At 42.6% G+C, this 57,671-nt stretch carries 45 protein-coding genes and 1 tRNA gene (1 of these 46 running past the window's edge); 19 read left to right on the forward strand and 27 right to left on the reverse strand.

Going from position 1 to position 57,671, the window contains the following annotated elements:
- Positions 1-574: 574 nt before the first annotated feature.
- The 6 genes from BLT07_RS19035 to BLT07_RS19065 all read right to left on the reverse strand — a co-directional run bounded on the left by BLT07_RS19035 (position 575) and on the right by BLT07_RS19065 (position 9,030).
- Entirely contained in the window at positions 575-1,231 is a 657-nt protein-coding gene (locus BLT07_RS19035; RefSeq protein WP_091873765.1) for a uracil-DNA glycosylase family protein, read from the reverse strand.
- Positions 1,232-1,241: 10 nt separating this feature from the next.
- Positions 1,242-4,079 carry a type I restriction endonuclease subunit R gene (locus BLT07_RS19040; protein ID WP_091873770.1) on the reverse strand — a complete coding sequence of 946 codons (2,838 nt, stop codon included), beginning with the start codon at positions 4,077-4,079 and terminating at the stop codon, positions 1,242-1,244.
- Positions 4,079-5,428 (reverse strand): pentapeptide repeat-containing protein, encoded by a 1,350-nt coding sequence (locus tag BLT07_RS19045; protein ID WP_091873773.1) that lies wholly within the window; start codon positions 5,426-5,428, stop codon positions 4,079-4,081. The genes BLT07_RS19040 and BLT07_RS19045 overlap by 1 nt, the downstream gene beginning before the upstream one ends.
- A gap of 1 nt (position 5,429) precedes the next feature.
- On the reverse strand, positions 5,430-6,662 hold the full coding sequence (locus BLT07_RS19050) for a restriction endonuclease subunit S (RefSeq protein WP_091873777.1): 1,233 nt from the start codon (positions 6,660-6,662) through the stop codon (positions 5,430-5,432).
- Position 6,663: 1 nt separating this feature from the next.
- The gene (locus tag BLT07_RS19055; protein WP_091873781.1) at positions 6,664-8,226 is read right to left on the reverse strand and encodes a type I restriction-modification system subunit M; all 1,563 of its coding nucleotides are present in this window, start codon (positions 8,224-8,226) and stop codon (positions 6,664-6,666) included.
- 390 nt (positions 8,227-8,616) lie between these two features.
- Entirely contained in the window at positions 8,617-9,030 is a 414-nt protein-coding gene (locus BLT07_RS19065; RefSeq protein WP_091873789.1) for a hypothetical protein, read from the reverse strand.
- A 395-nt stretch (positions 9,031-9,425) separates the two neighbouring features.
- On the opposite strand from BLT07_RS19065, the gene BLT07_RS19070 reads away from it, so the two are divergent.
- Complete coding sequence (locus BLT07_RS19070) at positions 9,426-10,907, forward strand: P-loop ATPase, Sll1717 family (RefSeq protein ID WP_091873793.1); 1,482 nt, start codon at positions 9,426-9,428, stop codon at positions 10,905-10,907.
- A 385-nt stretch (positions 10,908-11,292) separates the two neighbouring features.
- Here BLT07_RS19070 and BLT07_RS19080 read toward each other — a convergent pair.
- From BLT07_RS19080 to dnaE, 4 genes are all read right to left on the reverse strand, one after another.
- Positions 11,293-11,366 (reverse strand) — tRNA-Asp (locus BLT07_RS19080).
- A gap of 75 nt (positions 11,367-11,441) precedes the next feature.
- Positions 11,442-12,371: a DUF58 domain-containing protein gene (locus BLT07_RS19085; RefSeq protein WP_091873799.1), complete on the reverse strand. Its 930-nt coding sequence runs from the start codon at positions 12,369-12,371 to the stop codon at positions 11,442-11,444.
- Positions 12,372-12,646: 275 nt separating this feature from the next.
- Entirely contained in the window at positions 12,647-12,964 is a 318-nt protein-coding gene (gene trxA / locus BLT07_RS19090; RefSeq protein ID WP_091873802.1) for a thioredoxin, read from the reverse strand.
- A 100-nt stretch (positions 12,965-13,064) separates the two neighbouring features.
- Positions 13,065-17,450 (reverse strand): DNA polymerase III subunit alpha, encoded by a 4,386-nt coding sequence (dnaE, locus tag BLT07_RS19095; RefSeq protein WP_091873805.1) that lies wholly within the window; start codon positions 17,448-17,450, stop codon positions 13,065-13,067.
- Between the two features lie 171 nt (positions 17,451-17,621).
- Between dnaE and BLT07_RS19100 the strand changes: the two genes are divergently transcribed.
- From BLT07_RS19100 to rimM, 3 genes are all read left to right on the forward strand, one after another.
- Positions 17,622-19,046, forward strand: a complete 1,425-nt coding sequence (locus tag BLT07_RS19100) for a sulfatase family protein (protein WP_091873808.1) — start codon at positions 17,622-17,624, stop codon at positions 19,044-19,046.
- A gap of 268 nt (positions 19,047-19,314) precedes the next feature.
- Positions 19,315-20,241: a 30S ribosomal protein S16 gene (locus BLT07_RS21770; RefSeq protein WP_091873811.1), complete on the forward strand. Its 927-nt coding sequence runs from the start codon at positions 19,315-19,317 to the stop codon at positions 20,239-20,241.
- 11 nt (positions 20,242-20,252) lie between these two features.
- A complete protein-coding gene (gene rimM / locus BLT07_RS19110; protein WP_091873815.1) occupies positions 20,253-20,783 on the forward strand; it encodes a ribosome maturation factor RimM in 531 nt (176 codons plus the stop codon).
- A gap of 17 nt (positions 20,784-20,800) precedes the next feature.
- On the opposite strand, the gene BLT07_RS19115 is transcribed toward rimM, so the two are convergent.
- The gene (locus tag BLT07_RS19115) at positions 20,801-21,841 is read right to left on the reverse strand and encodes a sugar phosphate isomerase/epimerase family protein (RefSeq protein WP_091873819.1); all 1,041 of its coding nucleotides are present in this window, start codon (positions 21,839-21,841) and stop codon (positions 20,801-20,803) included.
- Between the two features lie 196 nt (positions 21,842-22,037).
- On the opposite strand from BLT07_RS19115, the gene BLT07_RS19120 reads away from it, so the two are divergent.
- The 5 genes from BLT07_RS19120 (at position 22,038) to BLT07_RS19140 (ending at position 26,227) form a co-directional block, all read left to right on the forward strand.
- Positions 22,038-23,471 (forward strand): sulfatase family protein, encoded by a 1,434-nt coding sequence (locus BLT07_RS19120; RefSeq protein ID WP_091873822.1) that lies wholly within the window; start codon positions 22,038-22,040, stop codon positions 23,469-23,471.
- A gap of 137 nt (positions 23,472-23,608) precedes the next feature.
- A complete protein-coding gene (locus tag BLT07_RS19125; protein WP_091873827.1) occupies positions 23,609-23,854 on the forward strand; it encodes a hypothetical protein in 246 nt (81 codons plus the stop codon).
- Entirely contained in the window at positions 23,844-24,113 is a 270-nt protein-coding gene (locus BLT07_RS19130) for a type II toxin-antitoxin system RelE/ParE family toxin (RefSeq protein WP_091873830.1), read from the forward strand. Before BLT07_RS19125 ends, BLT07_RS19130 begins: the two co-directional genes overlap by 11 nt.
- A 2-nt stretch (positions 24,114-24,115) precedes the next feature.
- The gene (locus tag BLT07_RS19135) at positions 24,116-24,829 is read left to right on the forward strand and encodes a tRNA1(Val) (adenine(37)-N6)-methyltransferase (protein WP_245726607.1); all 714 of its coding nucleotides are present in this window, start codon (positions 24,116-24,118) and stop codon (positions 24,827-24,829) included.
- A 219-nt stretch (positions 24,830-25,048) separates the two neighbouring features.
- The gene (locus BLT07_RS19140) at positions 25,049-26,227 is read left to right on the forward strand and encodes an acyl-CoA dehydrogenase family protein (RefSeq protein ID WP_091873937.1); all 1,179 of its coding nucleotides are present in this window, start codon (positions 25,049-25,051) and stop codon (positions 26,225-26,227) included.
- Between the two features lie 19 nt (positions 26,228-26,246).
- Here BLT07_RS19140 and BLT07_RS19145 read toward each other — a convergent pair whose 3' ends face one another.
- On the reverse strand, positions 26,247-27,599 hold the full coding sequence (locus BLT07_RS19145) for a vanadium-dependent haloperoxidase (RefSeq protein WP_091873839.1): 1,353 nt from the start codon (positions 27,597-27,599) through the stop codon (positions 26,247-26,249).
- A 575-nt stretch (positions 27,600-28,174) separates the two neighbouring features.
- On the opposite strand from BLT07_RS19145, the gene BLT07_RS19150 reads away from it, so the two are divergent.
- Positions 28,175-28,999, forward strand: coding sequence for a phytanoyl-CoA dioxygenase family protein (locus BLT07_RS19150; RefSeq protein ID WP_091873844.1), 825 nt, complete (start codon positions 28,175-28,177; stop codon positions 28,997-28,999).
- Between the two features lie 55 nt (positions 29,000-29,054).
- Here BLT07_RS19150 and BLT07_RS19155 read toward each other — a convergent pair whose 3' ends face one another.
- The 6 genes from BLT07_RS19155 to BLT07_RS19180 form a co-directional block, all read right to left on the reverse strand.
- Positions 29,055-30,245, reverse strand: a complete 1,191-nt coding sequence (locus BLT07_RS19155; RefSeq protein WP_091873848.1) for a Gfo/Idh/MocA family protein — start codon at positions 30,243-30,245, stop codon at positions 29,055-29,057.
- A gap of 384 nt (positions 30,246-30,629) precedes the next feature.
- Positions 30,630-33,656 carry a DNA polymerase III subunit alpha gene (locus tag BLT07_RS19160; protein WP_139205173.1) on the reverse strand — a complete coding sequence of 1,009 codons (3,027 nt, stop codon included), beginning with the start codon at positions 33,654-33,656 and terminating at the stop codon, positions 30,630-30,632.
- A gap of 72 nt (positions 33,657-33,728) precedes the next feature.
- A complete protein-coding gene (locus BLT07_RS19165) occupies positions 33,729-34,082 on the reverse strand; it encodes a four helix bundle protein (protein ID WP_091873855.1) in 354 nt (117 codons plus the stop codon).
- 37 nt (positions 34,083-34,119) lie between these two features.
- A complete protein-coding gene (gene dinB, locus BLT07_RS19170) occupies positions 34,120-35,334 on the reverse strand; it encodes a DNA polymerase IV (protein ID WP_091873859.1) in 1,215 nt (404 codons plus the stop codon).
- Positions 35,335-35,621: 287 nt separating this feature from the next.
- Complete coding sequence (locus BLT07_RS19175; protein ID WP_091873863.1) at positions 35,622-36,728, reverse strand: Gfo/Idh/MocA family protein; 1,107 nt, start codon at positions 36,726-36,728, stop codon at positions 35,622-35,624.
- Positions 36,729-37,027: 299 nt separating this feature from the next.
- On the reverse strand, positions 37,028-37,963 hold the full coding sequence (locus BLT07_RS19180; protein WP_091873866.1) for a pyridoxal-phosphate dependent enzyme: 936 nt from the start codon (positions 37,961-37,963) through the stop codon (positions 37,028-37,030).
- 261 nt (positions 37,964-38,224) lie between these two features.
- Between BLT07_RS19180 and BLT07_RS19185 the strand changes: the two genes are divergently transcribed.
- The 3 genes from BLT07_RS19185 (at position 38,225) to BLT07_RS19200 (ending at position 41,807) form a co-directional block, all read left to right on the forward strand.
- The gene (locus BLT07_RS19185; protein WP_139205174.1) at positions 38,225-39,022 is read left to right on the forward strand and encodes a hypothetical protein; all 798 of its coding nucleotides are present in this window, start codon (positions 38,225-38,227) and stop codon (positions 39,020-39,022) included.
- Positions 39,023-39,524: 502 nt separating this feature from the next.
- A complete protein-coding gene (locus tag BLT07_RS19195; RefSeq protein WP_175455374.1) occupies positions 39,525-40,655 on the forward strand; it encodes a phosphotriesterase family protein in 1,131 nt (376 codons plus the stop codon).
- 126 nt (positions 40,656-40,781) lie between these two features.
- Positions 40,782-41,807: a phosphotriesterase family protein gene (locus BLT07_RS19200; protein ID WP_091873942.1), complete on the forward strand. Its 1,026-nt coding sequence runs from the start codon at positions 40,782-40,784 to the stop codon at positions 41,805-41,807.
- Positions 41,808-42,084: 277 nt separating this feature from the next.
- Here the strand turns inward: BLT07_RS19200 and BLT07_RS19205 are convergent, their stop codons facing one another.
- The 3 genes from BLT07_RS19205 to BLT07_RS21240 all read right to left on the reverse strand — a co-directional run bounded on the left by BLT07_RS19205 (position 42,085) and on the right by BLT07_RS21240 (position 45,228).
- Complete coding sequence (locus BLT07_RS19205; protein WP_091873946.1) at positions 42,085-44,346, reverse strand: xanthine dehydrogenase family protein molybdopterin-binding subunit; 2,262 nt, start codon at positions 44,344-44,346, stop codon at positions 42,085-42,087.
- Positions 44,347-44,458: 112 nt separating this feature from the next.
- Entirely contained in the window at positions 44,459-44,929 is a 471-nt protein-coding gene (locus BLT07_RS19210) for a (2Fe-2S)-binding protein (protein WP_091873880.1), read from the reverse strand.
- Positions 44,930-45,021: 92 nt separating this feature from the next.
- Entirely contained in the window at positions 45,022-45,228 is a 207-nt protein-coding gene (locus BLT07_RS21240) for a hypothetical protein (protein WP_217633357.1), read from the reverse strand.
- Between the two features lie 75 nt (positions 45,229-45,303).
- On the opposite strand from BLT07_RS21240, the gene BLT07_RS21470 reads away from it, so the two are divergent.
- On the forward strand, positions 45,304-45,456 hold the full coding sequence (locus BLT07_RS21470) for a helix-turn-helix domain-containing protein (RefSeq protein ID WP_262503269.1): 153 nt from the start codon (positions 45,304-45,306) through the stop codon (positions 45,454-45,456).
- Between the two features lie 357 nt (positions 45,457-45,813).
- On the forward strand, positions 45,814-47,028 hold the full coding sequence (locus BLT07_RS19220) for a site-specific integrase (protein ID WP_091873886.1): 1,215 nt from the start codon (positions 45,814-45,816) through the stop codon (positions 47,026-47,028).
- A gap of 14 nt (positions 47,029-47,042) precedes the next feature.
- On the opposite strand, the gene BLT07_RS19225 is transcribed toward BLT07_RS19220, so the two are convergent.
- The 6 genes from BLT07_RS19225 to BLT07_RS19250 all read right to left on the reverse strand — a co-directional run bounded on the left by BLT07_RS19225 (position 47,043) and on the right by BLT07_RS19250 (position 55,650).
- Complete coding sequence (locus BLT07_RS19225) at positions 47,043-47,711, reverse strand: nucleotidyl transferase AbiEii/AbiGii toxin family protein (RefSeq protein WP_091873890.1); 669 nt, start codon at positions 47,709-47,711, stop codon at positions 47,043-47,045.
- On the reverse strand, positions 47,708-47,953 hold the full coding sequence (locus BLT07_RS19230) for a DUF6922 domain-containing protein (RefSeq protein ID WP_091873893.1): 246 nt from the start codon (positions 47,951-47,953) through the stop codon (positions 47,708-47,710). Before BLT07_RS19230 ends, BLT07_RS19225 begins: the two co-directional genes overlap by 4 nt.
- A gap of 161 nt (positions 47,954-48,114) precedes the next feature.
- Positions 48,115-50,427: a relaxase/mobilization nuclease domain-containing protein gene (locus BLT07_RS19235; protein ID WP_091873898.1), complete on the reverse strand. Its 2,313-nt coding sequence runs from the start codon at positions 50,425-50,427 to the stop codon at positions 48,115-48,117.
- Positions 50,424-50,810: a hypothetical protein gene (locus BLT07_RS19240; protein ID WP_091873902.1), complete on the reverse strand. Its 387-nt coding sequence runs from the start codon at positions 50,808-50,810 to the stop codon at positions 50,424-50,426. The genes BLT07_RS19235 and BLT07_RS19240 overlap by 4 nt, the downstream gene beginning before the upstream one ends.
- A 1,267-nt stretch (positions 50,811-52,077) precedes the next feature.
- Positions 52,078-53,703: a DUF4209 domain-containing protein gene (locus tag BLT07_RS19245; protein ID WP_091873906.1), complete on the reverse strand. Its 1,626-nt coding sequence runs from the start codon at positions 53,701-53,703 to the stop codon at positions 52,078-52,080.
- 324 nt (positions 53,704-54,027) lie between these two features.
- Positions 54,028-55,650 (reverse strand): serine hydrolase, encoded by a 1,623-nt coding sequence (locus BLT07_RS19250; protein ID WP_245726608.1) that lies wholly within the window; start codon positions 55,648-55,650, stop codon positions 54,028-54,030.
- A gap of 241 nt (positions 55,651-55,891) precedes the next feature.
- Here BLT07_RS19250 and BLT07_RS19255 point away from each other — a divergent pair, with 241 nt between their 5' ends.
- The 4 genes in view from BLT07_RS19255 to BLT07_RS19270 are tightly spaced (at most 51 nt apart) and all read left to right on the forward strand, a layout consistent with a single transcriptional unit that may run on beyond the window.
- Positions 55,892-56,212 carry a DUF6249 domain-containing protein gene (locus BLT07_RS19255; RefSeq protein WP_091873911.1) on the forward strand — a complete coding sequence of 107 codons (321 nt, stop codon included), beginning with the start codon at positions 55,892-55,894 and terminating at the stop codon, positions 56,210-56,212.
- Positions 56,209-56,763: an RNA polymerase sigma factor gene (locus BLT07_RS19260; RefSeq protein ID WP_091873916.1), complete on the forward strand. Its 555-nt coding sequence runs from the start codon at positions 56,209-56,211 to the stop codon at positions 56,761-56,763. The genes BLT07_RS19255 and BLT07_RS19260 overlap by 4 nt, the downstream gene beginning before the upstream one ends.
- Before the next feature lie 3 nt (positions 56,764-56,766).
- Positions 56,767-57,129: a hypothetical protein gene (locus BLT07_RS19265; RefSeq protein WP_091873921.1), complete on the forward strand. Its 363-nt coding sequence runs from the start codon at positions 56,767-56,769 to the stop codon at positions 57,127-57,129.
- Between the two features lie 51 nt (positions 57,130-57,180).
- Positions 57,181-57,671, forward strand: the 5' portion of a protein-coding gene (locus BLT07_RS19270) for a recombinase family protein (RefSeq protein ID WP_091873924.1). It continues 73 nt past the right edge of the window; only the first 491 of its 564 coding nucleotides appear in the window; its start codon is at positions 57,181-57,183; the stop codon falls past the right edge of the window.

Below are 57,671 nucleotides of genomic sequence, written 5' to 3' on the forward strand. Positions count from 1 at the left end.
TTTCTCGAATTCCGTTTGTTCTTCTTTTCTCATGGTTCTGTCTGAATAAAATTAATGATTAAATTTATTTCAGACAGAGTTCAGTTTACACTCTCTAGGATTTATTTGTTGGAGAACTTTATGTGATTTCTAATTACAATACCTTTTTATAGATTCTTTTTATAGCTTGTCATAATTATAAAATTTGCGCAAAGCTTTATACACCAAAAAAGTATGTATTTCTTGACGATTAATTCCTTTTTTATAGGTTGCAATTCACAAAATCAATTAGGTAATATTGTCAAGACCGCAAACCTCAAAACATGAATAAAATTCGCAGCGTGCAACATTTCATTTTGATATAGTGTTCTCGTATAGTCGGTTACATCAACATCATCCATATGTTAGAAAATTATTAAAACGGCAACTATAATTAAGTTCCTACACTGGTTAGTAACCTCGCTTTTATGGGGTGCATGCTTTCGACCTCTAGCATGTTCTTAAGGTCAAGAGTCTTACGTGCTGACCCTGATAATCTTCAAATATTATACCTGAATCACCTCAACTATCTTCTTTGAGGTTCTATGCGCCCATCTCAATGAATTAGATGTCTCTTAATTAATGGCGTAGGGTCTGAATTAGGATTCAACCAATTTACCCTACTAGGATGGGTTGTTAAAATTACGGTCAAACCCTGCGTGTTCTTATAGATATTAGTTTGCCATTTCCTTTTATTGTTTTCCGTAAAAGTGTCAATCAAATCTGAGGCGTTTAACTTAGAACGAACAAAGCCCCCTACTCTCTTACCAAAACAAATTATGTTTTTTACTTCCAAGGCATCTATCACCTTTTCATGGAACGGCCAACACAAACCCGCTAAATCGTTGAAATCTTCTGCAATATCTCTTTCCAATCTAGAACGCTGAAATATCATATTACTGGCAGGGGTCAGTTGCGGTTCTAACCCTAAAGAATTGAGAAGATGCACGACCCTTCTTTGATGAGGAGATTCTCCTGCATTCTTACTGGTCCAAACCTCATCAGCATACTCGGACCAAAACTCTTTACCTCCAATTTTTACCGTATGCGATTTTATTGTTTGATCAAGGTTGTCTTCCAACTTACCGCCTGGGTTAATCCCTAATAAGTAAACTGGCTTTTTCCCTTCAAATGCCTTCGAACCTGAATAAAATACGGCGCCGTTTACATCCCATAATTTTTGAGGTATTGCTGCAAGAAGTTCTTTATTCATAGTACTTACTTTATCCCATACCCTCTATAAAAGTTTCAATGAACCCCTTTATTTTAGCCAGTACACGCTCTGATGAGGTTGCACGTTCCCGTAGGCTTGGTCGTTCCTTCATTACGGCTATGACTTCATCTCTTAAAGGTTCCTTTTGGGTAAATAAGTAATTACTGATGGTATCTATCAAACGCTTGTTGTCCAAGTTTTCTTCTTGGCTGAGGTTTTTGATCGCCTTCTTTTTTTCGTTGGTCCAGAAACTATCGAATTCATCCGCGACTAAATCCGAATCCCTGATCAGCGGTAAGTTTTCCTCAATGAATCGCTCTATAAGCTCTTTTTTACTTCTAAGCTGTGCCTCCGAGGATAGCATGTCTGAAATTGCTTTGCGTTGCTGTTCCTGTTCCTTCGGTTGTGACTCGTATAGCTTTGCCAAAAGGGTGAGGATATAGGCTACATTGACCTCATCCCTGCGTATCAGTTCCAATTCAAAATCAATGTCATCTAATATGGACACTTTTTCTTTTTGAGTCTCCGATCGTATGGTGTCATAAAGGTCTAGGTACTTGCTTTTATAATTTTCAAATGTTTGCTCGTCCATCCCCAGATCTTCATGACTGAACTCGGTAAAGGTGTTTAGGACGTTCTTGACCCGCATCAGTTGCCTGAACGCTTTTACGAACTCCAACTCCTCTTCCTCAGAAATCAGGTCGTTAACGCTATCGAAAGTAGGTGCTATCTCCAAAACCTTTTCCACCGCTTCATTGAAATCTTCGATATAATCCTCGTAGGGCTGAATAATTATTTCTTCTATGGCATCCTTGTTCGAAAACAAGGTAATCGCCTCATCGGTAGCCTCCTTTAGGTTTCTAAAGGCTACAACATTGCCCTGAGACTTCACCTCGTCCAAAATCCTGTTCGTACGGGAGTATGCTTGAATTAGGCCATGATGCTTTAGGTTCTTATCTACGTAAATGGTATTTAGCAATTTACTATCAAAACCAGTCAAGAACATGTTCACCACCAAGAGCACATCTACTTGCTTGTTTTTAACCCGTTTACCAATATCCTTGTAATACCCGTAAAATTCGTTGGTGGAATAGTTGGTCCGAAACATGGCATTGTAATTATCAATGAAATCGTCCAGCTTTTCCCTTGTGTGTTTGGTGTCATATTGCAGAACTGGCTCACCTACCCTAAAATCTTCATAATCCTCATCTGGTATGAAGCCCGTGGCATCCTCATCCAATTGGTTGGCTTGGTAAGAAAATATTGTCGCCACCCTTAGATCATGCAAGCCTTCTTCCTTTTTTCTTTGTAAAATCTCGTAATATTTGATGAGTGTCTTTACGTTCTGCACACAGAAAATGGCGGTAAACTTTTTGCTGTGGGTTTTTCTATTATGGTTCTTTATAATGAAGTCAGCATTGTTTTCAAGACGTTCTGGGGCTTCCATTACCTCAGCGGTATTGATATCCTCCACATTTAGGTCAACCACATCCTCTTTGAGCTTTACGGTGCTCATGTACTCAATGGAGAACTTTAAGACGTTCCTATCCCTAATGGCATCCGTAATCACGTATTTATGCAAACATTCTTCAAATAGGTCTTTGGTGGTGCGTTTACCCAAGGCGTTCTTCACCGAATTATCTGCAAATATGGGTGTGCCCGTAAACCCGAACATCTGGCTATTTTCAAAAAATGCTTTTATTCTGTTGTGGGTCTCCCCGAACTGGCTACGGTGGCACTCATCAAAAATGAAGACAACCTTTTTTTCTTTCAAACCCTCCATCTTATTAAGATGTTTGGGGTTCACAATGGCCGTATTCAGTTTCTGGATGGTGGTTACTATAAGCTTGGTATCGTTACTTAATTGCTTTACCAAAGCTGAGGTATTATTGGTAGCATCTATACTACCCTCGCTAAAGCTGTTGAACTCCCTGATGGTCTGATAATCCAAATCTTTACGGTCAACTACAAATACAACCTTATGTACCCCATTAAGATTTGTAAGAATTTGGGCTGTTTTAAAGGATGTAAGCGTTTTGCCCGATCCCGTGGTGTGCCAGATGTACCCAAACTTGGAACTGGTCTTTACACGCTCTACAATTGTCTCGGTCGCATAATACTGGTAAGGTCTCAACACCATGAGAATGTTGGCCGTATTCAGCACTACATATTTGGTAATCATTTTGGATAGATGGCAAGGTTCCAAAAATGTATTCGAGAAATCCCTCAACTGGGTAATAATCATATTGTCCTCTGATGCCCAAAAGAAAGTCTGTTTAAAGGACCTTGCTTTTACAGGATTGTTCGCGAAGTACTTAGTGTTTACCCCGTTACTGATTACGAAAAGCTGTATATACTGAAACAAACCTCTACCAGAGCCAAAGGAATGCCGTTCGTAACGATTTATCTGATTGAAGGCCTCCTTCATTTCCAGACCCCGTTTCTTTAGCTCTATCTGGACTAATGGCAAGCCGTTGATCAAGATAGTTACGTCATAGCGGTTTTTATAAGACCCCTCCATGTTTATTTGGTGGGTAACTTGGTATTGGTTCTTGCACCAATGCACCTGATCAATTAGCTCTATATAACCTGTATCGCCATTATCTTTGGCATAGGTGATTCTATCCCGTAATGTTTTGGCCTTTTCATAGATATTGCCTTTAGAGAGGACATTCAGAATTTGTTTAAACTCGCTTTCTGAATATGTGGCTTTATTGTGCTTTTCGAGTTTGTTTTTTAGATTTTTGATAAGGGCCGCCTCATCCTTAATGACCACTTTTTTATACCCAAGTTCCTTTAATTGGTTGACTAGATTTTCTTCTAAGATATACTCTGGTTGTGTGGTCATTATCTAAATTTTCGGAAAGCTTGAACAATTTGGAAAAGCCCATAGCTGACAAAAATACGTTGGGCAAAATTGAAAATTTGAAAAAAACCAGATGGTGCCAAGCTCGTTTCAATAAAATCAGATTTATGCGTTGGATCTAGGGATATAAAATAGTACTTAACCACTTCTTCAAAAACCTGCCAATCAAAATCACAGTTTGTACACAAAATCACATATTCCTCTGTGAGTGTAAGCATAATATAAAAAATAATAGAACTACCTAAAAAGGTGAAAACAATACCTCTCAAAAATGATGTGCCATAAATATTCGACAATCCATTTAACCCCAAAATGAATCTATTAACCAAAAACTTAAAGGCTCCTTTACTCTTATAAAATTCTTTCAAGGTTTTCTTTTCAAATTTTCGAACCTCCAAACCCTGAACTATATCGTTATTTTCCTTATATAGCTTACCAAGAATTTTAAAGGTCTCAATTTTATTTCGGAAAGGAATGTGGCCCTCCCTGCGTACCGCACATTGATATACATCCGCATTTTCATTCTTATAGAAATCTTTAATAACAGAAATTTTACTGTCTCCGTTTTTTTCATCAGGATAAAGAAGGCTATGGAATTTTTTTGCCAAAGCGTTATCCTCTTTATTTTTCAATTCCTCCTCCAACGTTTTGAATCCTTTCCATTTTTCAAATTCAATATCATTGGCCGTAATTTTTCCTTGGATATATGCCAGTGATAAATCTAGTCCCTTTTTAAATTTAGAACCACGGAGCGTCAGGACATTTTCTATTAGCGTATAGGTGAGAAGAGCATTTCCTTGGAAAATAATATCAGAGAGAATAGCCGTTTTATGAAACTTTGTATTTAAAAAAATTACATTCTCCGCAAACGTGCAATTCCAGAAACTGACATATTCCTTAAATGAGGTATTGTAAAAGTTGGTCTTGCCAAAAAAATGACATTTCTGGAATGAAGCTTTTTCATTAAATTCGGTATTTTCTAAGGAAAATTCTTTTGTAAATTTTGTATCATCCCTATCTGAAATTGTACCCTCATTTGAAACAGGGCCAAATTCTACCTTTTTATTAAATTCTACATTTTTTACCTGAACTTTTTCCTTAAAAAGGCAATTCTCAAATTTTATTTCATTCGAAATGGATAATTTAGTCTCTGAATCTCCTTCAAGAATAAATTCTTCCTCAAATTCACAATGTGTGAAATGTATATCTCGCTTTAGTAGCTTTAAATTTAATTTGCCTATTATAGTCCTATTTTTAAATGACAGTAATGTTCTATCAGGAGAAGTAATAGCAACGTCCAAATCATGAACTGTAAGCGTTTTTTTTTTCATACTAAATAAACATTTGCTGCAACAGCCCTTTTTTAAACTGTTGGGTGTGTTCTAATTGGGAATTGACCAAACCTATTTTTTTATCAATTGCATTTAAAAAATTAGCGATTCTGGTTTGTTCTTCCCCAGAAACAGGCAAACCAATTTTAGCTCCGTTTAAGAAATCGGTATTATTAATATTCATTGTGTTTTTGGCCCCTTTTTGAACCAAAGGATTCAGATAATTATAAGTATTAACCCATGATAAAAAATAATTGTGAAGCATAAATCCGATATTTTTATTAATAGGTTTGAGTACCACATATAATGGAGAAGTAACACCTGTTCTGCCTGTTAGATTTTGCTTGATAATACCATAAGGGAAGTCCTTAGTAGGACTTTTTGTATATATGACATCAACGGGATTTACTATTTTATAATGGGAAATACTTTTGGCAGAATAAGACCGACCTAAATGTTTTAACTGATTTATTACCCCTTTTTTCTTAGCAACAGAAAAGACTTCATCTAGTGAATCATTACTATTTTTAGTCTTATGTTCATACAATACGTTGGCTAACTTACTCTCCTCCCAATCTGAGTAATCGCCGCCATCGGACCGTTTAAACCGTAACTTTTGAGAAAACAATTGTTGCATCACCCCTTTCTTAAATTGCTCTAAAAGGGTTTTCTTTTGTTGTAATTGCCTTATTTTTTTATCTACCGATGAAAGAAAGGAGGCTATTTTTTTCTGCTCCGAAAGTGTTGGGTAATCTATGAGGTAATCCCCAATCAAACTCGCGCTAAGGTTTCTTTGTCCACCACTATTGCTTAAGTTTCTAATCTTTTTATAATGGTGTGATAGAACTTGAAATAAAAAAAATTCGTTTATTTCATTTCCGGTAATAATGGCTGCACAAGCCTGATTGGTTGAAGCCTCTATATTTAGTATAGCAACTTGACCTCTAGTTTTTCCTTGGCCATACATTGCCATCAAAATCGTCCCAATCTGAAAAATTTTTGCCGAAGAATTATTTAATCCCTGAGATGTAATAAATTCATCTGCGGAGTTAATATTGTTAAAATGCACAAGAGATGTCGTTATCCATGGAATATTGCCATTCCAGTATTCTGGTTTACTCCTATTCGGAGTTCCTCCAGAGGTTATTTTAGATACATTCTTCAACTTCTTTTTCACCCATTGCTCGCAAAAATCGTCAAACCTTAATATAGGTACACGTTTAAATTTCTTCATCCTAAAACGGTGATGGAATGTTCAGTTGCTTACAAAAATCGATAATGGTAGTATCGGTTTCCGCAATGTCCTTTTCTAAATCCCTCAAGGCGCTGGAAACCTCATCCAAATTTACAGGTTCCTCTTCTTCAAAGGTATCCACATAACGGGGTATATTTAAGTTATAATCGTTTTCTTTAACTTCATCTAACTTTGCTACATAACTGTATTTATCCAAGGTCGTACGCTCCCTATATGTTTGTATAATAGTATCTACATGTTCGTCGGTCAATAGGTTTTTATTGCCGTCCTTATCAAAACTTTGGGAGGCATCAATGAATAAAATATCATCATCATTGACCCTGCATTTACTTAGCACCAAAATACAGGTGGGTATGCTAGTACCATAAAAGATGTTGGCAGGTAGGCCAATAACGGTATCTAAGTAGTTGAGGTCTTTTATAATATACTTTCTTATAGTCTCTTCCGCTGCACCCCTAAATAATACCCCATGTGGCAATACACAGGCCATGGTGCCATTTTCCGCTAATTGGTATAGCATATGCTGTAAAAAAGCGAAGTCTGCCTTACTGGTAGGTGCTAAACGCCCGTACTGGCTAAAACGTTCATCGTTCTCATTCAATGGGTTATTCTTGCCCCTCCATTTAGCTGAAAAAGGTGGGTTGGCCACTACAGCTTCAAATTTCTGGTCTAAATGCTGAGGTTGCTCTAAGGTATCTTCCTGCTTTATATCAAAATTACGGTAATGAACATCATGCAAAATCATGTTCATCCTCGCCAAGTTGTAAGTGGTACGGTTCAACTCTTGACCGAAAAACTCGTCAACCTCAACCTCTCTGGCTACCCGCAATAACAAGGAACCACTGCCACATGTGGGATCGTATACGCTTTTTAGCCTTTTCTTACCTGTGGTTACAATCTTTGCCAGTATTTTGGACACCTGCTGTGGGGTATAGAACTCCCCTGCCTTCTTACCTGCACCACTGGCAAATTGGGATATAAGATACTCATAAGCATCACCCAAAACGTCTGAATCGGCATCCTCTAATGCGAAATCAATTTTATCTAGATGTAGTAGTACCTTAGAAATTAAACTGTTTCTTGCCTCTGTGCTTCTGCCTAGTTTGGTACTGTTGAGGTCTAGGTCTTCGAACAGTTTATTGAAGTCATCCTCACTTTCTGTACCCATTGTACTCTGCTCTATACTGTTAAGGATGCCCTCTAAATCGGCCAGTATAAAGTTACTTTCGGTCTCGGTGTTTGCGTTACCCTTTTTGGCTATAAAATTAAATAGTTCATCTGGCCTTAAAAAGTATCCAAGTTTCAGTAGGGATTCTTCACGTATGGCTTGTAAGTCCTCCATATTAGTAACCTTATGGTAGTCCTTTACCTTCTCTGTTTCTAAAAGTTGGTTAGCGTATAGGTATTGCTTCTCGGAAAGGTATTTGTAGAAGATAAATCCTAATATGTAATCACGGAATTCGTCGGCATCCATTTTGCCTCTTAATTCATTGGCAATGTTCCACAATTGAGCTTCAAGTAGTTTTTTTTGTTCTTCTGACATGTTCGATGGTTAGTAGGAAAATATATCGGTGGTTTCAAATATAGGGTTATTCAAGAAAGATATTTACTAAAACCCTATGCTTGGTATTGGGAATTTAGAGAAAGGCGGCACTAAATAATGGTAGGCAAAACAATCTCAACCGCAAAATTGTATAAGACAATCTACTGCTTATCAAGACCATAGGGTTAAAATGGAACTAAATTATATCCTTCGTATTTAAATAGTAAGTCTTGACGCAAAGCGGTGAAAAAAAAGTCCAAAATTTAAAGTTGCCGGTTTGAATCGATACCCCCGAGGGGTTGGATAAATCGATTTCCTTTTGAGGGGGTGGGGTCTCAAACGTAGGTATGGAAACGATAACAAGTGCATATAGCATTTTTTAAAACCTTTCTATTTTAAATTTCTGAGTTGTCTTGCTATCTCCGTGGCTAATTGCACCACACCCATATTATTTGACTGTTTTTTCCTCGCCCATTGGAGGGTCATACGCTCCCTACTTGTTTCCCTGACACGTTCTATGTCGGTTGCGGTATTACCTTCCTTAAAACGGCTGGAAATGCCTCCGATGATGAGGTTCTGCATAATGACCTTGTCATAGTTCGCTAAGGCAGCCTTACGCATAAGTTTTTGAAGCTTGCGGCTCTGAATACCTTTTCTAGGATTAAGACCAAACCTGACCTTATACTCCTGAGCATTTAGGCCATGCCTTTTGTTTACGTGCAATAATAGCTTATCGTAGGCTACGGCGCAGATTGCGCATATTGGTTGCCCTTTTTTATTGAATTGGTGTTCTAAATAGGTCATAATGAAACGGTGGGTTAAGATTTGGGGTCAGTAAATTGATTTTCTAAAGATTAGGTGAATTTAATGAATCGGTGGTTTTTGAAGCTAACAATTACAAAAAAAGCTTATAGATACTGCCATTTAAGCTACTTCAATTAATGCTTTTGGGTGACTAATTTGGGATATCGTTGACATGAAACTTACAATATTTTTTCTAAATCCCCCGATAAATCATTACTTTCCAATCTGATTATATTAACTATTTGGAGAACGGATGCACAGTAACGGAAAAATAATGCCCTTACAAATTAAAGTTACTTCAAAGTGATTTAAAATCTATTAGATTATATATCGATTCAAAATAACCATATACGTACCGGTACGCATTTCAACAAGTTGTAAATAATACAAAAACAATGAACGCATTAACAGCATTATTACAAACTGATTTTGGTAATCCAGATGGATTATACGATTCTAATTTGGAAAATTACTTTTTAGACCAAGGATATTGGAACGAAATAGTTGAAGAAAAAACCTTTTTCATAATTGGAAGAAAAGGTACGGGTAAATCAGCTATTTATAATTGGATTTATAATAGACAATTTGAAAAAGCAATTCTAATCAGCAATTTATCATTTAGAAGTTTTCCATTTGAAAAATTACTGCGATTGTCTGACGACGATTTTACAAGACCAAATCAATATCAAAGTATTTGGAAATACATTATTTTAAGTGAGTTTGCTAAACAAATCGTGCTCGACCAACAGTATGAACCTAATACAGAAGTTTATAAAGAATTGGTTGAATTTGTAAATGAACGATTCGGCAAAAATTTGAAAGATTTACATTCTAAAATCACAACCCACACAAAAAAGACGGAATTTGGATTACAATATAAAGGCATCGGACCTAAAAGTTCAAGTGAATCCACATTAAAAATTGACGATGGATTAGATAATATCTCTGAAATAAATATAAGATTAGAGTTTTTAGTATTGGAAAATATTGAAATTAGCAAAAGACCATATCTAATTCAATTCGACCAACTTGATGACAATTACACTTTGTATATTGATAACAAAAAATACTTTGAATCCTTGATAAGTTTATTCAAAGTAATTTATGCTTTAAACTCAACTATATCGCCTATTTCACCACAAACAAAAGTTTTAGGCTACTTGCGTTCAGATATTTTTTATCATTTCAGTAGTCACGACCCAGATAGTGCAAAATTTGATTATCACACTTATCATATAAATTGGGCAATAACAAATCGGACAGATTGGAACAATCCGCCGTTATTACAATTAATTAATGCCCGCATACAAAATAGCGTCGAAGAATTAGATGGAGACAAATCATTTTTCTACATATTTAATAGAAATTTTATTAAGCTTACGGAAAATGGTAAACCGATTGAGCCATTTAGATATATAATTCATCGAACCTTTCATAGGCCAAGGGATTTGGTCCAATTTTGTATTAAGGTTCAAGAGCAAGCCAAAGCCTCTAAAAAATTAGATTATGAGACCTTTAACGCAGCTGAAAAAGAATATTCTTCATGGTTAATTGATGAACTTAAAAATGAGATTGCACCAGTAATACCAAACACGAACACATTATTTACACTTTTACGAACAATTGGAACAAAACCTTTCGCTGCTTCAGCGTTTAAGACTAAATTCTTTCAAAGTGGAAATAGAAACTTAAATAAAAGTCCAGAGGCATTATTAAGATATTTATACGAATTAGGTATTATTCAAAATGTAAATTTTACAAAATCTAGGATGGAACTATATTCCATAATTAGAAATGAAAAATCCAACTATGAGCCAAGAATGAAAGCTGAATTACATTCGGGATTAATTAAGGGATTGCACACATATCGCGAATAAAACTACTCGCAACAGTGATAACGTTGCACAAACCCCTAATCCGTACAAAAATCTATCAATTTAAGCCTCATTAAGGGGCTTTTTTCTTATCAGCTCAGAAGTTAGAAAGCCAATTTTAGATGCTCTGCAGAAGCAGGGAACAATCGAAGTACACTTTTAAGTACTGTTGCCAATACAAGCCGCCTCGTCCCGCTTTTTGAATTTTTTTCAAGGAATCTCAGGTACTCTATCAGCTTGTAGGCAATGGCCGAGAGGTGAATGACCTTATTCTCCTGTAAAATAATGAAAACCGTAATTAATTTTCGTGACCGTACAAAAACCGTACGAAATTGAAAATAAAAAAACCCCATTCATTTGATATACAAATGATTGAGGTTTTATTCTGCGGTCTGGACGGGACTCGAACCCGCGACCCCCTGCGTGACAGGCAGGTATTCTAACCAACTGAACTACCAGACCGTGGCGTTTAGCGATTGCAAATATACATCGGTTATTGAATTGCGCAAACAATTTTTTGCAAAATAATCCGAAGCCTTATAGAAAGTTCTGCCGCTCGGTCATAAAGGTGTTCAATACCGTTGAAAAATCGCCCCCGATATCAACACCAACATACTTGATACGGTATTGGGCACATTTCAACTTCAGGTCTTCAAAGTAATGGGTTACACGGGTTTCGTAAGCCTCTTTGATGGCATCTGAGTATAAATCGATATGCTCCCCGGTCTCTACATCCAAAAAACGTTTCGGGGTGTTTTCAAAATCGAAGCGTACTTCTGTCTCTTTATCCAACAGATGGAACAATACCACCTCGTGCTTATTATGTTTCAAATGCCTGAGCGCCTCGAACAAGGTTGAATCGTCTGTTTCGGTCTGGAACATATCGGTAAACAAAAAGATAAGGCTACGGCGCTTGATTTTTTCGGCGATGAGATGCAGATAGGTGTAGGTTTCTGTCTGCTGCGCCGGTTTGGTATCCAAAGCTATCTCGCTGAGCTTGGCCAGTAGCATCTGGTGATGACGTTCGCTACCCTTTTCAGGAGAAAAATAGTCATACGCATCCGAATACACGCTCAGGCCGACAGCATCCCTTTGTCGCTTCAAGACATTCATCAGGGCGGCGATCGCCAATACCCCAAATCCGATTTTGTTGAGGTTGTCGATGCCCAAATTTTTTACTTCGGGATAGTACATGGAAGCCGAGCTGTCCAATATCATATGGCACCGCAGGTTGGTTTCCTCTTCGTATCGTTTAGTGTAGAGCTTATCGGTCTTGGCAAAAAGCTTCCAGTCAATGTGCTTGGTGCTTTCGCCGTTGTTGTAGGTTTTATGTTCGGCGAACTCGGCGGAAAAGCCATGAAACGGACTTTTATGGATACCACTGATAAAGCCCTCGACCACCTGATTGGCCAAAAGCTCCAAGTTCTGGAAAAGGGAAGCTTTATTTAACTCGGATTGCAGGTTCATACCGCTAAGATAGGGGTTTTTGGGATGGGAGAAGAGTGCTTGGTTGATACCCTACCTTAATTTCGACCTTAGTAGATTCAAATGATTAAAAGTTCAATCTGCTTTCGGAAATTCAATGTTCAAGGTATAAATACTTTCAACCTTAGACAGCTATGAGGTAACGATTAAACCTCAAATCTAATCTGGCGGACTTACCATACCTTGACCTACCCAATCAAAAAATCCCGCCAAGGCAGGATTTTTAAGTCTCGATTCCCTTTCAGGAGTCAGAATGTCTACAACACCGCATCAATCGCATCGGTATACGCTTTCTTGGGAGAAACCCCTACTTGCCTATTCACGATTTCACCGTCTTTAAATACAAGTACAGTGGGTATATTCCGAACCCCGTATTTAGCTGCGAATTCTTGGTTGGCGTCTACGTCCACTTTACCAACAACGGCTTTGCCCTCGTATTCGGTACTCACCTCATCGATAATCGGGCCTACCATTCTACAGGGACCGCACCATGCCGCCCAAAAATCTACTATTACCGGTTTATCGCTTTTAAGGACTACTTCGTCAAAAGTGGCGTCCGTTATTTCTAATGCCATAATTTCTACTTTTAATGATTATGCAAACTTAGTCAAATATTCCCTGTTTTCCTTACTCCATACGTATTGCTTTTGACTATAACGGTATTAGGGTATCCAATCAATTCAGGGTATAATGCACTTCATTTTCCTTCAAACTTATCAAAAGTTCGCTCGAAATCTGTACTTTCTGCTTTCGGCTTGAAAGCCTGACCTTTATCTGCTGATCCATCTCATAAACAACAAAATTCAGCGGATGGCTGCCTTTGTGCATCACCAAAGTATCCTTTAACCGATGGATGCCTTCTTCTTTCAGTTCATCGATATTCAGTTTGATGGTCAGTTTTTTGGCGTAGGTTTCCATTACTTCTTGCAACAGCATAAAACTGTTGTATTGTAGTCGCGGTTCTCCTTTTTGGCCGGTGTCCCGGTTGGTCCAACCTTCCTTTACAAAAACCTTTATGTAGGCGAATGAGTTGATCATCAAAAAATGGCGGAACTTGAGATATTCCTCCCCGAAAATCCGGAATTCATAGGATTCGGAATAATCTTCCATGGTAAACAAAGCCCATCCCTTACCGTTTTTGGAGACACGATGCTGTACATCGGTAATCACACCGGCAAGCGCCAGTTCGCGGTTCACGTAATTTTCCAAGGTATTCACAGAGGACACCTCAGCGTTGCAGAACGCATCGATCTCAGTTCTAAAATCGTCCAGCGGATGACCGGAAATATAGATGCCGACCACTTCTTTTTCACGTCGCAGCTTTTCCATCGTGCCCCATTCCTCACAGGGCGGTACGGTGGGCTCGGCAATCTGCACTTCGCTGGAATCCCCGAAAAGGCTTACTTGGGCGGAGTTCTCGTTCTCCTGGAATTTTGCACCGTATTTGACCACTTTTTCCAAGAAGGTCACCCCATCGCCTTCGTCTTTAAAATACTGGGCGCGATGGGCCGCTCCGAAGGAATCGAAACCGCCGGCGACCGCTAGACTTTCAAAGGCCTTTTTGTTGGCGGAGCGCAGATCAATACGTTTGGCCATGTCGAAAACGGACTTGTAATGCCCATCTTCCTTACGGTTGGCAACAATGGTTTCCACTGCGGAACGGCCTACCCCTTTGATGGCTCCCATCCCGAAGCGTACGGCCCCAGCTTTGTTGACCGCGAACTTATAGTAGGATTCGTTGACGTCGGGGCCGAGCACTTGAAGGCCCATCCGCTTACATTCTTCCATAAAAAACGTCACCTGTTTGATGTCGTTCATATTGTTCGACAGCACCGCCGCCATATATTCGGCGGGGTAATGGGCTTTCAGATACGCGGTCTGATAGGCGATGTAGGCATAACAGGTAGAGTGGCTTTTATTAAAGGCATAGGCGGCGAAAGCTTCCCAGTCTTTCCATATTTTTTCTAAAGTTTCCTTTGGATGTCCCTTAGCTGCTCCACCCTCCAAAAATTGCGGTTTCATTTTTTGCAGTACCGCAAATATCTTTTTTCCCATCGCTTTCCGAAGGACGTCCGCGTCACCCTTCGAAAATCCGGCCAGTTTTTGGGACAATAGCATCACCTGCTCCTGATACACTGTAATACCATAGGTTTCCTTTAGATACTCTTCCATATCCGGAAGGTCATAGGCTATCTCTTCGTCCCCATGTTTTCTTCGGATAAAACTCGGAATATACTCCATGGGCCCCGGACGGTAAAGCGCGTTCATGGCAATCAAATCATCGAAAACGGATGGCTTCAGATCCTTCATGTGCTTCTGCATGCCGGGGGATTCATACTGGAATATGCCTACCGTATCGCCCCGCTGAAACAGTTCATACGTCTTCTCATCGTCCAACGGAAAATCGTCCGGCACCAAATCGATACCGTGCTTGGCTTTTACAATCTTTACGGTATCCTTTATTAAGGTTAAGGTTTTCAATCCGAGGAAATCCATCTTTAACAGTCCCGCACTTTCGACAACGGAATTGTCGAATTGGGTAACGTAGAGGTCGGAATCCTTAGCGGTGGCTACCGGAACGAAATTGGTAATATCGTCGGGAGTGATGATGACCCCACAGGCGTGGATACCCGTATTTCGAACCGAACCTTCGAGTATTCGGGCCATATTGACGGTCTGGCCTTCGAGATCATCGGTCTCGGCAATGTTCAATAATTGATTGACTTTCACTAGATCATCAGGACGGAACTTCTTTTTCAGGTCGGCATCCGAAAATCCGAAAATCTTGCTCAGTTTAGACATGGTCGGGATCAGCTTTGAAATCCGGTCGGCATCGCCCAAAGGCAAATCAAGCACCCGCGCCGTATCACGGATGGAAGATTTTGCGGCCATGGTACCGTAAGTAATGATCTGCGCCACTTGGTTTGCACCGTATTTCTTGATGACGTAATCCATCACACGCCCCCTGCCCTCATCATCGAAATCAATATCGATATCGGGCATGGACACCCGATCGGGATTCAAGAACCGCTCGAAAAGCAAATCGTACTTTAAGGGGTCGATATTGGTAATCCTAAGGCAGTACGCCACTACCGAACCGGCAGCGGAACCTCGTCCAGGTCCTACGGAAACATCCATATTTCGGGCCTCGCGAATAAAATCTTCCGTAATCAAGAAATAGCCGGGATAGCCGGAGTTTTTGATGGTATCCAGCTCGAAATCGATACGCTCGCCAATTTCTGGGGTGATTTGGGCATAACGCTTTTTGGCCCCTTCATAAGTGAGGTGCCTTAAATAGGCATTTTCCCCACGATTTCCACCATCCGCTTGGTCTTCCGCCACCTTAAAATCCGAGGGGATATCGAACTTGGGCAATAGCACGTCGCGAGCCAATTCAAAAGGTTCGATTTTATTCACGACCTCCTGTACGTTTAAAATGGCCTCGGGGACATCTTTAAAAAGCGCCTTCATCGCGTCGCCGGACTTGAAATAATACTCTTGGTTGGGCAATCCGTATCGATACCCACGGCCTCGGCCAATGGGCGTCGCCTGTTTTTCACCATCCTTCACGCAGAGTAGAATGTCATGCGCCTCCGCATCTTCTTGGGCGCAATAATAGGTGTTGTTGGTCGCTACGAGTTTAACATCGTGCTTTTTTGCAAACTGCAAAAGCACTTGGTTTACACGGTCCTCATCTTCTTGACCGTGGCGCATCATCTCGATATAGAGGTCGTCGCCGAACTGCTGCTTCCACCAAAGCAAAGCTTCCTCAGCCTGGATTTCGCCGACGTTCAAAACTTTTCCGGGTACTTCGCCGTAGAGGTTTCCGGTCAGTACGATGATATCCTCCTTGTATTGCTCAATGACTTTTCTATCAATACGCGGCACGTAGTAAAATCCGTTCGTGTAGGCGATTGACGACATCTTACATAGGTTGTGGTACCCCTTTTTATTCTTGGCCAGCAATACGATCTGATAGCCGTAATCCTTTACATTTTTATTGGTATGATCTTCGCAGACGAAGAATTCACAACCGATTATAGGCGTGATTTCTTGTTCCGTAGCGGGCTCCCCATTTTCCTCCGCCGTTTGATTTCTTTCGCGCACACCCTTATTATGGCCGCCGACTTCCTTGACGAAATGGAAAGCGCCCATCATGTTCGCATGATCGGTCAAGGCGACCGCCGGCATGTGATTATCTGCAGCGGATTTGACCAGATCCTTAATATTGATGGTGGATTGCAAGACCGAAAACTGACTGTGATTGTGCAGATGCGTAAATTGAGCGTCCTCAAGAGTCTTGATGTTTTCCTTGATTTCTTCCTTGGATATTTCCTCCGTTTCGTGGATACCCAGTTTATCGGCTAGTATTTGCGATGCTTTTTTAAGGTTGATATGCTTAAGGCCGATGAGTTGGATTTCCTGTGGATTGGCCTCTGAGAAATTCTGGAAATAATCCGGTTGCACATCCAGTTTTTCTATCGGATAGAATTTTCTGCGCACCAATTCTAGGAAGCAGCGTGTCGTGGCCTCAACGTCGGCCGTAGCATTATGCGCCTCTGCAAAAGGGGCTGCAAAAAGATGTTCATGAAGCTCGGTCAAGGTCGGAAGCTTGAACTTGCCCCCTCGCCCACCGGGAATCTGGCAGAGCTTCGCTGTTTCTTCGGTACAGGTATCCAAAACCGGTAGTTCCTGCAGTGGATTTTCGACCGCAAACCGATGGAATTCCGCTCCCATGATATTAAGGTCGAAACCGACGTTCTGGCCGACAATAAATTTCGTTTTGGCTATGGCGGTATTGAACTTTTCCAAAACCTCGGCCAGGGGACGCCCTTGCTCCTCCGCCAAAGCTGTGGAAATACCGTGTATTTGCTCGGCATCGTAGGGAATATTGAATCCGTCGGGCCGAATCAGATAATCCTGATGCTCGACCAGATTGCCCATCGCATCGTGCAACTGCCAAGCGATCTGCACGCAGCGCGGCCAGTTGTCGGTGTCAGTGATGGGAGCGTTCCAGCGTTTTGGAAGGCCTGTGGTTTCGGTGTCGAAGATTAGGTACATGTGGGATTTTTAAAGTATTGGGGAGCGATTTAAATTATTCCGTAAAATTAGGCAATCGGATAGGGTTTTGAAAAATGATTTTTTAGGAGTTATTAACGTTTACCGTTTTATTTAAGACAAGGAATATTGGCGATAATTCTTTATCTTCAAATCCAGAAAAAACCAATTCATATGAACGCCAAAAGCTTACCCTTAAAACCATCAAGTCACCTCTACCTTCTATTTCTTTTTCTAGGGATATGTGTGTCCTCCGCGCAAAACAATCAAAAACGCCCGCCCAACTTCGTCATCATCTTCGCCGATGATCTTGGCTATGGGGATTTGGGCGTGTTCGGCCACCCCACCATCAAAACCCCGAACCTAGACCGGATGGCCCACGAAGGCCAAAAATGGACGAACTTTTATGTGGGGGCAAGTGTCTGTACCCCGAGCAGGGCGGCCTTACTCACCGGAAGGCTTCCAGTTCGCAGCGGTATGGCCAGCAATAAACAACGCGTACTTTTCCCCGATTCGAAAAACGGACTCCCCGCCGAAGAGATCACCTTGGCGGAACAATTGAAACAAGTGGGCTATAGCACCGCCTGTATCGGAAAATGGCATCTAGGACACAAGAAACAATACCTGCCCACCAACAACGGATTCGATTACTATTTTGGTATCCCGTACTCCAATGATATGGATAAAACCGGGGGGCAAGATTACAAAGAGGCGGCCAACCAAGGAGCTTCCGCCATCAGAATGGAGGATTACAACGTACCCTTGATGCGGAACACCGAAATTATCGAACGCCCCGCCGACCAAAACACGATTACCAAACGCTATTCCGAAGAGGCCATTTCCTATATCAAAAAGAATAAGGACACACCTTTTCTGGTGTATTTGGCGCACAACTTGCCGCATATTCCCCTCTTCGCCTCCAAAGGTTTTTTGGGAAAGAGCGAACGTGGATTGTATGGCGATGTAGTTGCCGAAATCGATGACGGCGTCGGTAAGATATTAGCTGCCTTAAAAGAAGAAGGCCTTACCGAAAACACAATTGTAATCTTTACTTCTGACAACGGGCCTTGGCTTCCCTTCAAGACCCACGGCGGCAGTGCAGGACTTTTACGAGCGGGAAAAGGCACCACTTGGGAAGGTGGTATGCGAGAGCCGACCATCTTCTGGTCTCCCGGAAAAATAAAACCTGCAGTGATTACGGACCTTGGTTCGACGATGGACCTTTTTACCACTTTCAGTAAGTTGGGCGGTGCGAAAATCCCAGATGACCGTGTTATCGATGGAGTAGACCTGAGTGCTACTTTGTTCGAGCAACAGGAAAGTCCCAGAAAAAATATGTTCTACTACCGGGGTACCGACCTTTATGCCGTACGGCTTGGAGATTACAAGGCGCATTTTATCACCGAAGGTGCCTATGGACAGTTCGAGGAACGGCAGGAACATGCAACGCCCATCCTATATAACGTAAATGAAGATCCTTCGGAACAGTTCGATATTGCCAAAGAGCATCCGGAAGCTATCGAGCGGATCAATGCCCTTGTGACGGAGCATCAGGCTAAATTAGTGAAGGGGAAAGATATGCTGGCAGAGCGGGAGTGAACAGTGGCAGTTTATAGTCCTATCCCTTCATTTCCATCCCTTAAAATTTTCCCATCATGATTTTCGCCAATAATTTAATTCGGAGTATTGCCCATTTCAAGAAATGGAGTATATTTGCACCCGCTTTACAAGAAAAAGCGTTCAGATTCCCGCCTGAGTTTATGCTCAGTCTTCGACTTTTCTCAAGAAAAACTAAGGTCGTAGTACGGAAATGAGAAATAAAAAGAATTAATAATTAGGGTCGGGCACCCTGCAAAATTAATGTGATATGCCAGTAAAGATTAGACTTCAGAGACACGGTAAAAAAGGTAAACCCTTTTATTGGATCGTTGCCGCCGATAGCCGTGCCAAAAGGGACGGTAAATATTTGGAAAAATTGGGTACCTATAATCCCAATACCAACCCCGCCACCATCGATTTAAATTTTGATAATTCCGTTCAATGGCTACAGAACGGAGCGCAGCCTACCGATACTGCACGAAATATTCTTTCGTACAGAGGTGTTATGATGAAACATCACCTTTTAGGCGGTCTTCGCAAAGGCGCCCTTACCGAAGAGCAAGTGGAAGAAAAATTCAATGCTTGGTTGGAAGATAAAGATTCCAAAATTTCCGATAAGGTAAGCGGATTGGATAAGGAAAAGGAAAAAGCAAAGGCAGACGCCCTAAAAGCGGAAAAAGAGATTAACGAAAAACGTATGGCCGCCGCCACTGAAGCCGAGCTTCCGGAAACTCCCGAAGGTGGAGATGCTTCCGAAGAAGTCGAAGCTGTAACTGAAACCGCACCGGAACCTAAAGCTGAAGTCGAGCAAAGCGAGGAAAAAGCACCCGAAGCCGAGGCGAAAGAAGAAAAACCTGCGGAAAAGACCGAGGACGATACCCCCAAGGTTATAAAAGAGGACGCTAAAGAAACCGAAAAGGCCGATAAGCCAGAGGCTAAAAAGGAGAACGCCAAAGAAACAGAAGAGGTCGTTAAAACCCCAGAAGCCGCACAAACAGATAGGGACAATGCTGAAGATAATTTCGCGGCACCGGTAGTCGAGAAGGAAGAAATCAAAAAAGACGATTCCAAAACAGAAGCACCAAGCGTTCAAGAAGTGGTTACCGACGAGGACTTCTCCAAGAAAGATGCCGACAAGCCTACTCCTGCAGAGGCTAAAAAAGCGGACGACAAAAAAGAAGAGGACAAGAAATAAAGTAGAAAACGATGCGCAAGGAAGATTGCTTCTACCTCGGTAAAATCGTTTCAAAATATAGTTACAAGGGCGAGGTACTCGTTAAAATAGAAACCGACGAACCCGAAATCTACGAAAATATGGAATCAGTGCTTATCGCCATGAAGGGCGGTAACCTGGTTCCATTTTTTATTGACCGCTGCCGGTTGCACAAATCGCTATTGCTCCGTATCGATTTCGAGGAAGTGAAAGACGAGCCTGCCGCAGACCGGATTATGAACCACCAACTCTTTCTTCCCCTATCGATGTTGCCCAAATTGGAGGGCGACAAGTTTTACTTCCATGAAATTACCGGATTTACCGTAGAAGATGCCGTACACGGAAACATCGGAACCATAACCGGCGTCAATGATACGACTTCACAAGCCATTTTCGAGGTAGAAAAAGAAGGCAAGCAACTGCTGATTCCCATTACCGATGAGATTTTTATAGGTCTGGACCGGGAAAAAAAAATCGTAAAGGTTTCTACGCCAAGTGGGCTAGTGGAACTCTATATGGGATAAAGATTCCGAAAATAACATTACGCCAAGGCCTTTTTACAGTATTCCAAACATTTTCTTACTTCTTGTACCGCATCCGAACCTTCGGGTATTTCGTACTCCAACTCCACCGTTGCCGGAAATTTGTAGTTATTGTCCCGTATCATCTGCAGCGCCCCTGTTATGGGAGTGTCTCCCGTTCCCCAAGGTAGGTTTCCCTTGTCGTGCGCCGGGGTTTGCCGATCTTTGAGGTGCATACTTTTAATGCGGTCGTGATTGGTCTTGATAATCGCCAACGGGTCGGAATTTCCGGCGGCGACGTAATGTCCGAGATCTAGGTTCAGCATGTTGAATTTGGATTGCTCTAAAGCGGTGTCCCACAAAGTCGGGGTTTGTTGTTCATGTCCGTGATAGGCGACGTAGATACCATGCTTTTTGGCCATTTCCCCTAATCTTTTGGTCTGGACATTGTCCCCCGGATGTTCCACGGTCACATGGCTGGCCCCCAATGCCTTTCCGGTGCGCATGCCCCAGTCGATATCGGCATCGCTATTCTCTTTTCCAAAAGTATCCCTAGGTTTAAAGGCGTAGATATTCACCCCGGCATCCTTGTACATTTTCTGGAATTGAACGAACTTGTCCATACCCACATTTTTACGCCATTCGGAGACCTGCTTGCCGTAATCCGCTCTTTGCGCCTGCATATCGGCGAATTCCTTTTCTTCGGCACCGGTAAGCCCATTAGCTCTTTTCTTCGACATCAACTTATAAAGGCCAGACATGTCAACAGGGTTTTCCATTCTCCCCGCAAAGGTCTCGGCCGGATCTCCGATCAGTTCGATGGCGCTGATGCCGCTATCCAACACATACTTCAAGGTAGCCTCCGCACTTTGATCGGGCATACTTCGGTATGAATAGGTAATTACCCCTATCTGTACGCCGTTGATCAACGAATTTGGTTTTTTCAATGATCTTAAAATGGCCGGTGCGCCAAAAACGGAAGATCCCATTAAAGTAGTGCCTGCCATTAAAGCCGCCGAGGTACCGACAAATTTTCGTCTTGTGAATTTTTTGTCTTTCATAGTGATTGTTCTTGGTTCACAGCATCATTGTGACGTGTTAATTTAAGAATTTTTACGGATGAACGTCAATTAATTTTTATTTTATCGACGGCCGTTGCCCTCTCCTTTTCCTATTTTTGATTTTTGCAGCGCATCCTATCCATTAAACGCATGCTTTAGAACATATATCCACTTTGCGCTTTAAACCAAAAAAACCATGTTTAGGTACCTACTTTTTTTATTGCTACCCATCCTCTTTTTCTCCTGTAAACCGAAAACTGAGGACAAAACGACGGAAATAGAACGGCCGCCGAACATTGTCCTTATTTTTACCGACGATCAAGGTTATCGCGATGTCGGCGTATTCGGGGCGGACGATATTGAGACCCCGAACCTCGATCAAATGGCGGTCGATGGGATCAAACTGACCAGCTATTATTCGGCACAGGCGGTGTGTTCGGCTTCCCGAGCCGGTATTTTGACGGGTTGCTATCCGAATCGTATTGGTATCCACAACGCTATGATGCCCAACAGTAATATAGGTTTGAATCTTTCTGAAACTACTTTGGCCGAAATGCTAAGCGCCAATGGTTATCGTACGGCCATCTACGGCAAATGGCACTTGGGCGACGACCCGAAATTTATGCCGAACAACCAAGGTTTCGACGAATATTTCGGCATCCCCTACTCCAACGATATGTGGCCTTTGCATCCGCAGCAGGGACCTGTTTTCAACTTCGGACCATTGCCGCTCTACGAGAACGAAACCGTAATCGATACTTTGACCGATCAGACCCAACTGACCACCCAGATTACGGAACACAGTGTGGATTTTATCCATAGAAATAAAGATAGCCCTTTCTTTCTCTATGTGCCGCACCCACAACCCCATGTGCCTTTATTTGTTTCGGATAAATTCAAGGGAAAATCCAATCGAGGGCTTTATGGGGATGTTATCATGGAAATCGATTGGTCCGTCGGACAAATTTTGAAGGCTCTAAAGGAGGATGGCCTAGCCGATAATACCTTGGTCATTTTCACTTCCGACAACGGCCCGTGGCTGGCCTATGGAAACCACGCCGGAAGCGCCCTGCCCTATCGGGAAGGCAAGGGTACGGCCTGGGAAGGTGGGCAGCGCGAACCTTTTCTCGCCCGCTGGCCCGGGAAACTGCCCGCCGGAAAGGTTATCGACGTACCTATAATGGCTATAGACATCCTTCCGACGATAGCGGAAATTACGGATTCAAAGCTTCCCGAAAAAACCATTGATGGCATGAACGTTTGGAAGGTGTTGACCGGGGAGGCCGAAGAGAGCCCGCAAGAAGCCTACTTCTATTACTACCGCGTCAACGAACTTCACGGGGTACGTTACGGCAAATGGAAGCTTTATTTTCCGCATACCTATCGAACAATGAACGGACAAGAACCGGGAAAAGACGGCTTGCCCGGGGAGTATCGGATGGTGGACCTAGAGGAAATCGAACTGTATAATCTTGAAAAGGATGAAAGCGAGACCAACAACGTGGCGGACGAAAATCCGGAAGTTGTTGAAAAAATCAAGGAACTCGCCGATGACATGCGTGCGCGATTGGGCGATTCTTTAAGGGATATGGAAGGTTCGGAAACCCGTGAACCGGGTCAGGTCAAATAAAGTTTAAAGAGTATATACGAGGTTTTTCAAAAAAGGTTTGGTTTTAATGGGAAAAAAATTGAAAATTCCTTTTGTATTGAAAATAACGGCGTAAGTGAAGTAATAAACACTATATTTATATATATAATTTATATATCATGAAAAAGGTTAGAAAATTGATCGATGTGGATACGGCCGTTTTGAAAATTCTTGACAAAGAGGCCAAAAAGCAAAAGCGCTCCTTGAAAAGTCTTATGGAGTATACCATAGAAGAGACCGCACGAAAACTGGAATCGCCCTCAGCAGCATATAAAACGATGATGGACGATATGCTAAATAAATTGGATGAAGGCCGGTTAGAGTTCAGTTCCATCGACGATATTAAGTCCAAATATGGGCTATGAAGTCGATATTTCTAGGGAAGCCCAAATCGAACTTGATGTTGCGGAATGTTTTTTTCGCGCCCAAAATCTTCATCCATCTTTTTTGGATGACTTTTTCAGACAGATAGCATTTTTAAAGACCAATCCAGAAGCGTTTCAAATAAAATATCGGGACATACGGATTATTTGTTTCGAACAGTTCAACTATTCGATTCATTATATTATCGTCAAGCATCAGGTTTTAATTCTTCGTATCCTCGGTCAACGTCAAGATTTTTAATTTTGGATAAACCTTTCCAATTCAAACAATTCACCATAATCCAAGACCGCTGCGCCATGAAAGTAGGTACGGACGGTGTTTTGTTGGGCGCATTGGCGTCTTTAGATATAAATCCAGATTCCATTTTAGACATTGGTGCGGGAACGGGAGTGATTGCCCTGATGCTCGCCCAACGAAGCGCCGCGCAAACCATCGATGCTTTGGAAATCGACGAAGCGGCCTACGAACAATGCGTCGAAAACTTTGAGGCCTCGCCTTGGGGCGACCGGTTGTTCTGCTACCACGCCGGGCTGGACGAATTTGTGGCCGAATGGGAAGACACCTATGATTTGATCGTTTGCAATCCGCCTTTTTATTCTGAAGATGTTTCAAGCGGGAACCTTTCCCGTGATACCGCTAGGCAAAATGCCGCACTTCCCTTTGAAGAACTTTTAAATGGAGTTTCCCTATTACTTTCCGAAGATGGCGTATTTGCTACGATCATCCCTTTTAAAGAAGAGGGAGAATTTTTGGTTCTAGCAGATAACTATGGATTATATCCTCAAAAAATCACTCGGATCAAAGGAAATCCAACATCCCATATAAAAAGAAGTGTACTGCAATTAGGGTCTACCCAAACCAAGGTCGACATCGATGAGCTTACCATTGAGCTCACACGCCACGAATACACCCAAGAATACCGAACATTGACCCAAGACTTTTACCTGAAAATGTAACATACCTCAATAGTATAGTCATATTTCCTTATTGAAGTCATTTAGATTTATTGTTTGGAACCGAAATATTCGGCTTTTTTGCCCTAATGAAGTCATTTTTCAGTTGCATGGTCTAAGCTACGGAACTTAAAAAAGACCAAATTAGGGTAAAAAATGTGAATATCGTAGGTAAAATAAAAAGTCTAAACTACTTCATTATCTTTGGTAGAAAATATGCCTATGAAACCTGACTTGTTCGAAGCCCCCGATTATTATAATTTGGATGACCTTTTGTCCCAGGAACACAAACTGGTTCGCGACGCCGCACGCCAATGGGTCAAACGCGACGTATCGCCCATTATCGAAGAATACGCTCAAAAAGCGGAATTCCCCAAACAAATTTTAAGCGGATTGGCGGAAATCGGAGCGTTCGGCCCCTACATTCCCGAGGAATATGGCGGAGCTGGGCTCGACCAGATCAGCTATGGCCTTATCATGCAGGAAATAGAGCGCGGCGACAGCGGGGTGAGGTCTACCGCTTCGGTGCAGTCGTCATTGGTCATGTATCCTATATACACGTACGGCAACGAAGAACAACGTAAAAAATACCTTCCTAAATTGGCGACCGGCGAACTGATGGGCTGCTTCGGATTGACCGAACCCAATCACGGTTCCAATCCCGGAGGTATGGAAACGAAATTTAAGGATCAGGGAGACCACTACCTCTTGAACGGTGCCAAATTGTGGATATCAAATTCCCCGTTTGCCGATATCGCCGTCGTCTGGGCAAAAAATGAAGAAGGCCGCATTCATGGCTTGATCGTGGAGCGCGGTATGGAAGGTTTTTCCACTCCGGAAACCCACAACAAATGGTCGTTGCGAGCTTCCGCTACCGGAGAATTGATTTTTGACAACGTTAAAGTCCCAAAAGAAAACCTGCTACCGAACAAAAGTGGACTTGGAGCGCCCCTTGGCTGTTTGGATTCCGCCCGCTACGGCATTTCTTGGGGCGCCATCGGCGCTGCAATGGATTGTTATGATACAGCACTCCGTTACGCCAAAGAGCGCGAACAGTTCGGAAAGCCTATCGCAGCCTTCCAGCTGCAACAAAAGAAATTGGCGGAGATGATCACCGAAATCACCAAGGCACAATTGTTGGCCTTCCGGTTAGGACAGTTAAAAAATGAAGGCAAGGCGACTACGGCCCAGATCTCGATGGCCAAGCGCAACAATGTCGATATGGCGATAAAGGTCGCCCGCGAAGCGAGACAGATTTTAGGCGGAATGGGTATTACCGGTGAATACAGTATCATGCGCCATATGATGAACCTTGAAAGCGTGATTACTTATGAAGGCACACACGATATTCATTTGTTGATTACGGGAGCGGATATTACAGGGCACGCCGCTTTTCAGTAGGAGGGGCTACAACGCAGGACTATTTATCTAAATTTAGCGCGTTGACATTTCTTCCAATCTGATATCCTTGTTCAAGTCCCAAATTAATGGATTCCTCAAAATGGATGCCCCCGTATAACCTTGATAAGGCGGCTTCTTCCGCCAAGGCGTAAAAACTGTCGAAGTTTCGGGGGGTTCCGTCCATATCCGTACGGTTTTCGTGGGTATGGTCCGTAAATTGATAATTATCCCCAAAGAAATCGGTCATAATTTCGGCCAAAGCACCCGATTGAACGGAATGGCCCGAGGTATATTCGGGAAAGGGAGGCGTGTTTAGAACGGGCATCCAGCTAGGGTCGATATACTTGTTTATATAGGTTATCGGTCGAATATAATTGGTTTGGTACTTTACCTTCCAGCACGATATAAACGCATCAGAGATTCCGATGCCCAATTTGGCGAAGGCCTCGGCGGCAATGTCCAAATTTGTATTGTTCTCCTTGATCAATTGGTTGAGTATGGAAATGGAATGTCCCGGCGGGGTAGCTGTGGTCACCGGATCATCGGACCAAAATTGGGCAATTTTAAGCTGTTCGGGTGTAAGAGCGTTCACCACGTCATACACTTCCAAAGCCCGTTGATAGCAGACGGAATTTTCCTCTACAGAAAACGGCGGCGGGGGCGGAGGAAGTGCATCCCCTTCAAAGTTTGCTTTCAAAAAAGGCCTGTTTGAGCCCCAATACGGCTGTAACGCGGATTGAAAACCGGGGGCCGTCGGAACCCAGTATTGCTCCCCGGACGGGGGGGCATACTCCTTCGGAAAATTAGTGAACTGGGCATCCTTCCCTCCATCGGTTTCCGACCAGGCCAGTATTTTATCGGCCACATCTTGGCCCAATTTCACCGAAATCTCATGCACTTCCGCTCCGTTTTCCTTTAAAAATTCGGTGTTGAATTTTTCTTCCAAAGCTGCAATGGCCGTCAAACGGTTTTCGGTAGTATTGGCGTAAAAGTATCCGGTCATCTTGGCAAGTACCGCATTGGCCACGGTAGGCCAATGGTAAATTTTATCGGTTTCTAATTGGGTCTCCAGATTTAGATCGGTCAGCTTTCCCGAAAGGGAAACTTTATCGGGCATTCCCGGTACCACTGCCTCATAAAGGGCTACGCTGGTATACCCAAAAGCCCGGGCGGCGACCGGCGGTGTGTAGCCAACTGTTTCAATGGTTAGGGTCTTGATAAGATCATACCACTCGGTTACAACCTGTGCATCGAAGTCACTAGTATTCTTTTGATCTACCACATTAATCACATCATCATTGTCTTTTGTACAGGAACCGATAAAGACCAGTAAACCGAAAAGCACTAGGTATCTTAAAATATTTCGTTGCATATCATTTTTTTTAAGCGTGTAAAATTAAAGTATTTTCTATTCGGCGAAAACCTAAAAAAAATAATTATGCCCCACTTAAACCCAAAATCCGATCCCTTAATCGATCTGTTCTGTTTTTGTAGTGGTATGCCTACATTCAGAGAGATTGCATCGCTATTTTTACACTGATGATGGCTCCCCACAGAATTCCTTTATTTGACCACAACATCCGGGGACTTCACATCATTTAATTGTCTAACTTGGTACAAGGGCGTAAGTTTACCGTAGTTATTATTTCAGGAGTTAATTTTTTCATTTTCATATAGTGTTCTCGATAAAAGAGTCCGGTCTTCACTGATCGGACTCTTTTTGGTTAAATAAGATTTTATTTGTCCTTCACATTACCTAGCAAAGTTGATATTTGGAATTTTTACCAAAAAGATTTTACCCAATCATGCTACTTTAAATACCATCCGTATTTCTGAGACCGTTCCTTCCAACTTTTATTTTACTTCTATTAAAGCCAACCAGCCAAACCCCGAAAATCGTAGTTATTTTCGTATTTTTAAGGATGTTAATCCCATATAAATATCGCTATGATTACCGAAAAACAGATCGAGACCTATAAAAAGGATGGTTATCTACTTCTGAAAAACCTTTTTGACACGGAAGAAATCGGCCTCCTAAAAAAAGCGGCACTGGCCGACCGCGAGCTGGACAAGCGCTCTTACGGTCGGGATGATGGTGAAGGGGGAACGGTACGCCTCTCCATTTGGAACCATCCGGGAAATAATATCTATGGTACTTTCGCTCGAAGCGAACGCATAGTCAACATAGCCGAAACTTTGCTGGAAGGAGAGGTCTACCATTACCACTCCAAGATGATTTTAAAAGACGCCAAGGTAGGGGGCGCCTGGACTTGGCATCAGGATTACGGTTATTGGTACAATTTCGGATTGCTGCAACCTTTGCTGACCAGCGTGACCATTGCCGTCGACAAGGCCACCAAAGAAAACGGATGTTTGCAGGTACTCAAAGGCTCTCATAAAATGGGGCGGGTCGACCATGCATTGAAAGGCGATCAGGCCGGTGCCGATATGGAACGGGTCGAGGAGGCTAAAAAGCAGTTTCCACTGGTTTACTGCGAAATGGAACCCGGCGATACCCTATTCTTCGATTGCAATATTTTACACCGTTCGGATCAAAACCGTTCGGACCATTCGCGATGGTCGTTGATCTGCTGCTATAATGCTGCCCGCAACGATCCCTATAAAGAAGGGCAACATGCCAGCTATACACCATTGGAAAAAGTGGGTGCTGATGCCATAAAAAAATCTCCGGGCGGTGGATTTGATACAGATCCTGAATCCAACTGGGTGAGCCCCGATACGGATGAGACCATTGAAAAGATGAAATCTTAACGTTGTTTTAGAACTTTTAATTCCTGTCGAATAAATTTTAGGGGTTCGAGATAGTTCACTGCTTCATTTTTTGAACGATTTCGCCGGTAGTCTTATGTTTTAAGATGAGTTTCTTATCGCCGTTCGGCAGCATTTCTTCCTTGATCAGATAATGGTCGTCGTCGTACGAGGTGAACTCCTTTTCATAACTATCCGCAGAATCGCCTCGCCAGGCCTCCAAAACCACTGATTCCCATTTTTTGGTTTCTGCGGATTTGTAGGCGGCATCCAAAATGGCGTTTACAATATAGCCATCGTAAAAAGTTTCTAGCGGGTCTCGGTTTTGCTCAATGGCATCGAACATATCGGTAAACATGTGCGGATAACCCAACTCATGTGCCTCGTCGCCCACCGGAAACAACCAGCCCTTGTTGACCTCCGCCTTTTCCGCTACATAGCCATCGCCCTTGCCAGTGGTGAACATTTCGAACCCTGTTCGCAAAAAACTGTTGACCCAAATAGTGCCTTCGGTACCCATAACCTCATCACGCAGGTCCATACCCCCACGAAATGCCCAGCTTACCTCGAACTGGCCGATGGCACCGTTGGCATATTTGACCAGCCCAATGGCATGGTCTTCCGCTTCTATGGGATGTACCTGAGTATCGGCCCAGCACATGACCTCCAAGGGTTTTATATGCTTGCCGATAAAGTTCCGGCTGATTTCCACGCAGTGGCAGCCCAAATCGATGATCGCCCCGCCACCGGATTTTTCCTTATCCCAAAACCAATCGCTATGCGGTCCCGGATGCGTCTCGCGGGACTTCGCCCAAAGCACCTTGCCGATACTGCCTTGCCGAATACTTTCCATGGATTTCAAGAATTTAGGGGTGTAGCAGAGATCTTCAAGATACCCACCGAAAATTCCCGCTTCCTCTACCATTTCCAACATTCGCTTGGCCTCTGCAGCGGTTCGGCCCAAGGGTTTGGTACAGATCACGTGTTTTTTCGCTTTTGCACAGGCCCGTACCGCTGGTTCGTGAAGATGGTTGGGTAAGGAAATCAGAACTACATCTACCTTCTCATGGTTTATTGCGGCTTCCATGGAATCGGTATGATGGGCCAAATCGTAATCGTCCGCCAAACGCTTGGCATTAGCTGCGGTTCTGGAATATACCGTGATGATCCGGTCCGTTCTACGTTGGGCGTGGAGTGTTTCGGCGTAGAATCGGGCGATAAATCCGGAGCCGAGAAGGGCAATGTTCATGGGGAAATGTTTTAAGATTCAATTACAAAAATTGTGACATCGAGTACTTCGGCTGCGCTCAGCATAAACTACAGTCGAGATGCCAAACTCAAATATAACTTCAAGTTCAAGTTCAAGTTCAAAATACAAATTAATGTTTCATTCTAGGCGCAAAAAACCTCGTCTTTAGGCGAAGACCTTAGTTTGATTTGCTATTCGCCTTGTGCTATCGCCATTCGCAAAAAATCCGCAAGGCGATTTGCGTATGGCGTTGGATCCAACGGTTGAACTTTAGCCGACATTCAGTCGGAACCAAAACCCATCGGTCTTTACCCGATGGTAGTATAATTGGGCTATTCCAAATTTAAGAAAATTGATCTGCGTTTTTACATTCATCCCATACTTTCATTCCGATACTGAATCCGCCGAAGCGGATTTCTTTGCTTCAAACACCTTCGTACTCGTCTTCATATCGGCATACCGCGGATCTTGCACATAGTCCTCTTTTCGCATTTTGATGACCTCGATGCTCAGAAAACCGAACTCGCTGACTACTTTGCCGTAAAAACGATAAATGCCCTTGCCGCGGAATCGGTATTTTGCGGCTATGGGTGGAAAAAGCACGGTGTCGAACACCTGACCCTGTTGGTCGAGCAATGTGGCGAACTGCATTGGGCTTCCCTTATGGGTCTTGGTGTTTTTTACCGTGATGAGATAGCCGTAGATATCGATATGCCGTTCTAGATACCGTTCCAGATCTTTGCTTCCGGTCGTGTTCTTTGGAGGGTCGATCAATAGTTCGAAGGGACTGCACAAGGCGAACCCCAAAAGCTCGAGCTGGGTAAAGGCCATTTCGAGATCGGTGGTATGTAACGAGGGAATCTCAAAATCTTGATGGTCGGGCCGAAAGAGTTTGGGATGATCAATCTTTTGGGTCTTTCCCAAAAACAAATGGGCCTTCCACAAGAGTTCGTGTTTGTTCGTACCCGTGAACCGAAAGGCATCGATGCGGATAAGGATGCTTACCTGTTCTATGGATAAGGTTACCCGATCTAGAAAATCCTCCAAGGAATTAAAGATTCCGTTGATGATCCGTTCTTTTAGGATGCGTTCCGAGACCCGGTCTTCTAGTTCGCGCAAGTAGCCAAAGCCGAGGTACAGGTTATTTCCGAGGATGCGGTTGCCGTTGTTGCTCGTATTGACACAGGGCGGATGGATTTTTGCTCCCAGCATCCGGGCCTCGTGTACATAGAATTCCGGACGGTAGAATCCGCCGCCGTTATTGAGTACCGCGACCATATATTCCAATGGATAATAGGCACGGAGGAACAAGGTCTGGTAACTTTCAACGGCATAGGAAGCGGAATGCCCCTTGGCAAAGGCGTATCCGGCGAAGCTGGCGACCTGGTTCCAGATCTCGAAGATGAGGGTGTCGTCATACCCTTTTTTACGGCAGTTGTCAATAAATTTTTCTTCTACGCGCTGGAATTCTTCCCGCGAACGGAACTTGCCGCTCATGCCCCGGCGCAGCACGTCGGCCTCGCCAAGATCTAAGTCCGCGAAATGGTGGGCGACCTTGATGACGTCTTCCTGGTAGACCATAACGCCGTAGGTCTCGGGCATAATATTTAACATCACGGGATGTGCCTTTTCCTCGGCCCTGCCCTTGTTCCGATGTCGCAAAATATACTCCCGCATCATCCCACTTTTCGCGACCCCTGGGCGGATAATCGAACTAGCGGCGACCAGGCCCAAATAGGTGTCGACTTCCAGTTTCTTGAGCAGCATACGCATGGCGGGAGACTCCACATAAAAACAGCCCATACACTGCGCCGTTTTGACCAAGTTATTAATGACCGAGTCTTTTTTGAAGGCCTTGATATCGTGGATGTCGAATTTGGCGAACTCCTCAGGACGGTCGTGTTCCAGAATATCCAAGGTCTCCTTGATTTTCGATAGACCCCGTTGTCCGAGAATGTCGAATTTATACAGCCCGACATCTTCTGCGATGACCATATCGTATTGGGTCGTGGGGAAACCCTTGGGTGGCATATTGGTCGCCGAAAACCAATGCAGAGGTTTTTCGGTAATCAGAATGCCCCCGGCATGGATGCTCAAATAGTTCGGCATCCCCTGTAGCAATTTGGTGTACTTAACCACCAAGATAGAAACCTTGTCAAGCCGGGAGGCTTGAAAATCACCGTCACAAAGCATATCAATTTCCTCTTTGGGCAAGCCGAAGACCTTACCTAATTCCCGTACCATACCCCGCCATTTAAAAGTAACGTAGGTTCCCAAAAGAGCCACATTTTTAAAACGATCGAAAATATATTGGGTCATTATGGGTCGGTCCCGATGTGAAAAATCGATATCGAAATCCGGCGGGTTGGCACGGTAGAGGTTGATGAACCGTTCGAAATAGAGATCGAGTTCCATGGGATCCACATCGGTAATCCGTAAAAGATAGGCCACGATACTATTGGCGCCGCTACCCCGGCCTACGTAGAAAAATTTTTGCTTTCGGGCATAGGAGACAATATCCCAATTGATCAGAAAATAAGAGACAAAGCCCATTTTTATAATAAGTTCCAGTTCTTTTTTCAAACGTGCGATTACAGCATCCCCACCTTCGGGATAGCGATAAGGCAGCCCTTCTTGGCAAAGCTTTTTCAGCATAGCTTCATCTTCTTCACCGTTCGTATTATAAAATTGAAGGTTCTGCGGTTTTCGCCCCGTGGAAAAATCAAAATGGATGGAACAGGAATTCAGCAGCCGTTCTGTGTTCTCCAATATAAACGGGTGCTCCGAAAAAGCGGCCGCCAAGTTTTCTATGGGAAACATTTTTTCGTCTTCTGAAGCCTGCTCCATCGTGGAGAGTTTACTGAGTAGGGTATTATTATCGATGGCGCGTAGCAATCGATGAGCGTTGAAATCACGTTTATTGCGAAAGGTGACCGGCTGTTGTACGACCAATTTATCCTTGAATTTAAGTAATCCAGAAAACGGAAGCCGCCTCAAATCGTTGATGGATATGCCAATGAACTCATAGTCGGCAAATGATTTTCGCTGTTCCTGTATTACTTTTTCAAAAGGATAAACGACATAGGCATTCTGGAATTCGGGCGCGCTTTTTAAAAACGACTTTCCTTGGTGCAAGTGTTCTGAAAGATAGTCGTTCAGTTCTAAATATCCTTCGTTGTTTTGGGCAATCCCCACAAAACAGGGGTCGACCCCGTTCCTGAAATCGATGCCCAGAACGGGAGTGATATCGTATTCCGTCGACTTCCGGACAAAATTGAGTCCCGCCGAGGTATTGTTGATATCGGTGAGCGCCAATCGGGTCACCTGGTTTTCTTTGGCCAATTGCAAGAGTTCGACCTCGGAAAATGTTCCGTAGCGCATGCTGTAGTATGTGTGACAGTTTAAAAACAAAATTCCAAATTCCAAATTCCAAAACTCAAATAATAAATAATTTGAACATTGAAATCATTTATGATTTGAGTTTTAAGGTCGGTTTTTATTGATTATTGAAGACAAAATACTTCTCAATTCTCCTGCTTCTTCGATAAGTTCTTCCGATTCATGCTTAACCTCATCATTCAAATCTCTTAATAGCTTTAGCCAATATTGGGCTTCTTTAGCTTCCTTTCTCGAAATTTTAATTCTCATGAGAAAATCTCTATCCCCAAGTTTTTCATTGGCTTCAATATAATTTGCACCTACTGACCCTGAAGCTTTTATTAGTTGTTTCATATCTTCTATGTTGCTCAAAGTTTTGGGCAAAGTCTTTACAAAAAGGCGACACTCCCGCGCAAATAAATAAGTTCTATCTTCTAAATTATAAATCTTTTCTTTCATCTTTTTTTGGAATTTGGAATTTGAGATTTGGAATTTGCTACTGCCTCCGATGTGCCAGCACCACTGGCGGCAGCCCATTGAACGGATTCTGCATCCGACCGATGGTCTTTGCCCCAAGGCCCGATGCCCGCAAGACGCTTTTATCCCCATAGCGCTTTCTGATGGTATCCATGGCATGGTATAGGTTGAGGGTTTCTTCGGTATCGTCGAACAGGTTGATCTGGTAATTGCCGCTGACCAAATGGCTGAACCGGATACCGACCAAGCGTACCAATAATCGTCTATTATAAAGTGTCTTGAACATATCCAGAATCTTAGGGATCAAGATGTGGTCGGCACTGGTATAGGGAATCCGTAATTGTTTGGAATAGGTGTTGAAATCGGAATATCGGATCTTGACCGAGACACAAGCGGTCAGTTTTTCGCCCCGTCGCAACTGATAGGCCAGATTTTCGGTCATGGCGATGAGAATTCCCCTTAGTTTTACCACATCGATGGTATCCCTATCGAAAGTACGCTCCGTTGAAATGGATTTTCGTTCGCAAAATGGTATTACGGGCGTATTGTCGATGCCGTTCGAACGTTTCCAGATTACCTTTCCGTTGGCACCCAATACACGTTGCATCACGTCAACGGGCATCTCTTGCACGTTCTTTACTTGCCGTAGTCCCAGATTACGCAGGGTCTGATAGGTCTTGTCGCCTACCATAGGTATTTTTTTGATGGACAGGGGAGCCAAAAAAAGCTTTTCAAACCCCTGATCTATCTTTAGATGGTTATTGGGCTTCGCTTCGTTTGTGGCCACTTTAGAAACTACTTTATTTACGGATAGACCAAAAGAAATCGGAAGACCCGTCTCCTTCACAATCCGTTGCCGCATTTCGGCAGCATACTTGTAAGCCCCGAAAAAACGATCCATACCGGTAAGATCGGCGTAAAATTCATCGATACTCGATTTCTCGAATAGCGGCACTTGTTCCTTAATAATCTCTGTGACGACATCGGAATGTTTGCTGTACGTACCCGCATTACCGCGAATGACAACGGCCTCGGGACAAAGTTCGCGTGCCATTTTCATGGGCATACCCGAGTGTACCCCGAACCCGCGGGTCTCATAACTACAGGCCGCCACCACGCCACGGTCGCCCGTGCCGCCCACCAACAAAGGCCGGTTCTGCAGTTCGCGATTGATCAGCCGTTCTACGGAAACGTAGAAGGTATCCAAATCGATGTGAAGTATTGTTTTATCCATGGCATCCTAGTATTGTGCACAACAGACTTGGCACTACACTTAAAAATAAGGATGGCTAAGATATGGAAAATATCCAATAATATGGAATATTTCCTATTTATAATTTTAGACAAAAAGAAAGGTCCCGCATTCGCTGCGGGACCTATCGTCACAAACTATTTTTAAAGGCTTATACCAGCGCTCAGGGTCGAGACCTACCGTCGTACCCTAATGCAGAAGCTGAAGGTCCCAAATGCAGCTTCGCTGATTGAAGTTACAGTGGAGTGGAAGTTGATTTGAGCACACCCTTACAATTCTATCTTTCCCCCGGTTTTCACCGCCTTATAAATCGCATCGATAATCTTCATGTCCTTCACACCTTCTTCGCCGTTTACCGGTACGATGGGCTGCTTGCCCTCAAAGATCAACTCGGCCATGCCATCCATCTGTAAAGTTTGATGCGTGACGTGGGGCTGGGTCAACGGGCCCTTGTGGGTGCGGCCTTCTATCGGGCCATAGCCGGTGGAGGGCTGCATTTCGACCCACCCCCCGTCGCCGGTCATATAAAAACGGTCGAGATTGTTCATATTGTAAGTCGATAGGCAGTTGGCCACTGCCCCGCTAGGGAAGCCCATTTGAAACTGTATGGTCTCGTCGACACCTTCCTTGAATTTCTCAGGATTTGTTTTGGTTTCCTGTGCCGTTACCCAAATCGGTTCTTCCCCTAGCATATACCGCGCACCGTTGATGGAATAGATACCGATATCCATCATGGCCCCGCCGCCAGCCAGTTTTTTATCCAATCGCCATTGATTAGGATCACCAATGGTAAAACCCGATTGACCCTGAAAGAATTTTGGTTGTCCGAACTCCCCGTCTTTCCGCATTTGGATGACGGCGACGGTTTTGGGTTCGAAGTGCATGCGGTAACCGATCAACAGTTTTACGTTGGCCGCCTTACAGGCATCGACCATGGCCTGGCCTTCCGCTGCGTTAATGCCCATGGGTTTTTCGCTGATAACGTGTTTGCCTGCCTTGGCTACCCGAATGGACTGGTCTTTGTGGAGTCCGTTTGGGGTGATGACGTACACGGCATCGATATCGGGATTGTCCTTTATTGCATCGAAGTTTTCATAGTTGTAGCAGTTTTTCTCCGGGATGTCATATTTCTTGCTCCACTCCTCAATTTTGGATGGCGTACCGCTTATTAGTCCTACCAATTTCGCTCTTTGGCAATCTTCCATAGCTTTCGCCACTCGAGTGGCATAACTGCCCAGACCCATGATTGCGACTTTTAGGATGGGACCTTCGTAGGGTTTCTCCGCGGCCCCAAAAAGACTTGTGGGGTTGTATAAAAGGGGAATGCCAACGGCTGAAACGGTGATTTTTTCTAAAAAATTTCTTCTTGATGCCATAATGTATCTGATTTTGTCTAAAAATACATTTTTTAAACGAATCACATAAAATCTATTTCAAGTATCCACTGGTTTTGGATCCATAATTCGAAGAATTTTATACAGAGCGTAGTCGAAATACTCGATATAGGGATTTAATGGTTACTTCGTAACTGTTTAAGGTTTAAGGTAGAAACTCTAAGAATGCCACTTTGAACCACACCTTGCGGGCAAGCAGGCTTGAACGCTCTAACCGTACTTTTAAACCTCTGCCTCTAGCGGAGTCGAAGGCTTGAATTTTCGGTTGCCCGCTACGACCCTTAAAAAGGAAGTTTCTTCAAATCGACATTCCCCCCTGAAATAATAATCCCTACTTTTTTTCCAGTGAATCGATTTTTATCGGACAGAACTGCAGCCAAGGCCACGGCACTTGAGGGTTCGACAACGATTTTCATACGTTCCCAGATCAGCCGCATGGCAGTAACGATTTCGGCTTCCGTAACCCTTATGATGCTATCCACATATCGCTGCATTATCGGAAAACTTGTATCGCCGAGCTGCGTTTTGAGTCCGTCTGCGATAGTGTTGGCTGTTTCGTTGGATTCGATTTTGCCGCTTTTTAGGGAACGAAATGCGTCATCCACTTCAAAGGGTTCCCCGCCAATGACCTTGCAAGCGTTTCCAAAATAATGGGCGGCCAAGCCTGTTCCGGCAATAAGGCCTCCACCACCTACGGGAACGATTATAAAATTGAGGTCCGGTTGTTCTTCCAACAATTCCATGGCCGCAGTGCCTTGCCCTATAATTACGTTTAAATCGTTCGAGGGATGAATAAAGGTCGCCCCGGTTTCCTGTTCGATTGTTTTGGCGGCGGCTTCCCTTGCGGCAAGCGTGGGCTCGCATTCGATGATCTTTCCACCGTATTCCGCTACGGCATCCTTTTTTACCTGTGGGGCGGTCGAAGGCATTACGATAAAGGCATCGCAGCCGCTATTTTTTGCGGCAAGGGAAAGGGCCTGGGCGAAATTTCCCGAGGAATGGGTAACCACTCCCTTATCCCTTTGTACATCAGTCAATTGCAAAACAGCATGGGTAGCCCCTCTCATCTTATAGGCACCGCCTTTTTGGAAGTTCTCGCATTTGAAATGGATATCCGCTTTAGACATCCTATTTATGGATTTAGAGGTAAAAATCGGAGTTCTATGGATGTAGGGCAGAATTTGTGTATGACATCGGAGCAGTACTTCTTTTTGCATGGTAAGGCCTATTAATTCCTATTAAAACTACAAATAAATGGAGCAGACTTTGTGCCGCTCGTAAAATTCAGGATAAAAAGTAGGTGGAAAATTAAAAAAAACAGTCTTCCCACCCAACATTTGAAAGAAATCTGCGTTGTCATCCTACAGATAATCAGAACTATGGCAACCGGGCAATACCAATTCGCTAACCTAAATCGATTCAATCTTGTTTTCTCAACAATTTGTATCCTTTTCTGTCATGCTCTATGCGATGCGGCGGTGAAACAATCTTTTCAGTCTTCCATTACCGGAGATTCATCCGAAGAAACATCCGAAATACAGCAATCAACCCCACCGAAATCGACCATTGAAATATCCGATCCCGCTCAGGGTACGGTATGGACCGTTTCTGAGACGGCGAAAATACAATGGGAAACGGAGAACATCGATACGAGCAAATCGATACGATTTTTCTTGGCGAAGGATGATATGGTGGTGCAAGAATTGGGTAGCTTCAAAAATAACTCCCTTGCCGAGGGGATCGCCTTGGCCAACAATGTGGGATCGGGAGACCAATATCAAGTCGTAGGCATCGAACTGTTTCCCGACAATAAATTTCAAGTGGCCAAGTATGCGACATCTTACTTCAGCATTCGCAACCCGATAGCCGATGCCCGTAAAAAAGCAGCTCTCGCTAAGCGTAATAGTCCTAAAGAGGATATATCGAGAAACGAATTCGAAGGCCGTAAGATATCCTATGTCAAGGAACTGAGCTTCACCAACGAAAATATCAGCGTAAGTCTTTGGGACCATGGCCGCCAAGACGGCGATATCGTATCGATCTACCTGAACGGCAAGACCGTCGTTTCCAAGCACCTTCTCACCTACAGAAGGAAAAAAGTCAGTTTCAAGTTGGATCCTGACAAAACGAACGAACTTTTTCTGTATGCCCATAATTTGGGTACCGCTCCCCCGAATACCGTATCGATAGAACTTACGGATGGCAGTACTTCGGAAAAAATTATCTTGAATTCGGATTTGAAAAGTTGTGAGGCGGTGCAGATTAAGGTGAAATGAAAATAGGTTAAAAAGTGCAGGTTCTATAAAGTTCGAATCGTATTAAGTAAGCGAGATTGGATTTTAAAAATTTAAATTCGCACGTCGTTGCTTCCCACATACCTGATCCCGAATCCCAAGTCCCAAGTCCCAAGTCCCAAGTCCCAAGTCCCAAATCCCAAATCCCAAATCCCAAATCCCAAATCATAGCATGTTTAAAAATTATAAAGAAAGCGGAATAGCTTAAACTTTATAATGCCCGAATTGAATTTGGGGTGGGAGGCTCAGATCTATATCTTCGTTGTACCAGGCGTGTTTGGGCCGGCGCATAAAAATTTAAATTTTATTTTCGATTGGCCCGTACCCAATGAGACAGTTTCTCTATTGTTCATTGCTACTATTTGTTTTATCTTGGTCAAGTGGTGAGGCAAAGGTGACCATTGAAGATATCCATCTTGACAAACTCGAATACATAAGCCTTATAAAAAGGAGTGGCAACTACCCTTTAATCCAAATATACCTTATGAAATATCGCCCAACCACTATCCTGTTTTCCTCAATGCTTTTAGTTTTCCTATCCATCGGGTGCCGTTTCGATAAGAAAATGGAGTCGGCCGAAAACCAAATGCGGGATGCTACAAGTATTGACCGCGAGTATAGTCCAGAAGCGATTATATTGGGTTTTTTTCCACCTGACGGCACTCGAAACCCTACGGCTTTAAGTCAGATCAACACCGTCAAAGGTCCAATTGATATTTCAGAATTAGGAGTATCGTTGACCCACGAGCATATAATGTCAAATTATGGAAAGGAAATAAATAAGACTTCGAACTATGATAGTGTTCAATTGTTCAATCAAGTAATCCCTTATTTAAAAAATTTAAAATCGCTAGGTGTTAATTCCATTTTTGATTGCACAACAGAATATTTTGGTAGAAGAGTTGATTTATTGAAAAGGATATCGGAAGCTACAGATATACAGATTATTACAAATACCGGGTTTTACGGTGCAGCGGATGACCGATATATTCCTGAATTTGCCTATGGAGCCAGTGCTAAAGCCATCTCGGACCTATGGATCGACGAATTTAAAAACGGAATTCAAGGAACGGATATAAAGCCTGGTTTTATCAAATTGGCATTTGATGATGGTAAGCCACCCTCTGATATTGATAAAAAACTTTTTGAAGCCGGAATTTTGACCCATTTGAATACGGGTCTTACGTTGGCAGTACATACCGGAAGCAATAGGGAAGCACTTGAGTCACAGATGCAGCTTCTAAAGGATAACGATATTCATCCTAGCGCTTGGATCTGGACCCACGCCAATAAATTTAAGGATGATATCGTTTTACTTGATCTGGCAGCTAAAGGAGCTTGGATATCACTTGACGGTGTCAATCAATCCAACATAAGCGAATATATTAGAAGACTCAACCTCTTTAAACAAAAGAAATTACTACATAAAATACTATTGTCACATGATGGAAATGGTTTTCCAAGCGGTGACCCTATAAGAGGTTTTGAAGTGATTTTTAAAGGCCTAATTCCCGAAATGTTGACCAATGGATTTACGGAGGATGATATCCATCAAATTCTAGTGAGAAACCCGAAAGAGGCTTTTCAAATGCGGATAAGAAAAAATGATGATTAAGATAGAATGCAGGTGTAACCCCTAAAATTCTAATTGAGGAGGAGAAAAAAAGGAGCTCTGGGCAATTTGCAGCTTTCCGCCTTCCCTAAAGAATGGTTTTATACCTTAGGAGATAAAATATTTGAAATGAAAAAGTTAGTTGAACATTTTTTGATTCTTCTGCTCGCTATCTTCCCATCGGTTGCACTGGCACAGATCATAACCGTAACCGGACCTATCGAACCCGAGGAAATGGGTTTGGCCCTTATCCACGAACACATTATGGTAGATTGGATAGGAGCGGATAGCACAGGGCAACACCGTTGGGACAGGAACGAAATCGTAGAGCGTGCGCTGCCCTATCTGAAGGAAATCAAGGAATATGGTGTCACTACTTTTTTGGATTGTACCCCGGCCTATCTCGGCCGCGACCCCTATGTTCTGAAAAAACTGGCGGACCGGACCGGTATCCATATACTTACCAATACGGGCTATTACGGATCGGGGAACAACAAATACATTCCCGAAGGTCTAATGAACACCTCTGCCAAAGAAATGGCATTCCATTGGATAAGGGAGTTCGAACACGGGATCGATGGTTCCGGTATCAGACCGGGTTTCATAAAAATATCCGTTGAAAATGAGGAAATTCTTTCCGAAATACACAGGAACCTGATAGAGGCCGCGGGGCTTACGCATTTGAAAACCGGTATGGCCATCGTTTCACATACGGGAGGTGATTCGCCCGCAATGGCACAAATCAGGGTACTAAAGGAAATGGGGGTATCCCCTAGTGCATTTGTTTGGACACATGCGCAGAACGGAACCATGAACGGTTACCTTCAAGCGGCCAGCCAGGGAGCCTGGATCTCATTGGACAACATTGATGGCGGAACTTCAAACGATACTGAAGGTACAGGAAACATCGACTGGTTCGTAAAAACGCTTTTGGAGCTCAAGGATAGGGGAATTTTGGACCATATCCTGATTTCACACGACGCGGGATGGTACAATGTGGGAGAAAAGAACGGCGGATACTACAAAGGATACACGGATCTTTTTACGCAGCTGATTCCACGACTCAAACAAAACGGATTTACCCAAAAAGACATCGATTTGGTGCTGATGGAAAATCCGAAAAGGGCATATGCCATTCATATCAGAAAAGAGTAATCTATTCGAACAGGACTATTTGAAATTAACACAGCATAAGGAGGTGCAAGTACAAATAACCGATACTGTGCACCGCTCATGAATTATCCATTCTCTCTTTAGGTCCGCCGGTATGGAGTTATTTGCGCAGCCTTGGGGACGCAAGTATATCCTATATAAAACAAATCTCTACAGCAGGAATGAAAAAGTGTTCACAAATTTGGTGGTTTTGAGACGCACTCGCCTAGCCTAATAGGGTAGCAAATTTAGATCTGTTTGGATAAGCGTTAAGAAATACCTACCCGATAATCTGCTTCTCCGAAATAAAGGGCTGATGATAATGCCGTTGTCCCGTAGCTTTATACAAAGCATTGGCCAATGCCCCCATAATCGGTGGGAAAGGCGGTTCGCCCAGTCCCGTTGGGTCGATGTTGTTCTGTACGAAATGGGTCTCGATTTCCTTAGGGGCTTCGCTGTGGCGGATCAACCGATACCGGTCGAAATTGTTCTGTTCGGGCACGCCGTCCTTAAAGCTCATGGCACTGTACATGGCATGGCCAATGCCATCGACGGCACCGCCTTCGGCCAGGTTGGTCGCCGCATCGGGGTTGATAACGATTCCGCAATCAATTGCCGCAGTTACTTTTTGAACGATGGGATGTTCGTTTTCCAATACCATGTCCAAGACCTGGGCCACGTAGCTGTTGTGGCAGAAATAGGCGGAAACACCGCGGTGTACACCGGATTGCTCTTGACCCCATTTCGCCTTTTCCTTGACAAGTTCCAGCACGCCTGCATAGCGGTCGGCTTCATAGTCGTTGTTTTCGCCCACGGGATTTTCCTGTGCTCTTTTTAGAAGTTCCAACCGGAATTCTATAGGGTCTTTACCCGCTTCCTCGGCGACCTCATCCAGAAAGGATTGTTCGGCCCCGGCGATAAAATTCGACCGTGGCGCTCGAAACGCCCCGACCGTGATGTTGGAATCAATGCTCCAGTCCTCTGCCAAGTAATGATCTACGGCCCCAGCGGGAAAACGGTTTGCCGCAAGGGGGCTTTCAGGTATCCCGCCCGCCCTCACGTGAAAGGCGATCAGGTTGTTGTTTTCGTCCAAGGCCGCCCGGTAGTAAGCTTCATAGGAGGGCCGATAAATGCCCATGGTCATATCGTCCTCACGGGTGTAGACCAATTTTACGGGTGCTTTTACTCTTTGAGAAATAACACCTGCTTCCGTTAAAAAATGGCCGTAGAGCCGGCGACCAAACCCACCGCCCATACGGCTCATCTGTATGTCCACTTTTTCTACGGGAAGTCCCAATCGCTCGGAAACACTTTTTTCCATGATCTCGGGAGTCTGTATCGGGCCTTTCAAAACGGCCATGTCATCGGTGACATCGGCGAAAAAGTTCATGGGTTCCATACAGTTGTGGGCCAAAAACGGACAGGAATAGCTACGTTCGATGATCTTGGCCGCCTTTTTGAACATGGCTTCCGGATCGCCATCCTTTCGGACTACATTTTGTTTCACCTTGGATTTATCGGCCATGGCGGTTTTGTGGATTCGGGTACTTTCCAGTCCCGCAGGAAAACGCACTTTCATTTCCCTTCCAAAAATCTGCATTTTTTCATCGGCATCGGGCGATTCTTCCCATTCGACCTTAACGGCTTTTTTGGCGTTCATGGTTTCCCAAGTGGTATTGCCTACGACCACGATCAAATCGGTAAACGCACTATTGTCAAAAGCACTTTTGGTGTAATCGTCTTTAAAGGTCTTGATGGTAAACACATCCTTGATACCCGGCATTTTCTTGGCCTCGGCACCGTCGAAGGATTTCAGTTTTAATCCGAAGGCCGGTGGATGCACCGTCATGGCGATGAGCATCCCCTCTTTTTGGATATCGAGTCCGAATAATGGCTTTCCGGTCACAATTTTTTGGCCGTCCACGTTTTTCCGGGAAGTACCGATGATTTTAAAGTCCTTTACATCCTTCAGGGCCACTTCTTCCGGAACTTCGAGTTCGGAAGCGGCGGAGGCTACCTCGCCAAACCCCATAGTTCTATCGGATGTTTTGTGGTACAGCTTCCCGGCATCGGTAGTGATTTCGTCGGCAGGCACCTGCCACACCTCAGCGGCAGCGGCAACCAGCATGTGCCTTGCGGTGGCCCCGGCCATCCGAAGGCCTGCCCAACTGGCACGAATGGACTGGCTGCCCCCGGCCAATTGACGGGTAAAGATATCGGTGTTCAACGGCGCCTGCTCGACCAGAACATCCTTCCAATCCACATCGAGTTCCTCGGCCACGATCATCGGCATGGAGGTTTTTACGTTCTGGCCGATTTCGGGATTGGGAGACATGATAGTTACCACCCCGTTATCGCCTATTTTCAGGTAACCGTTGATCTCGAACCATTCCTTTGGCATTTCTATTCCCGCCGCCACGGCCTCGGCCTGTTTGGGCTTACAGGAATTCAAGAAACTAAAGCCCAGCAGAAGGCCACCGCCTGCCAACCCGGAATTTTTGATGAAGGCGCGTCGGCCGATATGTGTTTTTACAAGTGTCATAATCTTATTTTTTTTGTTGATACCCAAGAATTTAATCGTTTTCGCAAGTGGAGAAGACTACTGTCGACTTAGTCTTTATTACGCGCAGTCAGAATGTTCGGGCACCATTTTGTTAGGCATTTTCGGATGCGGAGGCCGCCGCCGTCTTTATGGCTCTCTTTATTCTGGTGTACGTACCGCAACGGCAGATATTACCGTTCATGGCGGTTTCGATCTCGGTATCGGTGGGATTGGGATTTGTTTTTAAAAAGGCACTTGCGTTCATAATCTGACCCGCCTGACAGTAGCCGCATTGATAGACATCCTCTTTCAACCATGCCTCTTGTACCGGATGGTCCCCATTTTCGGATAAGCCTTCGATGGTGGTAACTCGCTGCTCGCCAACTGCCGAAACGGGCAATTGGCAAGAACGTACCGCATTGTCGCCTAAGTGGACGGTACAAGCCCCACATTGGGCGATTCCGCAGCCGTACTTTGTGCCGACCAATTTCAGGTGGTCGCGCAGCACCCAGAGCATGGGGGTCGATGGGTCGACGTCCAATTCCTGGGTTTTTCCATTAACATTGAGTGTGAAATTTGCCATGATTTTGAAATTTGTCTTGAAAATACTACTTTTTCTTTGAAATGAACGGAAAAGGCTGATTATTTTCGGGCTCCCGCCACCAGATGGAATATTCACGCTGTAAGGCAGTAACCGGCTACGGCGTGTGCCCTTCGGATGGATGCAACACCCGCGTCCAAAAGTCCGAAGTGCTTTACCTTCGCTTCATTGATTAAGTCCTTGACCGTACCGGCCATTATATGCTCGATGATTATTTCAAATCGGACAGACCACAGACCTGGGGCAGGCCCTCGGTGGGATTTTTTACCGAACAATTTCATTTGTCCCCCAAATATTTTGGCTATTTAATCAAGAAGGATAGAGGTAAATCCGCCTTGGAATACATTTAAACTAAATTGATTGAAGAGGCCAAGATACGAATGTTCGACCTCAACAAATCAGTTAGCGAAATTGCCTTTGAACTCCGTTTCAAACATCCACAGCACTTTAGCCGGTTGTTTAAACAACGGGCCGGGCATTCGCCCAATGAATATCGGATGTTGAATTGAGGGGGCTAAAGAAATCATTCCTCCGATTTTTTTCAAAGAAAGACAAAATACAATACCTCGAGGCAGAGCTATCCAAGCATTTAACGGAAGCATTAAATGTTGTACCTGAGAAATAAAAAAGGCCTGAACATTTCTGTCAAAGCCTTTCGTACTCGAGGTGGGAATCGAACCCACACGTCCTAAAACACTGGATTTTGAATTCAGAGTAGTTTGATGCTATTTATACTTAAATGACTTATTTTAAGACTTTTACATTTATTCTAAAAACAAAAAAGACCATATAAAACCATAAAAAACCACCATTTGTTGTACCTATGTTGTACCTAGAATTATTATCTTTGAGATAAATAATAAGGCATGGGGTCAAGTATAAAGGTAACTCTTCGCAAAAAAGCAAACAAACAAGGTCATTTCCCCTTGGCGGTTCGTATTACCAAAAACAGAAAAACGACCTATCTTTATACGGGACATTACATTGATGTTAAATATTGGGATGAGGGCAATCGCGAGGTTCGAAAATCGCATCCCAACTCTAAGCGCCTAAATAATCTTCTTATAAAAAAGTTGGCGGAAGCGAATCAAACCTTAATTGATTTACAGACTCATAAAAGTGATATCTCGTCAAAACAGATAAAAAAAGAAATTTCAACTCCGCTTACAAAAACTAGCTTTAAAGAAATCGCGGATAATTATTTAGATAATTTAGAAAAAACAAATAAACTACAGCGGTTATCATCCGATAAAGCGCGGGTCGGTCATTTCGTAAAATTCGTTGACAATGATGACCTGAGTTTTCGCGAAATTGACGAAGCTCTACTGCGTCGTTTTTCGCTTTACTTGAAAACTACACGAAAAGTATCTCAACGCTCGGTCATTAACAACCTAATTGTAATTAGAACCCTTTATAATCAAGCTATACGCCTAGGTATTGTTGACCGAAAATTGTATCCCTTTGGAGCGGATAAGATACGTATCAAATTCCCTGAAACCGAAAAAATCGGGCTGACCAAAGAAGAAATTCTAACTATCGAGGCATTAAGTGACTTATCCGAACAACAATCTCACGCGAGAAATGTCTGGCTCTTTAGTTTTTATTTTGCGGGTATGCGTGTAGGTGACGTTCTTATGATAAAGTGGAGCGATATTTATGACGGTCGTTTACATTACCGAATGGGAAAGAATGAAAAACTATTATCGTTTAAATTACCGGGAAAAATAATTTCTCTTTTACAACTTTATGAAGAAGACAAGCAATCCAGTGAAGATTTTATTTTTCCTGAAATGAAAAAAGCCAACTTAAAAATTCCAAAAGATATTTTCAACAAAGTTAAATCGGCCAACAGAAAATTTAATAAATATCTTGTGCAAATAGCAGAAAAAGCAGCTATTAATAAGAAGCTCACCATGCATATAGCCCGTCATAGCTTTGGTAATATTTCAGGTGATAAAATTCCTATTCAAATGCTACAGAAGCTTTATAGACATTCTACAGTCACCACTACCATACTTTATCAAGCCAATTTTATGCATAAAGAAACTGATGATGCTCTAGAGAAGGTCATTAATTTTTAAAAACACAATCCAAATTACATAGAAATACCCTGCCCCCTATTTTCTCCCCTATCATTTCGAAGTTCTTGGTAAGCATCCTTCATACGCATCTTAACCTCGCTCCAACTTGTCCCGTTAAGGATAATCACATGGTTGTCCCTATTATTCATATTATGGGCATCCTCGAAGTATAATAGCGACCGTTCGGCCATAGCCGTGTTGTCCATTTGGTATTTTTCCTGATAGGCACCTAGCATTGCCTTTAGGGTACAATACTTGAGAAGTTCATGTATATCATAGAAATCTTTTTGCGTTCCTCGACCAACGATAGCGTTAATTTTCATGGCGGCAACATCCAGAATACTTGCCAATCTTGCACCTTCGTAAATTTCTACGGGATTGAGCAGCCGATACGGGGCATTGACGAAATCGGTTTTGATATTGTCTATGGCCCCGAAAACACCTGCATCGGTAGCTGAGATACTTGTAAAGCGCGAACCAAATTGACTTTTTAGTTTGGAATTGACTACGTTGGAATAGAATATATCAAAATCCCGCTCGCTAAAAAGGTCCAAATCTACCGAATGGCGGTGTTCAAAACGCAGGGCAAGGTTGGTTCCCCCTGCCAAATAATGTTCTGAAAGGTAATCGGATTGCATGAGTTCCAAAAGCAGTTTCCGTTGCCCTTCTTCGACCGCCTTCAAAGTGAAATGGTTTTATAAAAGTTGAGGGTTTTTTTAGATACGCCCTTAGTACTTTCAAGCGAAGCTATGATTTCTTGCTGGGAATATGCAGTTTCGATATACTGAATTTCAGCATCCGTACCACGTTCTAAGACTCTTACAATGATGAAATCCCTGTCCTTCGACGAATCCAATAAGTTTAAATCCACATCCCAAAAAGTTGTTGGATTTAAATGATTTTCATGAAGTTTTTTCTTGCTCAAAATTTCTGTATTTCAAATACTAAATTACGGATTATTTAAAGCTTTGGCAATTTTATCGTTTTGTTTGAAAGCCGGTTTCCGCTTTTTCTTTCCTCTCCCTAACCACAAAAAAGCGCCCATTAGGGCGCAAAATTCCCCGTCCAAAAGCACCTATTTGAATTTTACCACGGAAGCCCCATACCCTTATCTTTCCTCTTGAATTTTGTAAAATCCGTAAACTCGTCCTTGAACCCATTGTACATCTCTTCGGTTTTTCTGTCGCTATTCCCCAATAAGGAGCTGATGGCATAAACTCCTTTTCTAAGGAAACGGTTTTGTTGGAAACTGGATTGCCTTTGAGATACTTGAACAAGGCACTGCCGAAGCCCGTTATCCATATGGTGGTGTACAATTTCTCGATGTAGGTTCGGTTGTATATTTTCAGCTGTTAGCATAAAGGTGGCCTTGTCGTAAATCCCCCTTTCCAGTAAATGTCCTGCCCATAGGTTTTCGAGGTTGTCCCTAGCCTCTTCAACGAGGTTGTTGATGACAGGTTGTTGTTCCTTTAATGTTGCGGTCAAATCGGGCATGGAACTTAAATACTGGCTCGTTCTTTTTGGTAACGGGCAACTTGTCCTGTTATCCGTATAAATGGATTTGACCTCGAACCCCTTCTCCCCTTTTACAAAATAGAACCCCTTAGCATTGAAAAGGGCGATATAGTCCTTTGCCGATTTCTCGAAAGGCGCGTGCAACCGTTCGGCATTCTTTACATACGAACTCAAAGCGACACTCTCATACTGCTTTTTGTAAATAGGATTCATTTTTTCATAGAGCTTCGGGAATATCATGGGCAGAAAAAAGGCCGATGCCGTCAACTTGGGGCTATTTTCGGAAGACTGTTCCGATAAAATTTGGAGCACCAGATGGTTTTGGCGTACAAAACCCGTGGATACATATTTTTCCATTTCCTTCGGAAAAGGCAAGTGTCCCAATTTTACGAGTATGGCATGTTTGTTAGATTCGGAAAAGGACAATTGGTTGTCATTATACTTTACCCCCAAGGATTGGAACAAAAGACGAACACTTCCTTGCTCCGTACCGACATTAAAAATACGCTTTTCCAATATATTGACGATGAGCTTGAACTTGTTCTCCAAGATTTCCTTTTCTTTTTTGGTTTCCAGTTCGTACAATCTTTCCCTGACCATGGGAAAGGCATTTTCTACCGATTTCCTGAATTCCGTCCTTTGATTTTTTGGGATGTAGCGTTCCAAGAAATTATGCTTTTCTGAGGCCAACAAACTCGGTACGATATCGCCAAAATTCCTGGTCATGATATGTTCCGAGAGCAGTCCTTCCTGTTTCGGGGATTTCAGGTAGGATGTTGTTAATGCCCCTTTTATCGTTTTTTGGATTTCTAATTGGAACTGTTTGCTTTCGGTATCGATTTTCGTGGGTTCGTTGCCCTTCCCGAAAATATCCTTGCGGTTTTGCATTCGGATATTTTTGCTCAGTTCCCTTGCCCTAAAAACATAGCCAGATCTGTCATAGATGGTAAATCCTTCGATAACCTCTCTCTTTTTGTCCAGCTTGATGTCGATGTCCTGATATTCTTTGACTACTTCTTCCAGATCATTCGGATGGATGGTTTGAAAAAGGTCATAGGTAGTTTTTATCTGCTTCAAGAGTCGTTTCCGGTGCATCGGCAACAGCTTCGATCTGGAATTTGTATCGAATACCTTTTGCAGTTTCGGGCCGCTCAATCCTCGGTGTACGGTCGAGCCGTTGATGAACCTTGTCCGGTAGCCTTTTTGGTTGTTCAGGCCGTAGGCGACCCCAATTCGACCCATTTCGTTCGTGGTGGTTCTTAATTCGATACGATAGGGCTTGACCAGTCTTGCGAATTCCTCGAAACTGCGCACTTTGTACTTTTGGTTGATACCGTTCAGTACGTCCTGCATATAATATTTCGTTCCTTTTTCTGCGTCCATTCCGAACTGTAGCTCGGGCAATCGGTATATCGGGAGTTGCCTTCTCTGTTTTGTCGATGGTGCCGGCGATAGGCCGTATTTTTTTTCTAGGTGCCGTCGTGTCGCCATGCTCCTTTTATGGCTGTTGTAGATTCCTAGTACTTTTCCATCTTCTTTTACAATAGTGGTTACGATATGAACGTGCTCGTGTTCTGTATCCGTGTGCCTTACTACTACATAGGGCTGTTCGCCATATCCCATTTTATCCATGTATTCTCGGGAAATTTTAAGAAAAGTATCGTCGTCAAGGTGTTCCCCGTGTGGAAGGTTTAGGCTAATATGGGCATAGCGGTTCTTGGTTGCGTTGCGCTGGCCCTGAAAATGGAGTACATTCCCGAAGAACTTTGGCGATATGCTTTGGGAAAACGTGTTACCGTAACCGAGTACTTGCATACCTTCTTTTCCGAAGACATAGTTCAATGTCCCCTTACAGGTTTCGCCATAAATGATCTTTCCTATCATCCTGTTCGTTCTTCCATCGTAATTTCCATGAGTGCGTGCAGAAATCCGTTCGCTTTTTGTATTTCGTTTTGTAAACTACTGTTCGGGCTTCTCAGGTTCTTGTGGTGGACGAGCTTGACCAATTGGTTGATATTGTTGCCTATCTTGTTGATGTGGTAGGCAAGGTTCGAGGTGTCGGGGAGCATATCCTTTTCTTCAGATTCGCTATGCAATACCAATCTTCTCAGGAGCGGACTTACAGTGCCCCTTTTCGAAATATCCAGATGATACGATTCGCAGATTTTTCTCAATTTACCATATTCCGTATCGTTGAACCGCAGCATAACGTTATGGTACCGCTTCTTGTTTCCCAATCGTTTTCGGCCTCTTTTCCTTTGTTCCATTTTCGTTGCTTTTCAGGGCAAAACACTTCGCAAGAAGTAGACAATTCTAAGTTACTTAGAATGCACCTTGCTATCCGTTCCACGGATAAATATATGTAATCAAATCTGATTATAACTAACTTATAATCAATATTTTAAATCATAAAAACATATCGATACATATGCGGCCATATGGGTACAATTCGTAAAATTATGAGGACTTATTTGGTTTGGAATATAACCGGGAAATATGGAAACGTTCCAGACCTTTGTGGGTAGGGAGAGGAAAGGTCAAGCGGTTTTTTAACCGCTTGTGCTTTTGCGCGGCCGAGGAGGTCGGGCAAAACTGCAATGGAAAGACTTCACGGACGGACCGGCGAAGCGTGTCCGTCCGGGGAGGATTGGAGTGGAAGGTTGCCCGATTTCCGCAGGAGCGGGCCGGAGGGAATCGATGTACGGCAAACAAAGATTCATGCTATAATCTTACTCAATGGCATACCTTAGTTAAGGGTCTATGTTTTTATGATAATGGACCAATTATGAAAAGCCTATTTGTGTAATAAGTATTTTTCAGATTCTAGATATATTGAATACATTCAACCGACCATATCCAAAATAAGGCATTCGCCTGTCGTAAGGTTTGTCTATCAATATATCCTAAACCCGCCTTTCTAAATAGATGATATATCCGAGTTTTGGCTGTACGTTGATTTTTAGAAATTATAAAGCATAAGGTTCCGATGATGTTGAGCCCTATCATTAAAGTAGTTATGTAGTTCATTAACTAAATAATTGTTTAATTAATGAATTACGTAATTAGTAGCAAATTTTTCTCGTAAGTAAAAAGTTTGACTAAATGGTAACAGTATAAAAATATCCAAGTTTTCAGTGGAAGGGGGGGGGGAGAACGGTTATACTTAAATTTTGCCGATTTACATATTAGCAGGACCGAAGTGGTTCGGAAAGACCGAGCGCAAAAAATTGCATTTCCTTCTTCAGGTCGAAGGGTTGCCTTACGTTTTTCAGTGCTTGGGGTCTTATGACGGTCTATCTTTCCATGATCTTTGGAATCGTCAACCATAAAATTCTATTTGAATTTGATTTCAAAGTTTAAATAATCGTGGGATTTAATAAACCATACAGAAGTAATGCCTAGTGCCGAAAAAGGTTCGTTTTACGGGACTGTGTGTTATAGAATCAAAACATGAAGAAAACCACCATAATAATTTAATCAAATTTATGTTGACCGATCAATAAGTTCGTTGCCCACGATATTTTAAAATTCCGATTAAACCTCCTTATTCATATTAAAAATTAAATCATAATCATAAATCATTCTTAGACATAACCACCAGACGTAAATTCCGTAGTGTTCGATTTGAATTGGCAACAACAAACCGTGACAGAGTTCATTTCTGAAATTTACACTATTGTTATCTACAAGAAAATCTTTCAGCTCATAGAATATATTATGGTTATTTACTTGAATTAATTTATCTAGTAACCCGCCCAACATATTATCATGTTGGATTTCATCATAAATTTTTGCTGTTAGTATTCCTCGGTTTTGTAAAATGTGTTTAAAACTATTTTCAATCTGAGGTATTAAAATGTGGGAAGATGTGACAAAATCGTTCGCAAAACCGGCACTCAAGCCCTCTGTGAACAAATACATTCGATTTGACGGAATAAATTTACTTTTACATTTTTTGAATAGATAATAGCTGATTACGTCTTTATCCACAAAACTGTCGCAGTCCATGATCCATTTACACTTTCTAAGAAAGTTGATCATACACTCTCTTATTATATTCCTCGATTGGATTAGCTCATATTCATCTTTGGTGGTTGTTCCAACAGTTTTACCTCTTGAATCTATTTTTTTGAATTCACTGAATAATTGAGACATAAATGAGTTGTCGGCTGGACTATTTTGTTTTATGTACTTAGAGGTATCTAAGGGAAAGGATAAGAGTGCCTGGTACCCACTCGCAAAATCTACAATATTTAGCTCTTCAATACATTTATCACCGAATTCATTTATAATTTCTTCAGATGAGTAGCCAATATCATCAAAAGATTGGCCAACAGAAGAAAGCATTTTAATATTTTCTTTTTGTTCCGTTAGAACCTTCAATTCTAATCTTCTTCGCAGCTTATCGTCACATTTTAGGCCTTTAAGTTCAATTAGTGCCTTCTGATATGTGTTTAGAATTGAAGGGTAGAAAGTATTAGGTTTTTTATTGCCCAACTGCCAATCGCCATCTTTTTCCAAGGTTTCGGCAGTCATTATTTTTGATTCAACTTTTGATATCGACTTTATGAGTCGTAATGCTTCAATTAAAAATAGTACAGCTGAAAAATCATTATTCCTTTCGTGTGACTGGATTTGCTGCCTTAAGAAAACATTAAAGTCCTCAAAGGATCTATTAGGATTTAAGGAAGCGAGGTCCGCAATCAGCTTTTTTTGTAAGAAGGGTTTTTCTAATTTCAGGACAACCTGTTTTCCCAATTTGTAAATTTCCCCAATATCCTTTGAAAACAGATCTTTTGCTTGCTTTACCAGCCCAAGCGCATGAATCAAGAACTCTTCATTTTGGTTTACTATAAATAAATCGATATATAACAAAACGGCTTTCCGCAAGTGAATTTTCTTCCCATCTCGAATTCTATATGAAAGATATTCACTCCATCGAGCGATTATTTCTTTATTTGGATACTGGTGCATATCTTGAGCATCATCCAATAAAGCGTCCAGTTCAACACTCTGTAAATCATTCAGAGAACAACTGCATAATTTAAAAGTCATCCGGATTTCATCCGAATCTGGGTGTTTCAACTTTAGTCTATAAAGGATATTTCTTAGTTCGGTCCCGGAACAGGTGTCATCGATATGTTGTAAATGTTTATCCATTTTTAATTTTTGGATTAGGGCTCAAAGGTGTACTATAGTTGATGAAAATTTGAATAAATCGATAAACCCTCGAAGTTGTTGTTTTTATGAACTTATACCAAAAATAGAACAAAATGCCCCCTTCGATTATGCCATTTTAATATCGAATGGATTTGATCCCAGAAAAAGTTCGTTTTACGGGGCTATTAAAATTTCAAGTACATCCACTTTTTTAAAGTCCAATCAGATCAGTCATGTAAAAAGCCCATAGAAAACATAGGGTTCTACGTGACTCATAAAACTGACAAGACTCTACCTTCGTATATGGTATTGTTAAACTATGTACTAAATCCTAATTAAATCAAGGTCTTGAAAATCGAAACTAAAATCGATAAAACGAGAAATACCTTTCATTTTGATACTCCGACCTTTACCATTTTCATCCAATGAGAATATTGCGAAGGCGTCGGCTTTCATGTCTTGATATTCCCATTTGATGGCGAAAGTATGGTCTTGGTACAATGACATTTTACCATTTAGCCTTGGCGACTTATACGATTTAAACCATAAATCCCCTTCTTTTTCGAATACTTCAACTTTTCCGAACCAGTCATCCTCGTAAATACCAACATAATTATCTTTTTCGACTTTTGTTTTCTTATTTGCAGCGACTTCAGCCCAAACTTTTTCGGAATCAGGGTCGCCCATTATTTGTCCTTGCCGTTGCATTCCCTTTGCCATATCGAGCCAGTCGGTGCCAGTTTCCAATTTTAGATATTCATCCAATAATTCAAAGCCCATCAGACCGTTCAAAGAACCGGCTCCTTCGGAATTGTTCAAAACGACTATTCCAAGTTCCAGTTCTGGGATCAAAATTACTTCCGAAGACATTCCCGCTATCAATCCCGAATGTTCAACTTTGAGAAATCCATTAAAATCCGATAGGAACCAGCCCAATCCATATCCGGAAAAATGGGTTTTAAACGGAGACCTAGGGTCCTGTTGTTGATTCATCCGTGTGTGCATCCGCCACATTTCTTGTTGTTGCTGTTCCGAAAATAAAGCTTTGTCCAAATCAGCGCCATATTTGCCTTCGTTCAATTGGACCAACATCCACTTGCACATATCGTTTGCACTGGCCCATATACCGCCAGCGGCACCGTTCATTTTTAATTCCATCTTGTCGTCCGACTCTGCCTTTGAGCCTTGTATCGCCGTTAAGGATTTACCATCAAAAGAATGTGCAACGGCAATTTTCTCATTTTTAAATGCATCGTTGTAATTGGAATACGAGTTATCCATCTGCAACGGTTTTAGAATTACTTCATCAACAAAGGTTTCCCATGTTTTTCCATTCACCCTTGCCGTAAGTTCCCCAGCAACGAGGTATAATAAGTTGTCATAATCAAATTTTGTTCTAAAAGCGGTAGTCGGCTCAAAGTATTGAAATGAGGTAAGGACATCATCGATCGTAAAATCCGAACCGTCCGGAAAGATCATAAGGTCGCCGGCACCAAGCCCCAGACCACTTCGATGGGTCAAGAGGTCTTGAATATTGAAGTTGTCCGTAACATAATCGTTGTACATCCTGAATTCGGGAATATACTTTATGACCCTGTCCTCCCATTTGATTTTCCCTTGATCTACTAGAATTGCCAATGCCGCTGATGTAAAGGCCTTGGAATTTGAGGCGATCCCGAAAGGGGTATTGGCGGTTACCGCTTCTTTTGAATCTATCGAGGTCACACCATATCCTTTGACATGTACGATTTTACCGTCTTTAACGACCCCGATTGCAAAACCCACGGTATTATCAAGTGTGCTGATCGCTGTGTTGACCATACTATCGATTTGTTTTGCGTTCATTTGGGCATTGACTTTGACCGAACTCATTACTACCATCAACAGGCCCAATACTGTAATTTTCAAGTAGTCCATATTATTCTTGATTTTTTCGATACTTTTCATGATTAATTGTTTTTTTGATAATTACTGGATTTAAGACCATCCATTGCTATCGGCACCAATAGAAATAAAAGATCACCTATAATCGATTTCCAATATTCCGGTGCATTGCTTTTGTCGATAGGATACTTCAATACTCGGAAAGGTTACAAAAAGAATGATTTTATTATTCTTTTGATTTTTGTAACCTTTTCCGAAACATCGGTATCTCATCATCGATACTATTAATCTTAAAAAATACATTATGGGTTCAGAATTTGTGATTATCGGCTTTTTGGCCGCCGCGGCATTTACTATTTACTACTTGATAAAAAGTAGGCACGCCGAACAAATGGCGAAAATTGAGCATGGCATTGCCTGCGATGACGAATCTAATTTTAAGTCAAACCTGATATTAAATCTGGGTATTGTGCTTTCTGCACTGGGAGCCGCAGTTTTCGTGTCGTATATGGTCGGCCATTTTACCAAGATGCCAGATTACATTAGCATGCCCGGCTTTCTTCTTCTCTTTGCAGGTCTGGGTTTTTTGGTTTCCAACCGTATAAATAAAAATAGAGACAGTTGAACTCCCCCTCGGACCAACGACATATTCATAGGGTTCTCAGTGGGGAGAAAGATGCGTTTCGATATTTCGTGAGAAATTATCAGGAAATGGGCTATTCAGTAGCCATATCCATTGTCAAGAATGATATGGACGCCAAGGATGCGGTTCAGAATGCCTTTATTCGGGCATTCAGATCGTTGCGTTCCTTTCGGCAAGATTCCCAGTTCTCCACGTGGTTCTATAAAATTGTGGTCAACGAGTCGCTGAAACAAATTAAAAGGGGCAAATCGAATAACGAGACTGTTAGCTTTAAAGATGACACTAAAGACTATGGCCCTATTTTTAACGAGGCGATGAATAAGCTGGAGGTCGAGGACAGGAACATTAGAATCGACAACGCCCTTAACCTTATGAAGCCGAAAGAGGCATTGGTATTGAAGCTACATTATCTCGGTGAGCAGCGGATAGAAGAAATAGAAAAAACAACGGGATTTACAAAAAGTAACATTAAAGTTTTACTGTTCAGGGCGAGAAAAAGTTTTTCCGCCCTTTTCGTTCAATATAAAAATTAAGGGATGGACACAACGGACAAGAATATAAAAAAGGCATTTTCGACCTACACCAAAAGTTTTGATGTCGATTTGGAGGAATCCATAATGGACAGGATCAGTGTGCAAAAAAACTACGGTGCCGAGCTTTTCCGATCAAGGAAAAGAGTAAAAGTAGGAACGGTTTTTAGCGCTTTATTCCTAATCGGTTACTTTTTGCTTACTTATTTTGACACCTTGCCCCGCATAAACGGCCAAATGAAGGTAATCGATGTTTACTTACCTGCAATATTTGCAAGTATGTTGATCATGGTTATGTATTTTTTGCTGAATTACATTTTCACTTCTTCAAAAAATGAAATGGACAATCTGGTTCTTCCTGAACAATAAACGTCATCAACTGCTATAGTCCTTTGAACAATTGACAAATGGGTATAAGTTATGATTTTCGGATATGCAAGGGTATCAACATCGGAACAAAAATTAGGTGCTCAAATCGACCTGTTGAAGAATGCAGGTTGCGAAAAGATCTACACGGATATTGCAAGCGGGGCAAGGAGCGATAGAAAGGGTCTGAACGAGCTGATCCGATACATGCGTAAAGGGGATACGGTCATTGCCTATAAAAATGACAGGATGTTCCGCTCCCTTAAAAATATGATAGATCTAATAGACAAGTTCAATGAGGCAGGGGTCTATTTTAAAAGTTTAAGTGAACCCGAATTTGATACAGCTTCCGCCAATGGAAAATTCCTATTGCAAATATTTGCGGCCGTAGCCGAATTTGAAAGAAATCTAATAAGCGAAAGAACAAAAGTTGGCCTTAACAATGCCCGTAAAAGAAATAAACTTTTAGGTAGGCCAACTGGCTCAAAAAAAGTAACCATTGAAAAATATCATTTTGCAAAATATCTGTACGATAGCAAAAACTT

Origin of the sequence: Pricia antarctica (genome assembly GCF_900101815.1) — a bacterium.
GTDB classification, from domain to species: Bacteria; Bacteroidota; Bacteroidia; order Flavobacteriales; family Flavobacteriaceae; genus Pricia; species Pricia antarctica.

Excerpts from the sequence above, each read along its gene's own strand:
- dnaE (WP_091873805.1), bottom strand. The coding sequence starts at position 17,450 with ATGTACCTAATCTTCGACACCGAAACCACAGGCCTTCCAAAACGCTGG.
- BLT07_RS19140 (WP_091873937.1), top strand. The coding sequence starts at position 25,049 with ATGAAACCTGACTTGTTCGAAGCCCCCGATTATTATAATTTGGATGAC.
- BLT07_RS19040 (WP_091873770.1), bottom strand. The coding sequence starts at position 4,079 with ATGACCACACAACCAGAGTATATCTTAGAAGAAAATCTAGTCAACCAA.
- BLT07_RS19240 (WP_091873902.1), bottom strand. The coding sequence starts at position 50,810 with ATGGAACAAAGGAAAAGAGGCCGAAAACGATTGGGAAACAAGAAGCGG.
- BLT07_RS19070 (WP_091873793.1), top strand. The coding sequence starts at position 9,426 with ATGAACGCATTAACAGCATTATTACAAACTGATTTTGGTAATCCAGAT.
- BLT07_RS19175 (WP_091873863.1), bottom strand. The coding sequence starts at position 36,728 with ATGGCATCAAGAAGAAATTTTTTAGAAAAAATCACCGTTTCAGCCGTT.
- BLT07_RS19205 (WP_091873946.1), bottom strand. The coding sequence starts at position 44,346 with ATGACACTTGTAAAAACACATATCGGCCGACGCGCCTTCATCAAAAAT.
- BLT07_RS19050 (WP_091873777.1), bottom strand. The coding sequence starts at position 6,662 with ATGAAGAAATTTAAACGTGTACCTATATTAAGGTTTGACGATTTTTGC.
- BLT07_RS19120 (WP_091873822.1), top strand. The coding sequence starts at position 22,038 with ATGTTTAGGTACCTACTTTTTTTATTGCTACCCATCCTCTTTTTCTCC.
- BLT07_RS21240 (WP_217633357.1), bottom strand. The coding sequence starts at position 45,228 with ATGAAATTGTTCGGTAAAAAATCCCACCGAGGGCCTGCCCCAGGTCTG.
- rimM (WP_091873815.1), top strand. The coding sequence starts at position 20,253 with ATGCGCAAGGAAGATTGCTTCTACCTCGGTAAAATCGTTTCAAAATAT.
- BLT07_RS19100 (WP_091873808.1), top strand. The coding sequence starts at position 17,622 with ATGAACGCCAAAAGCTTACCCTTAAAACCATCAAGTCACCTCTACCTT.
- BLT07_RS19085 (WP_091873799.1), bottom strand. The coding sequence starts at position 12,371 with ATGAACCTGCAATCCGAGTTAAATAAAGCTTCCCTTTTCCAGAACTTG.
- BLT07_RS19115 (WP_091873819.1), bottom strand. The coding sequence starts at position 21,841 with ATGAAAGACAAAAAATTCACAAGACGAAAATTTGTCGGTACCTCGGCG.
- BLT07_RS19220 (WP_091873886.1), top strand. The coding sequence starts at position 45,814 with ATGGGGTCAAGTATAAAGGTAACTCTTCGCAAAAAAGCAAACAAACAA.
- BLT07_RS19180 (WP_091873866.1), bottom strand. The coding sequence starts at position 37,963 with ATGCAAAAAGAAGTACTGCTCCGATGTCATACACAAATTCTGCCCTAC.
- BLT07_RS19235 (WP_091873898.1), bottom strand. The coding sequence starts at position 50,427 with ATGATAGGAAAGATCATTTATGGCGAAACCTGTAAGGGGACATTGAAC.
- BLT07_RS19165 (WP_091873855.1), bottom strand. The coding sequence starts at position 34,082 with ATGAAAGAAAAGATTTATAATTTAGAAGATAGAACTTATTTATTTGCG.
- BLT07_RS19200 (WP_091873942.1), top strand. The coding sequence starts at position 40,782 with ATGAAAAAGTTAGTTGAACATTTTTTGATTCTTCTGCTCGCTATCTTC.
- BLT07_RS19195 (WP_175455374.1), top strand. The coding sequence starts at position 39,525 with ATGAAATATCGCCCAACCACTATCCTGTTTTCCTCAATGCTTTTAGTT.
- BLT07_RS19035 (WP_091873765.1), bottom strand. The coding sequence starts at position 1,231 with ATGAATAAAGAACTTCTTGCAGCAATACCTCAAAAATTATGGGATGTA.
- dinB (WP_091873859.1), bottom strand. The coding sequence starts at position 35,334 with ATGGATAAAACAATACTTCACATCGATTTGGATACCTTCTACGTTTCC.
- BLT07_RS19155 (WP_091873848.1), bottom strand. The coding sequence starts at position 30,245 with ATGAACATTGCCCTTCTCGGCTCCGGATTTATCGCCCGATTCTACGCC.
- BLT07_RS19065 (WP_091873789.1), bottom strand. The coding sequence starts at position 9,030 with ATGACCTATTTAGAACACCAATTCAATAAAAAAGGGCAACCAATATGC.
- BLT07_RS19265 (WP_091873921.1), top strand. The coding sequence starts at position 56,767 with ATGGACACAACGGACAAGAATATAAAAAAGGCATTTTCGACCTACACC.
- trxA (WP_091873802.1), bottom strand. The coding sequence starts at position 12,964 with ATGGCATTAGAAATAACGGACGCCACTTTTGACGAAGTAGTCCTTAAA.
- BLT07_RS19255 (WP_091873911.1), top strand. The coding sequence starts at position 55,892 with ATGGGTTCAGAATTTGTGATTATCGGCTTTTTGGCCGCCGCGGCATTT.
- BLT07_RS19245 (WP_091873906.1), bottom strand. The coding sequence starts at position 53,703 with ATGGATAAACATTTACAACATATCGATGACACCTGTTCCGGGACCGAA.
- BLT07_RS19055 (WP_091873781.1), bottom strand. The coding sequence starts at position 8,226 with ATGTCAGAAGAACAAAAAAAACTACTTGAAGCTCAATTGTGGAACATT.
- BLT07_RS19250 (WP_245726608.1), bottom strand. The coding sequence starts at position 55,650 with ATGAAAAGTATCGAAAAAATCAAGAATAATATGGACTACTTGAAAATT.
- BLT07_RS19045 (WP_091873773.1), bottom strand. The coding sequence starts at position 5,428 with ATGAAAAAAAAAACGCTTACAGTTCATGATTTGGACGTTGCTATTACT.
- BLT07_RS21770 (WP_091873811.1), top strand. The coding sequence starts at position 19,315 with ATGCCAGTAAAGATTAGACTTCAGAGACACGGTAAAAAAGGTAAACCC.
- BLT07_RS19150 (WP_091873844.1), top strand. The coding sequence starts at position 28,175 with ATGATTACCGAAAAACAGATCGAGACCTATAAAAAGGATGGTTATCTA.
- BLT07_RS19145 (WP_091873839.1), bottom strand. The coding sequence starts at position 27,599 with ATGCAACGAAATATTTTAAGATACCTAGTGCTTTTCGGTTTACTGGTC.
- BLT07_RS19210 (WP_091873880.1), bottom strand. The coding sequence starts at position 44,929 with ATGGCAAATTTCACACTCAATGTTAATGGAAAAACCCAGGAATTGGAC.
- BLT07_RS19130 (WP_091873830.1), top strand. The coding sequence starts at position 23,844 with ATGGGCTATGAAGTCGATATTTCTAGGGAAGCCCAAATCGAACTTGAT.
- BLT07_RS19125 (WP_091873827.1), top strand. The coding sequence starts at position 23,609 with ATGAAAAAGGTTAGAAAATTGATCGATGTGGATACGGCCGTTTTGAAA.